At 36.5% G+C, this 57,671-nt stretch carries 52 protein-coding genes and 1 riboswitch (2 of these 53 only partly in view); of the genes, 38 read left to right on the forward strand and 14 right to left on the reverse strand.

Annotation, left to right across the window (positions count from 1 at the left end; all coding sequences use genetic code 11):
• Positions 1 to 474, forward strand: partial view of a sodium-translocating pyrophosphatase gene (locus ABJ955_RS08175; protein ID WP_347374095.1) — the 3' portion only. 2,031 nt of this gene lie to the left of the window's left edge; 474 of the gene's 2,505 nt are visible here — the last part of the coding sequence; its start codon lies beyond the left edge, outside the window; it ends in the stop codon at positions 472 to 474.
• A 139-nt stretch (positions 475 to 613) separates the two neighbouring features.
• On the opposite strand, the gene ABJ955_RS08180 is transcribed toward ABJ955_RS08175, so the two are convergent.
• A complete protein-coding gene (locus tag ABJ955_RS08180) occupies positions 614 to 1,228 on the reverse strand; it encodes a deoxynucleoside kinase (RefSeq protein WP_347374096.1) in 615 nt (204 codons plus the stop codon).
• Between the two features lie 4 nt (positions 1,229 to 1,232).
• A complete protein-coding gene (locus ABJ955_RS08185) occupies positions 1,233 to 2,027 on the reverse strand; it encodes a hypothetical protein (protein ID WP_347374097.1) in 795 nt (264 codons plus the stop codon).
• 168 nt (positions 2,028 to 2,195) lie between these two features.
• Here ABJ955_RS08185 and ABJ955_RS08190 point away from each other — a divergent pair, with 168 nt between their 5' ends.
• The 3 genes from ABJ955_RS08190 (at position 2,196) to ABJ955_RS08200 (ending at position 6,637) form a co-directional block, all read left to right on the forward strand.
• A complete protein-coding gene (locus ABJ955_RS08190) occupies positions 2,196 to 3,083 on the forward strand; it encodes a GLPGLI family protein (protein WP_347374098.1) in 888 nt (295 codons plus the stop codon).
• Between the two features lie 105 nt (positions 3,084 to 3,188).
• Positions 3,189 to 5,942, forward strand: a complete 2,754-nt coding sequence (locus ABJ955_RS08195) for a carboxypeptidase-like regulatory domain-containing protein (protein WP_347374099.1) — start codon at positions 3,189 to 3,191, stop codon at positions 5,940 to 5,942.
• Positions 5,943 to 6,022: 80 nt separating this feature from the next.
• Positions 6,023 to 6,637: a DUF4230 domain-containing protein gene (locus ABJ955_RS08200; protein WP_347374100.1), complete on the forward strand. Its 615-nt coding sequence runs from the start codon at positions 6,023 to 6,025 to the stop codon at positions 6,635 to 6,637.
• Here ABJ955_RS08200 and ABJ955_RS08205 read toward each other — a convergent pair.
• Positions 6,632 to 6,937, reverse strand: coding sequence for a rhodanese-like domain-containing protein (locus tag ABJ955_RS08205; protein WP_347374101.1), 306 nt, complete (start codon positions 6,935 to 6,937; stop codon positions 6,632 to 6,634). The genes ABJ955_RS08200 and ABJ955_RS08205 overlap by 6 nt on opposite strands.
• Before the next feature lie 33 nt (positions 6,938 to 6,970).
• A complete protein-coding gene (locus tag ABJ955_RS08210) occupies positions 6,971 to 8,746 on the reverse strand; it encodes an aromatic amino acid hydroxylase (RefSeq protein ID WP_347374102.1) in 1,776 nt (591 codons plus the stop codon).
• Positions 8,747 to 8,836: 90 nt separating this feature from the next.
• Between ABJ955_RS08210 and ABJ955_RS08215 the strand changes: the two genes are divergently transcribed.
• The 19 genes from ABJ955_RS08215 to ABJ955_RS08305 all read left to right on the forward strand — a co-directional run bounded on the left by ABJ955_RS08215 (position 8,837) and on the right by ABJ955_RS08305 (position 29,969).
• Positions 8,837 to 9,406 (forward strand): TetR/AcrR family transcriptional regulator, encoded by a 570-nt coding sequence (locus ABJ955_RS08215; RefSeq protein ID WP_347374103.1) that lies wholly within the window; start codon positions 8,837 to 8,839, stop codon positions 9,404 to 9,406.
• A gap of 83 nt (positions 9,407 to 9,489) precedes the next feature.
• Complete coding sequence (locus tag ABJ955_RS08220) at positions 9,490 to 10,563, forward strand: 2Fe-2S iron-sulfur cluster-binding protein (RefSeq protein WP_347374104.1); 1,074 nt, start codon at positions 9,490 to 9,492, stop codon at positions 10,561 to 10,563.
• Positions 10,564 to 10,602: 39 nt separating this feature from the next.
• The gene (gene paaA / locus ABJ955_RS08225; protein ID WP_347374105.1) at positions 10,603 to 11,559 is read left to right on the forward strand and encodes a 1,2-phenylacetyl-CoA epoxidase subunit PaaA; all 957 of its coding nucleotides are present in this window, start codon (positions 10,603 to 10,605) and stop codon (positions 11,557 to 11,559) included.
• Between the two features lie 78 nt (positions 11,560 to 11,637).
• Complete coding sequence (gene paaB, locus ABJ955_RS08230; protein WP_347374106.1) at positions 11,638 to 11,931, forward strand: 1,2-phenylacetyl-CoA epoxidase subunit PaaB; 294 nt, start codon at positions 11,638 to 11,640, stop codon at positions 11,929 to 11,931.
• Positions 11,932 to 12,008: 77 nt separating this feature from the next.
• Complete coding sequence (locus ABJ955_RS08235) at positions 12,009 to 12,353, forward strand: four helix bundle protein (protein ID WP_347374107.1); 345 nt, start codon at positions 12,009 to 12,011, stop codon at positions 12,351 to 12,353.
• 103 nt (positions 12,354 to 12,456) lie between these two features.
• Positions 12,457 to 13,206: a 1,2-phenylacetyl-CoA epoxidase subunit PaaC gene (gene paaC, locus ABJ955_RS08240; protein ID WP_347374108.1), complete on the forward strand. Its 750-nt coding sequence runs from the start codon at positions 12,457 to 12,459 to the stop codon at positions 13,204 to 13,206.
• A gap of 145 nt (positions 13,207 to 13,351) precedes the next feature.
• Positions 13,352 to 13,873, forward strand: coding sequence for a 1,2-phenylacetyl-CoA epoxidase subunit PaaD (paaD, locus tag ABJ955_RS08245; protein ID WP_347374109.1), 522 nt, complete (start codon positions 13,352 to 13,354; stop codon positions 13,871 to 13,873).
• 104 nt (positions 13,874 to 13,977) lie between these two features.
• A complete protein-coding gene (locus tag ABJ955_RS08250; RefSeq protein WP_347374110.1) occupies positions 13,978 to 14,757 on the forward strand; it encodes an enoyl-CoA hydratase-related protein in 780 nt (259 codons plus the stop codon).
• An 89-nt stretch (positions 14,758 to 14,846) separates the two neighbouring features.
• Positions 14,847 to 16,046, forward strand: a complete 1,200-nt coding sequence (locus ABJ955_RS08255) for a 3-hydroxyacyl-CoA dehydrogenase NAD-binding domain-containing protein (RefSeq protein ID WP_347374111.1) — start codon at positions 14,847 to 14,849, stop codon at positions 16,044 to 16,046.
• Positions 16,047 to 16,463: a hotdog fold thioesterase gene (locus tag ABJ955_RS08260; RefSeq protein WP_347374112.1), complete on the forward strand. Its 417-nt coding sequence runs from the start codon at positions 16,047 to 16,049 to the stop codon at positions 16,461 to 16,463. It abuts the gene before it with no gap.
• Positions 16,464 to 16,534: 71 nt separating this feature from the next.
• Positions 16,535 to 17,395 carry a neutral zinc metallopeptidase gene (locus ABJ955_RS08265; RefSeq protein ID WP_347374113.1) on the forward strand — a complete coding sequence of 287 codons (861 nt, stop codon included), beginning with the start codon at positions 16,535 to 16,537 and terminating at the stop codon, positions 17,393 to 17,395.
• 205 nt (positions 17,396 to 17,600) lie between these two features.
• The gene (gene pcaF, locus ABJ955_RS08270) at positions 17,601 to 18,806 is read left to right on the forward strand and encodes a 3-oxoadipyl-CoA thiolase (RefSeq protein ID WP_347374114.1); all 1,206 of its coding nucleotides are present in this window, start codon (positions 17,601 to 17,603) and stop codon (positions 18,804 to 18,806) included.
• A gap of 46 nt (positions 18,807 to 18,852) precedes the next feature.
• Complete coding sequence (gene paaZ, locus ABJ955_RS08275) at positions 18,853 to 21,351, forward strand: phenylacetic acid degradation bifunctional protein PaaZ (protein WP_347374115.1); 2,499 nt, start codon at positions 18,853 to 18,855, stop codon at positions 21,349 to 21,351.
• Between the two features lie 27 nt (positions 21,352 to 21,378).
• On the forward strand, positions 21,379 to 22,131 hold the full coding sequence (locus ABJ955_RS08280) for an enoyl-CoA hydratase/isomerase family protein (RefSeq protein ID WP_347374116.1): 753 nt from the start codon (positions 21,379 to 21,381) through the stop codon (positions 22,129 to 22,131).
• 79 nt (positions 22,132 to 22,210) lie between these two features.
• Positions 22,211 to 22,807, forward strand: a complete 597-nt coding sequence (locus ABJ955_RS08285) for a transferase hexapeptide repeat family protein (RefSeq protein ID WP_347374117.1) — start codon at positions 22,211 to 22,213, stop codon at positions 22,805 to 22,807.
• Between the two features lie 41 nt (positions 22,808 to 22,848).
• Complete coding sequence (locus tag ABJ955_RS08290; RefSeq protein WP_347374118.1) at positions 22,849 to 24,135, forward strand: dihydrolipoamide acetyltransferase family protein; 1,287 nt, start codon at positions 22,849 to 22,851, stop codon at positions 24,133 to 24,135.
• Positions 24,136 to 24,277: 142 nt separating this feature from the next.
• Complete coding sequence (locus tag ABJ955_RS08295; protein ID WP_347374119.1) at positions 24,278 to 26,386, forward strand: thiamine pyrophosphate-dependent enzyme; 2,109 nt, start codon at positions 24,278 to 24,280, stop codon at positions 26,384 to 26,386.
• 48 nt (positions 26,387 to 26,434) lie between these two features.
• On the forward strand, positions 26,435 to 28,027 hold the full coding sequence (locus ABJ955_RS08300) for a tetratricopeptide repeat protein (protein ID WP_347374120.1): 1,593 nt from the start codon (positions 26,435 to 26,437) through the stop codon (positions 28,025 to 28,027).
• 331 nt (positions 28,028 to 28,358) lie between these two features.
• Positions 28,359 to 29,969 (forward strand): T9SS type A sorting domain-containing protein, encoded by a 1,611-nt coding sequence (locus tag ABJ955_RS08305; RefSeq protein ID WP_347374121.1) that lies wholly within the window; start codon positions 28,359 to 28,361, stop codon positions 29,967 to 29,969.
• Positions 29,970 to 30,042: 73 nt separating this feature from the next.
• On the opposite strand, the gene ABJ955_RS08310 is transcribed toward ABJ955_RS08305, so the two are convergent.
• The 3 genes from ABJ955_RS08310 to ABJ955_RS08320 form a co-directional block, all read right to left on the reverse strand.
• Positions 30,043 to 30,579, reverse strand: a complete 537-nt coding sequence (locus ABJ955_RS08310) for a DUF4136 domain-containing protein (protein ID WP_347374122.1) — start codon at positions 30,577 to 30,579, stop codon at positions 30,043 to 30,045.
• Positions 30,580 to 30,590: 11 nt separating this feature from the next.
• Positions 30,591 to 32,573 carry a urocanate hydratase gene (locus tag ABJ955_RS08315; RefSeq protein WP_347374123.1) on the reverse strand — a complete coding sequence of 661 codons (1,983 nt, stop codon included), beginning with the start codon at positions 32,571 to 32,573 and terminating at the stop codon, positions 30,591 to 30,593.
• Positions 32,574 to 32,655: 82 nt separating this feature from the next.
• Positions 32,656 to 32,826, reverse strand: a complete 171-nt coding sequence (locus ABJ955_RS08320; protein WP_347374124.1) for a DUF5522 domain-containing protein — start codon at positions 32,824 to 32,826, stop codon at positions 32,656 to 32,658.
• A gap of 100 nt (positions 32,827 to 32,926) precedes the next feature.
• Here ABJ955_RS08320 and era point away from each other — a divergent pair, with 100 nt between their 5' ends.
• Positions 32,927 to 33,814, forward strand: a complete 888-nt coding sequence (gene era, locus ABJ955_RS08325) for a GTPase Era (RefSeq protein WP_347374125.1) — start codon at positions 32,927 to 32,929, stop codon at positions 33,812 to 33,814.
• A gap of 75 nt (positions 33,815 to 33,889) precedes the next feature.
• Positions 33,890 to 35,194: a ribosome biogenesis GTPase Der gene (der, locus tag ABJ955_RS08330; protein WP_347374126.1), complete on the forward strand. Its 1,305-nt coding sequence runs from the start codon at positions 33,890 to 33,892 to the stop codon at positions 35,192 to 35,194.
• 36 nt (positions 35,195 to 35,230) lie between these two features.
• Here der and ABJ955_RS08335 read toward each other — a convergent pair whose 3' ends face one another.
• From ABJ955_RS08335 to ABJ955_RS08360, 6 genes are all read right to left on the reverse strand, one after another.
• Positions 35,231 to 35,734: a TPM domain-containing protein gene (locus ABJ955_RS08335; protein WP_347374127.1), complete on the reverse strand. Its 504-nt coding sequence runs from the start codon at positions 35,732 to 35,734 to the stop codon at positions 35,231 to 35,233.
• Positions 35,735 to 35,752: 18 nt separating this feature from the next.
• Positions 35,753 to 36,541 carry a TPM domain-containing protein gene (locus ABJ955_RS08340; protein ID WP_347374128.1) on the reverse strand — a complete coding sequence of 263 codons (789 nt, stop codon included), beginning with the start codon at positions 36,539 to 36,541 and terminating at the stop codon, positions 35,753 to 35,755.
• 55 nt (positions 36,542 to 36,596) lie between these two features.
• On the reverse strand, positions 36,597 to 37,058 hold the full coding sequence (locus ABJ955_RS08345; protein WP_347374129.1) for a TPM domain-containing protein: 462 nt from the start codon (positions 37,056 to 37,058) through the stop codon (positions 36,597 to 36,599).
• A 93-nt stretch (positions 37,059 to 37,151) separates the two neighbouring features.
• On the reverse strand, positions 37,152 to 37,757 hold the full coding sequence (locus ABJ955_RS08350; RefSeq protein ID WP_347374130.1) for a LemA family protein: 606 nt from the start codon (positions 37,755 to 37,757) through the stop codon (positions 37,152 to 37,154).
• A 14-nt stretch (positions 37,758 to 37,771) separates the two neighbouring features.
• Positions 37,772 to 38,101: a MerR family transcriptional regulator gene (locus ABJ955_RS08355; protein ID WP_347374131.1), complete on the reverse strand. Its 330-nt coding sequence runs from the start codon at positions 38,099 to 38,101 to the stop codon at positions 37,772 to 37,774.
• Between the two features lie 32 nt (positions 38,102 to 38,133).
• Positions 38,134 to 39,111, reverse strand: a complete 978-nt coding sequence (locus ABJ955_RS08360) for a M23 family metallopeptidase (protein ID WP_347374132.1) — start codon at positions 39,109 to 39,111, stop codon at positions 38,134 to 38,136.
• Positions 39,112 to 39,233: 122 nt separating this feature from the next.
• On the opposite strand from ABJ955_RS08360, the gene alaS reads away from it, so the two are divergent.
• The 8 genes from alaS (at position 39,234) to ABJ955_RS08400 (ending at position 50,038) form a co-directional block, all read left to right on the forward strand.
• Positions 39,234 to 41,846: an alanine--tRNA ligase gene (gene alaS / locus ABJ955_RS08365; protein ID WP_347374133.1), complete on the forward strand. Its 2,613-nt coding sequence runs from the start codon at positions 39,234 to 39,236 to the stop codon at positions 41,844 to 41,846.
• Between the two features lie 59 nt (positions 41,847 to 41,905).
• Positions 41,906 to 42,865: a GSCFA domain-containing protein gene (locus ABJ955_RS08370; RefSeq protein WP_347374134.1), complete on the forward strand. Its 960-nt coding sequence runs from the start codon at positions 41,906 to 41,908 to the stop codon at positions 42,863 to 42,865.
• 110 nt (positions 42,866 to 42,975) lie between these two features.
• Complete coding sequence (locus ABJ955_RS08375) at positions 42,976 to 43,503, forward strand: outer membrane beta-barrel protein (protein ID WP_347374135.1); 528 nt, start codon at positions 42,976 to 42,978, stop codon at positions 43,501 to 43,503.
• A 53-nt stretch (positions 43,504 to 43,556) separates the two neighbouring features.
• Positions 43,557 to 44,078 (forward strand): DUF6252 family protein, encoded by a 522-nt coding sequence (locus ABJ955_RS08380; RefSeq protein WP_347374136.1) that lies wholly within the window; start codon positions 43,557 to 43,559, stop codon positions 44,076 to 44,078.
• Between the two features lie 177 nt (positions 44,079 to 44,255).
• Positions 44,256 to 46,124 carry a PQQ-binding-like beta-propeller repeat protein gene (locus tag ABJ955_RS08385; RefSeq protein ID WP_347374137.1) on the forward strand — a complete coding sequence of 623 codons (1,869 nt, stop codon included), beginning with the start codon at positions 44,256 to 44,258 and terminating at the stop codon, positions 46,122 to 46,124.
• 101 nt (positions 46,125 to 46,225) lie between these two features.
• Positions 46,226 to 46,951, forward strand: a complete 726-nt coding sequence (locus tag ABJ955_RS08390) for a DUF6498-containing protein (RefSeq protein ID WP_347374138.1) — start codon at positions 46,226 to 46,228, stop codon at positions 46,949 to 46,951.
• Between the two features lie 83 nt (positions 46,952 to 47,034).
• Positions 47,035 to 48,996 carry a tetratricopeptide repeat protein gene (locus ABJ955_RS08395; RefSeq protein ID WP_347374139.1) on the forward strand — a complete coding sequence of 654 codons (1,962 nt, stop codon included), beginning with the start codon at positions 47,035 to 47,037 and terminating at the stop codon, positions 48,994 to 48,996.
• Positions 48,997 to 49,387: 391 nt separating this feature from the next.
• A complete protein-coding gene (locus ABJ955_RS08400) occupies positions 49,388 to 50,038 on the forward strand; it encodes a response regulator transcription factor (protein ID WP_347374140.1) in 651 nt (216 codons plus the stop codon).
• A 76-nt stretch (positions 50,039 to 50,114) separates the two neighbouring features.
• Here the strand turns inward: ABJ955_RS08400 and metK are convergent, their stop codons facing one another.
• Entirely contained in the window at positions 50,115 to 51,368 is a 1,254-nt protein-coding gene (gene metK, locus ABJ955_RS08405) for a methionine adenosyltransferase (RefSeq protein ID WP_347374141.1), read from the reverse strand.
• Between the two features lie 242 nt (positions 51,369 to 51,610).
• Positions 51,611 to 51,731, forward strand: a riboswitch (SAM riboswitch).
• 124 nt (positions 51,732 to 51,855) lie between these two features.
• Here metK and ABJ955_RS08410 point away from each other — a divergent pair.
• The 5 genes in view from ABJ955_RS08410 to ABJ955_RS08430 are tightly spaced (at most 41 nt apart) and all read left to right on the forward strand, a layout consistent with a single transcriptional unit that may run on beyond the window.
• Entirely contained in the window at positions 51,856 to 53,151 is a 1,296-nt protein-coding gene (locus ABJ955_RS08410) for an O-acetylhomoserine aminocarboxypropyltransferase/cysteine synthase family protein (protein WP_347374142.1), read from the forward strand.
• A gap of 41 nt (positions 53,152 to 53,192) precedes the next feature.
• Positions 53,193 to 55,325 carry an alpha/beta fold hydrolase gene (locus tag ABJ955_RS08415; RefSeq protein ID WP_347374143.1) on the forward strand — a complete coding sequence of 711 codons (2,133 nt, stop codon included), beginning with the start codon at positions 53,193 to 53,195 and terminating at the stop codon, positions 55,323 to 55,325.
• Between the two features lie 11 nt (positions 55,326 to 55,336).
• On the forward strand, positions 55,337 to 55,756 hold the full coding sequence (locus ABJ955_RS08420) for an OsmC family protein (RefSeq protein ID WP_347374144.1): 420 nt from the start codon (positions 55,337 to 55,339) through the stop codon (positions 55,754 to 55,756).
• Positions 55,753 to 56,919: an aminotransferase class I/II-fold pyridoxal phosphate-dependent enzyme gene (locus tag ABJ955_RS08425; RefSeq protein ID WP_347374145.1), complete on the forward strand. Its 1,167-nt coding sequence runs from the start codon at positions 55,753 to 55,755 to the stop codon at positions 56,917 to 56,919. The genes ABJ955_RS08420 and ABJ955_RS08425 overlap by 4 nt, the downstream gene beginning before the upstream one ends.
• A 13-nt stretch (positions 56,920 to 56,932) precedes the next feature.
• Positions 56,933 to 57,671, forward strand: the 5' portion of a protein-coding gene (locus ABJ955_RS08430; protein ID WP_347374146.1) for a homocysteine S-methyltransferase family protein. 275 nt of this gene lie beyond the right edge of the window; the window shows 739 of its 1,014 coding nt (coding positions 1-739); the start codon lies at positions 56,933 to 56,935; its stop codon lies off the right edge, out of view.

The following is a 57,671-nucleotide window of genomic DNA, read 5'->3' on the forward strand; positions in this document are numbered from 1 at the left end:
AGCGATGCGCATAAAGCTGCCGTAACTGGCGATACTGTTGGTGATCCTTTTAAAGATACTTCTGGACCATCCATGAATATTTTGATTAAACTTACATGTTTAATTGGTCTTGTAATTGCGCCGATCCTTGGAGGCCACACAAGTGATGCCATGGCTAATGAAACCTCTTCCGAAGAAGTTTATTTTATTGATGCCGAAGGAAACAGAACTATTTTGACTGAAAAGCAAGTTCAATATATTGAAACTGGAAGCACTATTGAAGAAGGTGAAAACTTAAAGAACAAAACTGAAACTATGGTTGAAATGTTGAAGAACGACAACAACGATCAAGTTACGGCAAACGTTACCATTACAAGAACTGTTGAGGGGGTAGAAACTACTGAAGTTAAAACCTTCACAGGTACAGAAGAAGAAGTTCGTGCACAATTGAAAGATGTGGATGGAATGAAAATTAAGGTGAAGGATAAAGAATAAAGGGAAAGTCCCAAATTCCAAAAAACAAATTCTAAAAATTAAAACCCTGCCATGTCGGCGGGGTTTTGTTTTTTTACTGGTTGTAGAAGGTTATTAACTCTTCAAAATCAACTTTGCGTCAATATATTTAGGGAGGATTTTAAAATAGCCCGTGGAGTTCTGCGTCAATCTTGTTTATTACTTGTCCTAAATGCTCAGGATCGTCTACAAAATTAATATTATCTACATCAAAAATTATAAGATTTCCTTTGTCATATCCATGAATCCACGCTTCGTAGCGTTCGTTCAATCTACTTAGATAATCGATGCTAATGGAGTTTTCATAATCACGACCACGCTTATGAATTTGATTCACTAAATTGGGAATACTGCTTCGTAAATAAATAAGCAAATCTGGGCCTTCAGTTACACTTTCCATCAAATCAAACAGCGATCGATAGTTTTCAAAATCGCGATTGGTCATCAAGCCCATTGCATGCAAGTTTGGTGCAAAAATGTAGGCGTCTTCGTAAATTGTTCTATCTTGAATAACGTTCTTTCCTTTTTCACGAATATCGAGAATTTGACGAAAACGACTGTTCAAAAAGTAAATTTGAAGATTGAAAGACCAACGCTCCATTTGGTTGTAGAAATCGTCTAAATATGGATTGTCTTCTACATCTTCAAAATGGGGTTGCCATTTGTAATGTTTTGCCAATAAACGTGTAAGGGTGGTTTTTCCAGAGCCAATGTTTCCTGCAATTGCAACGTGCATTGTGTTATTTATTTGGAGTGGTTAGTTTAAAAGTGTGCAAATTTTTGCCGTCATAAATATACAGGAAATCATTTGTCAACTGCAAATCCTTTATGGTTATTTCAGGTAATTTCAGTTTCACGGTTTCTTTAGGAGTTTCATTGCGTTTGGCGAAATCTGAAATATAATACAGTGCATTTTCTTTTAAAGCAATCAAATTTTCATTCTGTTGCACTATTTTTTCGTACCCTTTTGAAAGGGTTTCGTTTAGCATGCTTCCGTAAATATTAAAAGCGCGTAGTTTATTTTCTGTTAGCGCAAAACAGTAATTAAAGTTGCTTGCCTGCGAAATCAATTTCCCAGAAAATGGCTGCGAAACCACAGTTTGTACCTTAGCCCTATAATTGTAAAGTTCTAATTGTTGGGTATCCACATTAAATAACCAAAGGCTATTGTTGCCAGCATTTGTAGCGGTGCTTACATTGAGAAACTGCGCAAGGTTGTTGAAGTTAATACGTTGTATTTCACTTAACTTATTGTCTAATAAAACCACAGTATTGGTATCTTGAAAAAAAACCACCACCTTTAACGGGTTTATAATATCTACCGAAGTTATGCGCCCCAGTTGTAAATCATTATATAGAAAATTACCGTCCGGCCCTTGTTTATTAATTACCCTGTCTTTTATAAAATAAGCATTTTTATAACTGTCGAAGCCTATAAAAGAATCTGCTACAAACGGAATTTCGGTTACGGCAGTTAGCGTTTGCCCAAAACTAAATTGGCAAATAAGCATTAAAAAGAAAAAAAATGGCTTCATAGAAGCTGCAAGTTACAAAAACAGCGTGCTATGTCAACGAAAAAGTGTGTAACACATTATAAAATGGCTCGTCTTATTTATATATTGTTTTAATTCGTTTCAATTAAACTTATAATCATCATTTTAGTCAAAGGTTTTTACCTTTCACTTTCACCATCAAATATTTTTATGAAAAGCTATCTATTTATATTCTCACTATTATTTTCATTTGCTATTAATGCTCAAAGCATCAGCGGTCAAGCTTATTATCAATCAAAAACCACAGTCGATCTCGATGCCTTTGGCGGTAATCGCGAAATGACTGAGGAAATGAAAAAAATGATTGCCGAAAGAATGAAAAGTATGCTTGAAAAAACATTCATTCTAACTTTCAACAAAGATGAATCCCTCTATAAAGAAGAAGAAAAATTGGATGCTGCCCCAATGAACCCAGGCTTTAGAATGATGATGAGTAGTTACACCCCTGGAGCCCAGTATAAAAACCTAAAGACCGGGCAAACTGTTGAAGAAAATGAATTCTTTGGGAAGCAATTTTTAGTGATTGATACCATCCAAAACCTAGAATGGAAAACTACAAACGAATCCAAGCAAATTGGACAATACATTGCTTTTAAAGCTACAGCAATTAAAAAAGTAAATCCAAATGATTACAGCATGGCTCGCCCAAGGCGTAACCGAAATGGAAAAAATGAAAAAGAAAATGCTGCCCCAAAAAAAGATACTACTCAGTCTCAAGACCCAATGGATATGATTGAAATTCCAAAAGAAATTGAAGTTACAGCATGGTTTACGCCTCAAATTCCGGTAAGCAATGGCCCAGGAGAATACGCTGGGCTTCCAGGGCTAATTTTAGAGCTTAACGCATACAGAACTACGCTCTTATGTTCAAAAATTGTAATGAACCCAAAAGAATCTGAAAAAATTGAAGCCCCAACAAAAGGAAAACGAGTTTCGAAGGAAGAGTATTCAAAAATTGTAAAAGATAAAACAGACGAGCTTCGTGAAAATTTTAGAGGGGGTGGTAATGGCCGTCGTGGAGGTAGATTTGGGGGGTAAAATAAGATAATTTTCGCATTCCTGTATTTTTAAAGTTGCTAAAAATATTCTTTAATCGAAACACCCAAAAGTTTCCTTATTTTTTTAATCTCCGTTATACGTATTATGAAAAAATTACTCTGGCTTGCTGTATTTCTTTTCGGATTTACTATTTCTGCACAAAGTATTAAGGCTAAAGGAACCATCAAGGATAGTATTGGTAATCCACTTGAATTTGCCAATGTTATTGCGAGTATAAAAACTACTGGCGCAACCGAATCCTACGGAATTACAAATCATCAAGGGCGCTATCAATTAGATCTTCCAAAGGGAAATGCTTATATATTAAAAGCAAGTTTTTTAGGCTTTGAAACCAAGGAGCAAATTGTAAACGTTCCTGCTGATGCCGAAAATATTGAGTTGGATTTTATTTTAAGCCCACAAGAAAATCAGCTAGACGATGTAGAGATTGTTTATGAAATGCCAGTAACAATTAAAGGTGATACCATAGTGTATAATGCAGATAGTTTTACCAATGGCGATGAGCGCAAACTTGGTGATGTCATGAAAAAACTCCCTGGGGTGGAGGTGAATGAAGATGGCGAAATACAGGTGGAAGGTAAAACCGTTACCAAGGTAATGGTAGAAGGCAAAGATTTTTTTGATGGCGATAGTAAACTAGCCACTAAAAACATTCCTGCTGATGCAGTAGATAAAGTTGAGGTACTCCGTAACTATAATGAAGTAGACCAAATGCGTGGGCTTGGCAATGATCGTGATAATGTTGCAATAAATATAAAACTAAAAGAAGGGAAAAAGAATTTTTGGTTTGGGGAAGTTACAGCCGGTGCTGGAATAGCAGATGATTATGCTGCCGAAAGTGGACGTTATTTAGTACATCCTAAATTATTTTATTACAGCCCAAAATATAGTATTAACCTAATTACAGACTTTAATAATATAGGAGAGGTACCGTTTACGTTTCGTGACTATTTCAATTTTACGGGTGGTTTTAAGAATTTTAATAAGGGTGGCGGAACTAGTTTTAATATTAAAAATAGTGACCTCGGTTTTGCTGTTTCACAAAACAATCGCGCAAAAAGTATAGCCGCTAAGTTTGTTGCTGGAAATTTCAGTTATGCCATAAACGATAAATTAGACATTAGTGGTTTCGGAATTTTTAGCGATAACAAAACCAATATTGTTAACAATAGTATTCGGCAGTATATTTTAACGGGACTCACCGAAAATACCAATGCTGAAAACGAACAACACAATCAATTAGCAATGCTAAAATTGAGCAGTACCTATAAACCAAACACCAGTTTTCAGCTAGATTATGACGCTTTAGTTAAAACTTCCAGTCAAAGTGAAGACGACACCACAATTTCAATAGTAAACACCAATCAAAATAATATTTCCGAAACAAAAGAGAACAAACCGTTTTCAATAAACCAAACAGTAAATGCATATTATACTTTAAACGACAAAAATATTTTTGCTGCAGAAATACAACATTTATATCAAGATGAAGACCCATTCTATCAAGCGATTCAGGATTCTATTCCGTTTCGAGGGGTTTTTACAATTATAAAGGATACTCTAAATAGCAATGCAGATACCTATACTCCTTTGGAACAATCAGACAGGTATAACATTAATCAAGATAAAACGGTAAAAAGCAATAAGCTGGATGCAAAGGTTGATTATTATTATGTACTTAACAATTTGAGTAATCTTAATTTTACAATCGGGACGACCTATAGCAATCAAAAATTTAATTCTGCTATTTTTCAGATTTTAGATAATGGGAACCAAAATGTGTTTACTGACACTGATTTTAATAATGATGTGTCCTATACGTTTACAGATGCTTTTTTTGGACTTCATTATAAGCTGAAAGCGGGGAAATTTATTTTTACCCCAGGAGTTACACTTCATAATTACAATTTAAAAAACGAACAATTAGGCACAACATCAATACAAAACGATTGGCGATTGCTTCCAGATGTTAATGTGGTTTTGGAGTTGAAGAAAAGCGAAAATATTCGTTTTAATTATGCTGTTACTTCAGAGTATAGTGATGTTAACGATTATGTGGAAGGGTATGTTTTTAATAATTACAACCGCCTTTTTAAAGGAAATAGCGCCTTGGAAAACGCTCTTTCACATACCTATAATTTGACATATTTTAGTTTCAATCTCTTTAATTACACCAATTTAAGCGGAAATTTAGGCTATACAAGAAAAATTGAGGCAATAAAAACCACTACCGAATTAGCAGGAATTAATCAGGTGAGTAGTCCAATTAATTTTGAGAGTAATTTTCCAGATGAAACATTTTCAGCAGCAGGAAGATTTAGTAAAACGGTAAAAAAAATCCAGTTTAAACTTGACGCAAGCCTTGTGGTTAGTAAGTCGAACAATACAGTTAACGAAGAAATCCGCGAGAGCCAAAGTTTTACGCAAAACTATAACGCAAGTCTTCAAAGTAACTTTAAAACCTTCCCCAATTTTGAAGTTGGATATCGATATATAAAAAACGATTATGATAATGGTGGCGCGGAACAGACCTATTTTACAAACCGTCCCTATGCAAACGTAAATCTTCGATTTTTAAAAAATTTCAACTTTTTTGCTGAGTGGGATTATTATAAGTATACTAATGAAGCTAAGACGGTGGAAAATAATTATTCCTTTTTCAATGCAAATTTATACTATCAATACGGTGATAGTCCATGGGAATTCTCAGTACAAGCAACCAATATTTTAGACACAGATGCTATAAATAACGATAGTTTCACCGATCAATTTAATACTACATCTCAGTATTTTGTGATGCCGCGAATTGTGATGTTTGTTATTAAATACGATTTGTAGTAATTAATTTTCAGTTAAACTGAATACAGCTATAGCCAACTGCCGGGCAAATTTTATATCTTTCCATAAAATTCTCCATTATGCGAAACGTTCTCCTCGGAATAGTAATTGCTTTTGTTATCGTTTTTGGGCTGCGTTATTGTGAAAATAAAAAAGAAACTAGAGAACTTCTTGAAGCCAATACGGCATTAATCCAAAAGGAACTACAGCATGTTGGAAAACTAATTGTTACGGAAGGAAGCTATGCGCAGGTTTTTACATATAATGACAGCAAAGCGTTGCTATATGGAATGTTTGATGCGCGTAAAAAAGCCTTAGTAGTTGTAAACGCCAAGGCAAGCATCGCTTATGATTTAAGTAAGGTGAATGCACATATTGACGAAGTTACAAAAACACTTACCATTACAAATATCCCCGAGCCAGAACTTACTATAAACCCAAATATTGAATATTACGATGTTACCCAAGATTATTTAAACCAGTTTACAGCTACAGATTATAACAAAATAAAACAGCGTGTAGAAAAATCACTTCGCGAAAAAATAGAGGCTTCCGAATTGCAAAAAAATGCAGAAAACCGATTGATTTCTGAACTTCAGAAAATTTATATTTTAACGAATTCTATGGGGTGGACTTTGAAATATAATTCTGAAAAAGTACAAAGCGAAGGCGATTTGCAAAAACTTAAATTATAGTTTTTTACTTAAACTAAACCAGCCACCGCCATTCATTGCCTCCACACCATTGCTTTTTAAAATAGTAGCAGCACTCGCACTTCGCATGCCGCTAGCGCAACACGTAATTATAGGTTTATCCCATTTTTTTATTTCATTTATTTTTGAAGCAACTTGCTGCAGCGGAATGTGTTTGGAGCCAGGAATTGCACCGCTTTCATACTCAGATTTACTGCGAACATCTAAAATTACTGCGTTTCTGCTCTTAAAATCCTGAATTTTTTTTGATTTATTTCCGAATAAAAGATTGAAGATTCCCATAAGTATTTTTCCGTAAATGGAGATTTTGTTTAATTAATACGTCGTTGGGGCACTATACGAATTCGTGCTAATTAAGCTTAACCCACCCTCTATTAAATGCGCCACTTTTGGCCTTTGTTGTTTCAAATTTAAAAGATGATCTAATATTACTTTAGAAAATTCTGAAGCTGTATTTGCAACCAACTCATATATTTCTAATGGAAGTAACCAATCGGTAGCGTGGTTTTCTTTTACATCTTCAAAGATTTGTTGAAGTTTGGTCGTATCTATTGCATTAGAATTACGAACCTCTCTCACTTTTTTATAAAATGAATTCAGCATTTTTTCCTTTTCAGAAAGTTGCACACGAATTGTTTCACTGTTAGAAACGTGATGCACCAAATTAAACGAATGGTAATCTGCTGCGCCTGCAAAAGCCGATGTAATTTCTTTGCCTACTGCCATATCAAAATTGCCCATTTCTGGAGAAAACAACACTTCGTTTTTGTAGGTAACCGTACAATCTGTAAATTGAATAAGCATTAATTCGCCACGGAGATTTCGTATTCCTGTTACGTTTAAGCCCGCTACTGTTATTCCGCTTTCAAACTCAAATGCAATAGGTTTTCCATCGTAAAAATCATAGGCTTGTAAATCCCGTGGTCCCATATTCTCAATAGCAAGATTGATACCTTTCAATTTCCCTAGGGGAGAGCGAAACCCATTTTTATGACGACTCACCCCATGACCAATCACTTCTTTTTCGCGGTATGAAAGTGCTGTTTCGCCTTCCGTTTCAAAGTACACTACTTCGTTGTCCTCATTTTTTATCATTCGTGAAAAACGACCGCTTATTTGTAGTCCGGTACTAATTTCAATAGTGCCGAGTTGTTTGGATTTTATAAGTTTTTTAAGGCCGCGCCACCCGCCTTTTCGCACAGCCATAGTGTTTGCAAATTCTTCTAAAACTTCTTGTAGGTATGCAAAATCTGGCGTTACATAAAGCTGCGGCTGTGGTTTTGTAATATCAAAATCTTGGTAAGCCGCATCAATGGAATACGGGATTTTTTTAACTTCATCTTTCATACACCATACACTTTCGCCGATGGAAGAAAGTAAGCCTGCGCCATAAATTTTAGGGTTGTCTACCGTGCCTACCATTCCGTATTCCACGGTCCACCAATGTAAATTTCGAATTAAAGAAATCTCTGAAGGCTTTACTTTTTTATTCTGAAGCTCTTCAACTCGGTTTTCAGCTGCGTGTATTAAATCAGCTGAAATACCTTCGGCTTCCTTTAAAATAGAAAGTTCACGAACGGCTTCATACATATCCATATCGTGTGCGCTGGAAATAGCTTTTGCGCCAACTTCCCCAAAACGGCGTAAATATTCTGCGTAATCTGGGCTGGCAATAATAGGCGCGTGACCTGCGCCTTCGTGAATAATATCGGGTGCTGGGGTATATTCTATATTTTCAAGTTGCCGAATATCGCTAGCAATAACTAGCACTTTATACGCCTGAAATTCCATAAAAGCATTCGGCGGAATAAATCCATCAACTGCAACGGCAGCCCAACCAATTTCCTTTAAAATTCGGTTCATACCATACATTGAAGGAATTTCATCTATGGAAATACCTGTTTTTTTAAGCCCGCCCAAATAACTTTTATGCGCAACTTTACTCAGATAATCCACGTTTTTTCGCATCACATAACGCCACACAGCTTGATTTATGGGCGTGTATTGCTCATAGTCCTGTGGTTTTATATACTGTTTTAAATGGGGGGGCAGGCGGTCCAACAATTCGTTGGTTTCAATATTCATTTCCATAATTCAAAAGTAAGGAGTAAATGTTTATTATGTATGCCAAAACTAAAAAAGTGCTAGGAGTTTTTATAGAATTCCTATCTTGCGTTATCAATGAAAAATAGCACTCGAAAAGAAGAAATAATAAGCGTCGCTTCCCGCCTTTTTAATGAAAAAGGCTTTCAGGCTGTTTCGATGCGCGACATCGCCACGGCAATGAATATAAAAGCTGCCAGCCTTTATAACCATATAAGTGGCAAACAGCAAATACTTTCTGAAATCATTCTTGAAGTTGCAAAAGCCTTCACTATTGGAATGGAAAAAGTATGTGCTAAAGATATTTCTGCCATCGAAAAAATAAAAATGGTTATTGAAATGCACATTGCTATTACAGTAAGTCATTCCGAGGCACTTGCAGCATTAAACAACGATTGGATGCATTTAGAAGGGCCAGATTTAAATGCGGTTGTTAAAATGCGAGAAGAGTATGAGGAAAATTTTAGAAGTATCATAAAACAAGGCATACATGCTGGGGAAATAAGTCCGAACCATCCGGAAGTTATCCTTTTTTCAATACTTTCCACCTTGCGAACACTCTATTTGTGGAATCAGAAAAGGGGAAAACTAGATGTGAATATCCTTAAAAAAGATATGGTTTCAGTGCTGATTAAAGGGATTGTGTAAGAAACCTTCAAACTGCGACAATAATAATTTGCTATTCTAACTAACAAGCGTTAGTTTTGTTAACCTAATTTTATAAGATAAACGTGGCGAAGTTTCATAAATTAAAAATAAAGGACGTTTACAAAGAGACCGATGATTGTTCGGTTATCACTTTTGACGTACCAAAAAATTTGGCTGAAGAATTTCAATTCCGCCAAGGACAGCATTTAACATTAAAGGCAGATATAAACGGTGAGGATACGCGTCGTTCCTACAGTTTGTGTTCTAGTCCTTTGGACAATGAATGGCAAGTAGCTGTAAAGATAATTCCAGGCGGTAAGTTTTCAACCTATGTAAACACCGAATTGCAAGCTGGAGACCTGCTAGAAATTATGGAGCCAAGCGGTATGTTTGGTGTAGAAACAGCACCAGATGAGGCCAAGAACTATTTGTTTTTTGCAGCTGGAAGCGGGATTACCCCTGTGCTTTCTATGCTTAAAGCACATTTGGCTTTAGAACCAAAAGCTAGCTGTAAACTGTTTTACGTAAATAGAACGGCAAAATCCATTATCTTTAAGGAAGCATTAGAGCAGTTGCGAAATCAATATTTTGGACGCCTAGAAATCTATTATTTTCTCACTAAAGAGCGCCGTGATATCGAATTGTTTAACGGTCGTTTTACCGATGAAAAAATGGCGGTGCTCACCAAAAACTTTATTGATATACCAGATACAAACGAGGTGTTTTTATGTGGGCCAGAAGAAATGGTGAATTACGTTAGTTCTTATTTAGTTGAAGCCGGACTGCCAAAGAATTTAATTCATTTTGAATTATTTGTAACAGGCCTCACTGAAGAAGATAAATTACGCGCAGAACGATTGGCGCAACAAAATGTAGAAGGGGTAGAAGTAACCATTGTAGATGCAGGGAAAGAATTCCAGTTTACAATGACTAAAGACTATGACAATATACTAGATGCAGCACTAGCTGCAGGCGCAGATTTACCTTTTGCCTGTAAAGGAGGGGTGTGCAGCACTTGTAAATGCGAAGTTATAGAAGGAAGCGTAGAGATGAAAATAAATTATGCTTTAGAAGAAAAAGAAGTGGCACAAAACTTTGTGCTGAGTTGCCAAGCCGTGCCAACTTCGGAAAAAGTAAAAGTAGATTTTGATGTATAATAGCTTTAAGCTTTAAGCTTACAGCCTTAAGCTAATAGTATGAGTGAAAAGGAAATAAAAAATTTAGAGGAGATTTTTGAAGCGCGCATAGCGCGTGACGAAAAAATAGAGCCGAAAGATTGGATGCCGGAAAAATACCGACAGACGCATATTCGGCAAATGAGCCAACACGCACATTCCGAAATTATTGGGATGCTTCCTGAAGGAAACTGGATTACTCGCGCCCCTTCTTTACGAAGAAAGGCTGCGCTTTTAGCAAAGGTTCAGGATGAAGCTGGCCATGGTCTGTATTTGTATTCTGCCTGCGAAACGCTTGGGGTTACTAGAGATGAGCTCTACGAACAGCTTCACAGTGGCAAAGCAAAATACTCTTCTATTTTTAACTATCCTACAGTTACTTGGGCAGATATGGGTGCTATTGGTTGGTTAGTAGATGGTGCAGCAATTATAAACCAAGTGCCGCTTTGCAATACTTCTTTTGGACCCTATGCGCGCGCTATGGTGCGTGTGTGTAAAGAAGAAAGTTTTCACCAACGTCAAGGTTTTGAAATTATGCTAACCCTTTGCCGTGGCACTGAAGAGCAAAAAGCAATGGCGCAAGATGCGTTAAATCGTTGGTGGTGGCCTAGTTTAATGATGCTAGGACCTACAGATGCGGAATCCATTCACACAGAACAGTCTATGAAGTGGAAGTTAAAACGAAAAAGTAACGACGATTTACGTCAGCAGTTTATAGACCAAACGGTGCCACAAGCAGACTTATTAGGGCTTACGATTCCAGATCCAGATTTAAAATGGAACGAGGAGAAAGGGCACTATGATTTTGGCGAAATAGATTGGGATGAATTTTGGCAAGTGGTAAAAGGTCACGGCCCTTGTAATAAAGAACGAATGAATGCTCGTGTTAATGCTTGGAATAATGGCGAGTGGGTTCGTGATGCTGCAATGGCACACGCAGAAAAAAATGCAAATAAAAAAGTAGCAAAAGCAAGTTAAAATAGATGTGAAACCTGAGATCTGAAGCGTCATAAAAACGTTGAAATCTTAAGTATAACATCTCAAATCTTATATCGAATGTCTGAAAATAAAAAAAATTGGCCCCTTTGGGAAATATTTGTCCGCAGTAAAAATGGTTTAGAGCACCGTCACTTTGGAAGCCTTCACGCGACCGATGCCGAAATGGCTCTAGAGAATGCACGCGATGTGTATACCCGTAGAAATGAAGGAGTAAGCATATGGGTTGTAGAAAGCAAGCATATTACAGCTTCAAACCCAGCAGATAACGGCGAGTTGTTTGAGCCAGCGCAAGACAAAGTATACCGCCACCCTACCTTTTACGATTTGCCAGATGAGGTGAAGCATATGTAGAGGGGAGAAAACGAAATCGAAACTCAAATCGAAATCGAAAACGATAGTTATCGGGAGAAAACGAAATAAATTTGATTATGAAAAATTATAATTTAGATAGTCGTTTTGAAGATTTCGCAGCCTCAGTGGCGATGTTGTTTAATAAGTCTCCAAAATCTTTTGCTGCAGATTATTTGGCAAAGCAACTTATTAGGTCTGCTTGCTCTTCTGCCTTAAATTTTGGTGAGTTTGAAGGAGCAGGATCAGATAAAGATAGGGCAAATAAATTGAGAATAACTTTAAAAGAATTACGTGAGTCACATAGAAATTTTAAAATTCAAGTGAAAGCTGGTTTAATAAAAGTTGATGATGTAACAACAATGCAAAATGAAAATGAAGAACTTATAAAGATCGTTGTTACACTTATAAAAAAATATAATTAATACGCTCGATTTCGATTTGAATTTCGATTTCGATTAAAAAAATATAGTTAAATGCTTTTCGATTTCGATTTGAGTTTCGATTTCGATTTAAAAAAATAATACAATGACCAACCTCTATAATTACATCCTAACAATAGCAGATAACGCTCTAATTCTCGCACAGCGATTGGGTGAGCTTTGTGGTCACGGCCCAAGCTTAGAGACCGATATAGCACTTACTAATATCTCTTTAGACTTGTTAGGGCAAACAAGAAGTTACTATCAGTATGCCGCTAAAATCGCAGGGAATAATAAAACCGAAGACGATATTGCTTTTTTAAGAATTGAAAGAGAATACAATAACTGTTTGTTAGTAGAACAACCCAATACTCATTTTGGATATTCTATAGGAAGACAGTTTTTGTTTGATGTATATCATTATATGCTCCTTGATGCTTTACAACACAGCACAGACGAAACACTTGTTGCTATTGCCAAAAAAAGTATAAAAGAGGTTAGTTACCACAAACGCTTTTCTAGCGATTGGGTAAAACGATTGGGCGATGGTACACAAGAGAGTAATGAAAAAATGCAGGAAGCAATAGACTATCTATGGCGTTATACAGATGAGCTGTTTTATATGACTGAAGCCGAAAAAGCAATGTCTGAAGAAGGTGTAGGTATAGATGTATCAGCGTTTAAAGAAAAATATTACCAAGAAGTTACAGAACTATTGCAAGAAGCAACCTTAACAGTTCCAGAAAATAACTATTTCACAAAAGGTGGAAAAGAAGGAGTGCATACAGAACATATGGGGTATTTGCTTGCAGATTTACAATATATGCAACGTACCTATCCTAATATGAACTGGTAAAAAGAGTAACGATTTACGAATGTTGCTTGCAGATTTTAGAACTGAGAAAAAGGTTGGTTTTGTTACTTCAACAACGGTTAATATATTATAAGAGTTAGTGGCAATTTTCGCTAAAAGTATAAATACTGCAAAAGCAAAAAAATAATTGAATATTGGAAATTTAGCATTGAAAATTGAAAGTTTAAATATCGAAAGTCATTTAATCGAAACACTATCAACTGTTTCAGATCCAGAAATTCCTGTGCTTACAGTTTTAGACTTGGGTGTAATTCGCGAAGCTGTAGAAAGAGAAGGTGTTATTTATATAAAACTAAGCCCCACTTATTCAGGATGTCCTGCAATGGATGTATTAAGCGACGACTTAAAAAAGGCTTTTTCAGAAATAGGAAAAGAGGTGGATATTGAATTAGTTTTATCTCCAGCCTGGTCTACAGATTGGATAAGTGAAGAAGGGCTGCAAAAAATGGAAGCCTACGGAATTGCCAGACCGCTTTCAGAGCTTCACGATAAAGAGGTGTTACTTGGTGCAAAGCGAATGGTAAAATGCCCCCAATGCGGAAGTACAAATACACAACTAGTAAGCCAGTTTGGTTCCACAGCCTGTAAAGCACTTTTTAAGTGTGAAGACTGTAAAGAACCATTTGATTACTTTAAATGTTTAAAATAATAGTGATTAACGATTGTCGTTTGCAGATTTATGAATTAAAATGAACAATAACATAACTTTAAAAAGCGGCAAACATTAATTAGCAATCATCAATAAAATAAAGAATGACCTCAATTTTAAAAACAATTACTAATAACATCGCCACCTTAACGCTTAATCGCCCAGAGGTTTTTAATAGTTTTAATCGCGAAATGGCGTTACTGCTTCAAAGTGAGTTAGATGCTGCAGAAAAGAACCCAGAAGTTCGCGCAATTGTTATTACCGGAAATGGAAAAGCATTTTGTGCGGGTCAAGATTTAAAAGAAGTTACTTCGCCAGAGCTGAACCCTGGTTTTAAAAAAATTCTTGAAGAGCATTACAATCCCATTATTTCTCGTATTCGCGCTATAGAAAAGCCAGTAATTGGAGCTATAAATGGCGTTGCAGCTGGAGCTGGAGCTAATATTGCTTTAGCTTGTGATGTAGTTATTGCTTCCGAAAACGCAAGTTTTATTCAAGCTTTTAGTAAAATAGGGCTTGTTCCAGATAGTGCAGGCACCTTCTTTTTACCGCGATTAATAGGTTTTCAAAAAGCTTCAGCTTTAATGATGTTGGGTGATAAAGTAACTGCCGAAGAAGCAGAAAAACTAGGAATGGTTTATAAAACTGTTGCTGCAGAAAATTTTGAAGAATCAGTAAATAAAATTGCATTAACTATGGCAAATATGCCAACCAAAGCATTGGGTTTAACAAAGCGATTGTTAAATAATTCTATGCAAAATTCCTTAGAAGAACAATTAAATATGGAAAGCAAATTACAAATAGAAGCGGCGCAAAGTGAAGATTATGCAGAAGGCGTAGATGCATTTGTAAACAAAAGAAAACCGAATTTTAAAGGGAAATAATTAACGCTTTACTATTAGAAAACAACGAACTAAATTCAATTTTTGTAGCTAGTATTAAAACAGCTTCACAAAAAATAATATTTAATAATTTGGAAAAGCAACAATCAAAAATAGATACTCAGCAATTGTCAATCAATAAGGTTGGTATAATAGGAAGTGGAACAATGGGCAGTGGAATAGCGCAAGTAGCAGCCACCGCCGGATGTTCTGTAAAACTCTACGATACAAATACAGAAGCACTAGAAAAAGCCAAAGCTTCTCTAGAAAAAATAATGAATCGATTGGTGGAGAAAGGAAGAATAACTTCCGAAGAAAAAGAACGCATTCAAGGAAACATAAAATATGTCAATTCACTTAAAGAATTAAGAGAATCTGACCTTACAATAGAAGCAATTGTTGAAAATCTCGACATTAAAAAACACATGTTTTCTGCTTTAGAAAAATTTGTTTCAGATAGGTGTATTATTGCTTCAAACACTTCTTCACTATCAATAGCATCTATCGCTTCGTCTTTAGAAAAACCTGAGCGTTGTGTTGGGATTCATTTTTTTAATCCTGCACCTTTAATGAAATTGGTTGAGGTGATTCCTGCAATTCAAACTTCAGAAGAAACCCTTGCTATTTCAGCTAAAACAATAAAAGAATGGAATAAAACAGTAGCTGTAGCAAAAGACACCCCCGGTTTTATAGTTAACCGCGTTGCGCGTCCTTTTTACGGGGAAGCACTCAGAATTTTTGAAGAAGGAATTGCAGATTTTGCGACTATCGATTTTGCAATGAAAAATGAAGGTGGCTTTAAAATGGGCCCTTTTGAACTAATGGATTTTATTGGAAATGACGTAAATTACACAGTTACAGAAACTGTATTTGAAGCATTTTATTTTGACCCGCGATACAAACCTTCATTTACACAAAAACGCTTTTCGGAAGCAGGGTATCTAGGTAGGAAAAGCGGCAAGGGATATTATGATTATTCAGAAGGAGCCGTAAACCCCACACCAAATACAGATGAAGCAAAAGAAAAACAAATAGTTGAGAGAATCTTGGTAATGCTTATAAACGAAGCTGCAGATGCTCTTTTTTGGAATATTGCTTCGGCAGAAGATATTGACAATGCTATGACAAAAGGGGTGAATTATCCCAAAGGTTTGTTGTCTTGGGCAGACGAAAAAGGAATTGATTGGTGCGTAAATAAAATGGATGAACTTTACAGTGTATATCACGAAGATAGATACCGTTGTTCACCTTTATTGCGCAAAATGAATGAAGAAAATAAAAGGTTCTATTAAATGCTAGAAGCTAAAAAAATACCAATAAAAATGCTCAGTCAAGATGCTTTCAGTCAATGGCTGGGCATTGAAGTATTAGAAGTCGAAAAAGGCCGTTGTAAGCTAGCGATGACTATACGTAAAGAAATGCTAAACAGTATGAATAAGGCTCATGGCGGTATAAGTTACAGCCTGGCAGATACGGCATTCGGCTTTGCGGCAAATACACATGGCAAGTATGCGGTTTCTATAGAAACATCTATAAATCATATAGAAGCCTTAAACGAAGGAGATTATTTAACAGCAGAGTCTGTTATAGAAAAAGTAAATAACAAACTGGGCTTTAATATTGTTGAAGTAAAACGAGGGGATGAACTAGTTGCGCTTTTTAAAGGAGTGGTTTATAGAACTAGTAAAGATTGGGAGGAAAAAGATTAATGAAAATAAATTTACGTATGTAAGTTTAAAGGTGAATTATTAACAATAAGTATCAAACGAAAGTATAAATTATGAAATGGCAAGGTAGAAGACAAAGTGGCAATCTCGATGACCGTCGGGGTATGAGTAAGGGTAAAGCCGCTGCAGGTGGTGGAATAGTAGTAGTGCTTATTGTACTTGCGTTACAGTTTTTTGGTGGCGAAACAGGACAACAACTCGCTCCTTTAGTAGAGCAAATTGGCAATAGCCAAACAGTTCAACAAACAGAACAAAGAGAGCTTACTGCACAAGAAAAAGAAATGGGAAGTTTTATGGGTACTGTACTAGCAGATACTGAAGACGTTTGGAATCAAATCTTTAGAGATAATAATATAGGCGATTATAAAGAGCCAACAATGGTGTTGTTTACAGATGCCGTAAGCACTGGTTGTGGTAATGCGAGTTCTGCTTCAGGGCCTTTTTACTGTCCTGCAGATCAAAAACTCTATATGGATTTAGCTTTTTTTGATGAATTAAAAACTCGTTTTGGCGCTAAAGGAGGCGATTTTGCGATTGCCTATGTTACAGCTCATGAAATAGGGCATCATGTGCAAACACTCTTAGGAACATCACAAAAAGTAACGCAACTACAGCGACAAACCAATAAAGTAGAAGCAAACAAACTTTCTGTCGCACTAGAACTTCAAGCAGATTTCTACGCGGGGCTTTGGGCACATTACAATCAAGAATATCTAGAAGAAGGAGATGTAGAAGAAGCTTTAAGTGCAGCCAAGGCTGTAGGTGATGACGCGATTCAAAAAAGAATGCAAGGCGATGTAATCCCAGATAGCTTTACACACGGTAGCTCAGAACAGCGTATGACGTGGTTTATGAAAGGATTTAAATCTGGCGATATAAGACAAGGAGATACCTTTGCAGAAATATTAAATTAGAATAAAGAAGACTGTAACGAAATCGAAAAACGATAAAGTGAAGAGTTATAATACATACGATTTACAGAAACGATTGGTTAAATTTTCGGCAAGTATTATAACTACAGAACAAAAAATGTAAAACCGAAAAATGTAAAATTCTAAATTTAAAAGTGATTCTTAAGAACACTTTTGCATTTTACATTTATTATTTAAAATTAAGCTTTTGAAAAACGCATTTATAATAGACGGAATACGAACCCCAATAGGGAGTTATCAAGGAGCATTAAGTACTATTCGCACAGACGATTTGGCTGCTTTAGTGATAGCTGAAATTGTAAAGAGAAACCCAACTATCCCCAAAGAAGCCTATGATGATGTAATCTTGGGTTGTGCAAATCAGGCGGGAGAAGACAATCGCAATGTAGCTAGAATGGCGGCTTTGCTAGCGGGTTTACCAGTAAATGTTCCTGGTGAAACCGTAAACAGGCTTTGTAGCAGTGGGCTTTCAGCAATTATTCACGCTAACCGTGCAATTAAAGCTGGTGATGGCGATTTGTTTATCGCTGGTGGTGTTGAAAATATGACGCGTGGACCCTACGTAATAGCAAAACCTTCAAAAGCATTTGGTACAGATTCAAAAATGTACGACTCTAGTTTTGGTTGGCGGTTTGTAAATACTAAAATGGCCGAGATGTACGGGACAGATGGTATGGGAAATACGGCTGAAAACTTGGTGGAAAAACACACTATTTCTCGAGAAGATCAGGACACTTTTGCATTTCATTCGCAAATGAAAGCTGCCAAGGCACAACAAAATGGGCGTTTGGCTCAAGAAATTGTTTCGGTAGAAATTCCGCAACGCAAAAAAGACCCGATTGTATTTAAGGATGATGAGTTTATTCGTCCCACAACTACAAAAGAAGTCTTGGCAAAGCTACGTCCTGCTTTCAAAAAAGATGGAAGCGTTACGGCAGGTAACTCTTCTGGTTTAAACGATGGAGCTGCAGCTACTATTATTGCTTCTGAAGAGGCTGTAAAAAAATACAATTTAAACCCTATTGCCAGAATTGTAAGCTCTGCAGTTGTAGGTGTAGAACCTAGAATAATGGGTATTGGTCCCGTGGAAGCTTCTAATAAAGCGCTTAAAAAAGCAGGTTTAAAAATGGAAGATATGGATGTTATAGAGCTCAATGAAGCATTTGCTTCACAAGCCTTAGCGTGTATCCGCGAATGGGGATTAAAAGATGACGACCCTCGTATAAACCCCAATGGAGGTTCTATAGCCATAGGGCATCCGCTCGGTGTAACTGGTGCGCGTATAGCGTATTCTGCCGCTTTAGAGCTTCAACAACAAGATAAGCGTTATGCATTAATTACTATGTGTATAGGTGTTGGGCAAGGGTATGCAGCTATTATAGAGAGGGTTTAATAGGTTAACGAGTGTTAATTTTTGAAATAGATAAAGAGGATAAACAATGAAAAAATTACATAATTACGTCACAGGGCAATGGATGGAAGGAAAGGGAGAAGGAGTGCCTATGCACGATGCTATTACAGGTGAAGTAATAGCGCTATCTGATACTGAAGGTCTAGATTTTGCCGAAATTCTTCAGTATGGAAGAACAAAAGGGGGTGAAGTACTTCGCAAAATGACCTTTCAGGAGCGCGGGAATATGCTTAAAAAATTGGCGCTTTACTTAGTGAAAAAGAAAGCAGATTTTTATGAGATAAGCTACCGCACTGGAGCGACAAAAGTAGATAGCTGGATTGATATTGAAGGCGGTTTTGGTAACCTGTTTGCCAATGCTTCGCTTCGTAAACTATTCCCAAACCAATCGTATCATGTAGAGGGAGATCCTATAGATTTATCCCGGGGTGGTCGTTTTATGGCGCATCATATTATGGTGCCAAAACGAGGCGTAGCTGTTCATATTAATGCGTTTAATTTTCCGGTATGGGGAATGTTAGAAAAATGTGCCGTAAACTGGATGGCAGGAGTTCCCGCCGTAGTAAAACCTGCTACAAACACTTCTTTTTTAACTGAAGCCGTGGTGCGCGAGATTATCGCATCTGGTATTCTTCCCGAAGGAGCTTTACAGTTAATTAGTGGTTCGGCAAGAACTATACTAGATACCGTAGAATCTCAAGATGTAGTAACTTTTACTGGGTCTGCAAGCACAGGCCGAATGCTAAAATCGCATAAACGAATAATAGAAGAAGCCGTTCCTTTTACTATGGAAGCAGATAGTCTAAACGCTTCTGTATTAGGGGAAGATGCACTTCCTGGAACCCCAGAATTTGACCTTTTTATCAAAGAAGTTAGAAATGAAATGACCGTAAAATGCGGTCAAAAATGTACGGCTATTCGTCGTGTGATAGTTCCAGAAAACTTAATTGAAGATGTGCAAATTGCTCTTGGGAAAGCGCTTTCAAAAGTAACCATAGGCGATCCGCGTTTAAAAGAAGTTAGAATGGGTTCTTTAGTGAGTATGGATCAAGTATCCGAAGTGCGCGAACGAGTTCAAGAACTGTCTAAAACAGCTCAGATTGTTTATGGCAATTTAGATAAAATAGACCTAATTGGGGCAGACGCTAAAAAAGGAGCATTCTTAGCGCCTATATTATTAAGGGAAGACAATCCGTTTAAAAATTTGGCCGTACACGAAACCGAAGCTTTTGGTCCAGTAAGTACCCTAATGCCTTATAAAAATATAGACGAAGCTATTAGTTTAGCACAACTAGGAAAAGGGTCTTTGGTGTCTTCTATCGCTACCAATGACGATAAAATTGCAAAGGAATACGTGATAAATGCCGCTTCACATCACGGGCGTATTTTAGTGCTAAACCGCGAAAGTGCTAAAGAGAGTACCGGTCACGGGTCTCCTTTACCAAGTTTAGTGCACGGAGGTCCAGGTAGAGCAGGAGGAGGTGAAGAAATGGGGGGTATGCGTGGAATAAAACATTATTTACAACGCACCGCTATTCAGGGTTCGCCTACAACCCTCACAGAAATCACAGGTATTTACCAAGCCAATGCAAAATACAAAGAAGCAGAACAGCATCCTTTTAAATACCATTGGGAGGATATTGAACCAGGAATGTCTTTAAAAACGCATAAACGCACTTTTACAGATACAGATATTATAAATTTTGCAAACCTTACTTGGGATCACTTTTATGCACATACCGATATTACTTCTTTAGATGGAAGTATTTTTGAAAAGCGAACCGCGCACGGTTATTTTATAATTTCTGCCGCAGCAGGTTTGTTTGTTTATCCAAACAAAGGTCCGGTTGCAGCCAATTACGGACTTGAAGATTGTCGTTTTTTAAGACCTTTATATCACAATGATACGGTTTATGTGCGTTTAACCTGTAAGCAAAAAATAGACAGAGATGTAGCTTCTGCAGAGCATCCTAGCGGAATAGTAAAATGGTTTGTTGAGGTTTTTGATGCTGAAGATGAACTTGTGGCCGTTGCAACTATACTTACGATGGTTCAAAAGAAACAAGAGGTTTTTGTTGAAATGACTGAAGAGAAAATTCAGGAGCTTTTAAATAAGTTAACCGAAGACGCCAAACCAAAATGGGGTATAATGACGCCTCAACATATGTTGGAACACTTGGAATACACTTATAAAATAGGCTCGGGTAAAATTCAAGATTTTGAGATTGCTACCCCAGAAAAAATCTTAGAGAAAGTTCACGCTAGCTTGTATAACTACAAAAAGTTCCCTAAAAATTCACGCTTCCCACTATTAGAAGAAAATACTTTAGATAGCTTAAAACATCAAGACCTCGCTACTGCTAAAGAGAAGTTTATGGAAGAGAGAGAGGCGTATTTAAACTATTTTAAAGAAAACCCTGAAGCTAAATTAAACAATATGGTCTTTGGTGAATTAAACCGCTATGAATGGTATTTGCTAGAAAGAAAGCATTTAAATCATCATTTTGAACAGTTTGGATTGCTGTAAATTAAACCTATAATTTATTATTTAACAATGGATAAACCATACGTAAAACAGAATACAGAAAACGGAATTGCAACAATAGAATTCTTCCACCCAGCGCACAATAGTTTGCCTGGAGATTTGCTGGCAAAACTTGCAGCTACAATTACTGACGCAGGCAATAATCCTGAAGTGAAAGTTATTGTTTTAAAAAGTGGGGGAGATCGTACTTTTTGTGCTGGTGCTAGTTTTAGCGAATTAATAAACATCAACGATGCACAAACCGGCAAAATATTTTTTAGCGGTTTTGCAAATGTTATTAATGCTATGCGTACTTGCCCCAAATTTATTATAGGTAGAATACAAGGAAAAACCGTAGGCGGTGGAGTAGGAGTAGCTTCAGCAACAGATTATTGTATGGCAACAAAATTTGCAGCAATTAAGTTAAGTGAACTCAACGTAGGTATAGGTCCCTTTGTAGTTGGTCCAGCCGTAGAACGTAAACTTGGGCTGAGTGCTATGAGCCAAATTGCTATAGACGCGAACACCTTTTACGACGCCCAATGGGCAAAGCAAAAAGGCTTGTATACAGAGGTGTATGATAGCGTAGAGGCATTAGATGAAGCTGTTCAGAATTTTGCTGAAAACCTTTGTACATACAATCCAGAGGCTATGAAAGAGATGAAAAAAGTGTTTTGGAGTGGCACCGAAAATTGGGATACATTATTGGCAGAAAGAGCTGTAATTAGTGGAAGATTGGTGTTAAGTGATTTCACAAAAGAAACATTAAAGAGATTTAAGTAAAATAAACCACACTATGTAAAACTGAATAATATAGCGTTTTTACATATTTAATTTTTCGATTTGAAATTTTGCATTTAATATGATTTATTCTTTTAAAGGACATATTCCCGTTATTCACAAAAGTAGCTTTGTACACCCATTAGCGGCTGTTACAGGTAATGTTATTATTGGAAAAAACTGTTATATAGGTCCGGGAGCTGCTATTCGTGGCGATTGGGGAGAGATTATTTTGGAAGACGGTGTAAATGTGCAGGAAAACTGTACTGTTCACATGTTTCCAGGAAAGCGTATCGTTTTAAAAGAAGGGGCTCATATAGGGCATGGTGCTGTTATTCACGGAGCTAATTTGGGTAGAAATTGCCTGATAGGTATGAATAGTGTTATTATGGACGATGCCGAAATTGGCGATGAATGTATAGTGGGAGCAATGAGTTTTGTGAAGGCCGAAGCGAAGTTTGCCAGTAGAAAATTAATTGTTGGTAATCCTGCTAAAGCAATAAAAGATGTTTCAGATCAAATGATAGCATGGAAAACTGCGGGAACACAATTGTATCAACAATTACCTGCAGATTGTCACGAAAGTTTAAGAGAAGTGGAGCCTTTAGAAGAGCTTCCTGAAAATAGACCAATACAAGAAGATTTTTATAAAACCTTACAAGAATTCAAGAAAAAGTAAAACCTACTCTATTTTCAAAATTTTGTAGTGTGTAAAATATTATGGTACAAACAGAATTTAAAATGCCCAAAATGGGCGAATCTATTACTGAAGGAACAATTATTAATTGGCTCGTAAACGAAGGCGATTCTTTTGAAGCGGGCGATATTATTCTGGAAGTAGCTACAGATAAAGTAGATAATGAAGTGCCAGCACCTGCTTCAGGAAAAATGCTGAAACAAAACTACAAAGCCAAAGACGTTGTTGCTGTTGGTGAAGTTATTGCTGTATTGGAACTTTCTGATGTAGAGCATACATCAAAAACATCAAAATCTTCAAAAACTACTATTGTAGAGCATAAAAATGCTTCCGAAGCGCCTAAAGCACAAAAACAAGTTTCGAATGCTACTGCATTCAAAGTAAATGAAAATGTATTTATTTCGCCTTTAATAGATAGCATTGCGCGTAAAAACCACATTAGCTATGAGGAGTTGGCGCGAATTCCAGGAACTGGAAAAGATGGGCGTTTGCGTAAGAGCGATCTCTCGGAATATCTTAAAAATGGCCGCCCATTTCAGTTTGCACAGGCTGTTCCTGAGATTTCAGGATTTAAAATTCCCGATTTAAAATTTGATAAAGGCAAAGGAAAAATTGTAGAAATGGACCGCATGCGCCAGATGATTGCAGATCATATGGTTTTTAGTGCAAGCACCGCACCCCATGTTACGGCCTATGTAGAAGCAGACTTAACAGATATGGTTAGCTGGCGGAATAAAAACAAGGAGGCATTTCAGAAAAAATACAATGAAAAACTCACGTTTACTCCTTTGTTTATTGAATGTATAGCAAAAGCTATTAAAGATTTTCCAATGATTAATTCCACCTTAGATGGAACAAATATTATTGTAAAAGACGAAATAAATATTGGAATGGCAACAGCATTACCTTCAGGAAATTTAATTGTTCCTGTGGTGAAAAATGCAGCTAAGAAAAACCTTAACGAACTAGCATCAGCCACAAATGAATTGGTTGTTAAAGCGCGTGATAACAAACTGAAAGCAGACGATACTAAAGGCAGTACCTTTACTATAAGTAACGTGGGTACTTTTGGAAGCCTAATGGGGACACCTATAATTAATCAACCAGAAGCAGCAATTTTAGCGACTGGTATTATTAAAAAACGCGCCGAAGTTATGGAGCGAGAAGATGGAGATACTATTGAAATAAGACAGATGATGTACCTTTCATTATCCTTTGACCACAGAATTGTAGATGGGTATTTGGCGGGCTCTTTCTTAAAAAGAATTGCAGATTATATGGAACAGTTTGATGTAGAAAGGAAGTTTTGAACCACGACCGTTCGCTTCGTTAACTACACGAGCTAGGACACATTTGATCCTAATAAATGAGTAAAAAGACGTTTTGAAAGGTCGTGAATCGTGTGACTTGCAAAGCAAGTGATCGTGGTTTAAACCGTCCAACAATTGAACAATGGAAAATATAAAAGAAAATATCATTAAAGATAAAGAAATACTTAAAAAAGCTTTTAAAAACCTAGTTACGGCTAAGGCAATGACGGAGGTTTATGAAGAGAATTTTAAAACAGTTTCAAAATATGTTCACGCCACATCTAGAGGTCATGAGGTAATACAAACAGCTGTGGGGATGCAGCTTTTACCACAGGATTATGCGTTTCCGTATTACCGTGATGATTCTATGTTGCTGGCTATAGGGATGAAACCCTATGAGTTAATGCTTCAAGTTTTAGCCAAAAAAGATGACCCTTTTTCTGGCGGGAGAACCTATTACAGTCATCCTAGTTTGCGCGATGCCGATAAGCCAAAAATCCCGCATCAAAGTAGTGCTACAGGTATGCAAGCTATTCCAGCAACAGGTGTTGCAATGGGGTTTTGGTATAAAGAAAACTTCTCTCAAACTCTCTCTAAGGGAGAAGGTTTGCCATTTGAAACCCCTCCTACAGAGGGTAAGGGGATTGTAGTTTGTAGTCTTGGCGATGCTTCTGTTACCGAAGGAGAAATTGCGGAAGCTTTTCAGATGGCAGCTTTAAAGCAACTGCCTATACTTTATTTGGTGCAAGACAATGGTTGGGATATATCTGCAAATGCAGCCGAAACTCGTGCCCAAGATGCATTTGAGTATGCGCGTGGTTTTAACGGTTTGGAAGCAATTTCTATTGACGGAACCAATTTTGAAGAAAGTTATGCTACTATCAAAGAGGTGATTTCAAAAATTAGAACTGAACGAAGACCGTTTTTAGTACACGCTAAAGTTCCTCTACTAAACCACCATACTTCTGGTGTTAGGATGGAATTTTACCGCGATGATTTAGAAGAAGCAAAAAGCCGTGATCCGTACCCTAAGCTTAAAAAATTACTTCTCGATAATGGTTTTGAAGAAAAAGAGCTTCAAAAAATAGAAAGTGAAACGAATAGTGAAATTAGAAAGGCTTTAAATGAGGCCTTAAAAGCCGATGATCCTTCTCCAGAAGATTTATTTACTCACGATTTTGCACCTACAGAAATTACCGAAGAAGTTGGTGTTCGTTCTCCAGAAGGAGGGGAAAAGGTTGTTATGGTAGATTGCGCATTGTTCGCAATAGAGGAATTGATGGCCAAGCACAAAGAGTGTTTGTTGTACGGTCAAGATGTAGGGGGGCGTTTAGGAGGTGTTTTTAGAGAAGCAGCAACCTTGGCCCAAAAGTTTGGCGACAATCGTGTTTTTAATACGCCTATACAAGAAGCATTTATAGTTGGTTCTACCGTAGGTATGAGTGCGGTAGGATTAAAACCAATCGTAGAAGTGCAGTTTGCAGATTATATTTGGCCGGGACTCAATCAACTTTTTACAGAAGTATCTCGTAGTTGCTACCTCTCTAACGGAAAATGGCCTGTTTCAATGATTTTGCGTGTCCCAATTGGTGCTTATGGCAGCGGAGGACCTTACCATTCTTCTTCAGTGGAAAGTGTGGTGACTAATATTCGTGGGATTAAAATTGCGTATCCAAGTAATGGTGCCGACTTAAAAGGCTTGCTAAAAGCTGCTTATTACGACCCAAATCCTGTAGTAATTTTTGAACATAAAGGACTTTATTGGAGTAAGGTTAAAGGTACAAAGGGAGCAACATCTGTAATGCCAGATGAAGACTATATTTTACCTTTTGGGAAGGCTTGGGTCTTACAAGAAATCTGGAAACAAGAAGCGGAAGAAACCCTTTCAATAATTACCTATGGTATGGGAGTGCATTGGGCAATGAACGCTTCAGAAGAATTAGGAATGCAAGATAAGATTGAAGTGGTCGATCTGCGAACACTTCACCCTTTAGACTACGAGACGGTATTTAAGTCTGTTAAAAAATGTGGTAAATGCTTAATTGTAACAGAAGAGCCTTCAGACAATGGATTTAGTAGAGGGCTTCAAGGAAGGATACAAGAGGAATGTTTTCAAGAACTTGATGGGCCAGTAATGCTAATTGGTTCAGAAAATATGCCGGCCATTCCATTAAACTCTACTTTAGAAGAAACAATGATACCTTCTACAGAAAAAGTAAAGAAAAAAATTCTACAAATATTCGAATATTAGTTTTGTGTATCTTCGGGGGTTGTGAGACATTATAAACTTTTCATATTATTGCTTTTTATTCTTGAAACAACTTCTTCTTTTTCACAAGAAGAAGTTTCGGTATTGGTAGATAGTTTGGCAAAGGTTGCCTCGCCCGCAGACAAAACTATATTAAGCCTTAAAGTAGCATCAGGCTTGGCAGACATTGATTGGGAACGCACCCGTTATTATATAGACATTGCTAAAGAGAATGCAATTGCTGTAAACTCTCCAAATGTATTGGCAAATTATTATCAAACAGTTGGTGGTATATATTCAGAAAAGGATGCTTTGGATATAGCGCTAGAAAACTTCTTTAAAGCGTACGAGTTCTACGAATTAATAACATCTTCGGAAAAGTTTAAACTGGATAATAATCTCGCCATAGTATACGCACGAACTGGAAATCAAGAAAGTGCTCTCAAATTTTTCAGGAAAGCTTACAGCTATCAACAAATATATAAGGACAGTCTACATCTTGCATCTATATTGAACAATATGGGGCGTATTTGGCTCGAAAAGGATGTCGATTCTTCTTTACTATATTTTAAAAAGTCGCTGAAGTTGGCAGAAAATATAGAAAACCCAAATTTGAAGGTTTACCTCTACACTAATATTGGGAAATGTTATCTGCTTAAAGAAGATTTCAAACTTTCCAAGGAGTACTACAATCTTGCTATTACTTCAGTAGTTCCAAAAACTAATCTTCAAAATAAAGCTTGGGTCTACGATGAATTTTCAGAATATTATTTAAAAATCGGAAATGCTGATTCGGCAATTTTTTATTCTAAAAAATCCGTGAATATTTTAGATAGTGTTGCACCATATAGTTTTGAGCATCAACGCGCGGTTAAGCTTTTATACAAGTCATACCTAACTAATAATGATTTTGAGGCAGCTTCTCGTTACTTTGAAAAATACACGGTCATCTCTGATACTTTAAACTTAGAGGACAAACGTGTAAATGTTGAAAAATTATTGATTGGAGAAGAATACCGCAATAAGGAAAAAATCAGGGAACTCGAAGAAAGCAAACAGCATTCGCGTAATTATATAATACTACTTGTTTTATTAGCAATTTTACTGTTCCTCGGAATTTTATTGGTTAAGTTTCGTAATAAATTGAAAAGGGCCAAACTAGAGAAACAACTTGTAACGGCAAAGCAATTGGAGCTCAATGCAAACCTTCAGTTGAAAAATAAAGAACTTATAGGAAAAGCGATGATAGAAATGCATCGCACCGAAATTATAGAGGATATTTTAAATGATTTAAAGAAAATAAAACTAAAAGCGGTTAAAAAAGAAACCCAGAACGCAATTGATTATATCGTAAAAAGATTGAAGCGGGACACTTCAAGCAATGTTTGGGAAGAATTTGAATTGCGTTTTGAACAAGTCCATGAATCATTTTATAAACACTTGTCTGAAAAACACCCAGGTATAACTTCGCGCGATAAGCGACTTTGTGCGCTGCTAAAATTAAACCTTACTTCAAAAGAGATTGCTCAAATTACTGGTCAGTCTTTAAAATCTGTCGAAAATGCCCGAACCCGGCTCCGAAAAAAATTGAATATCACTAATTCTCATACGGATCTGTCAGTCTACTTGTCGACTTTTGGATAGTTTATTTAAAGTTTCTTTTTAAAAAATAATTTAACGTAAATAACTGAAATGCAGCTGTAAAGCAAATTTTGAGTGCTAATGCTATGGTTGTTTTTTATAGTTGAGTGTTTTTGATAGGGTGAAAAATTATGTGTGCTGAAATGCAGTCTCTACTTTTAGATAAGTTTTCAATTGGGACCCAAAGAATGAAAAACAAGCAGAAACAAAAATCTACATTGGACAAAATGTTGGAAAACAATACAAACAAAAAAAATGCTTTGAAAAAGATAATTCAAGAATTAGACAATAATCAAAACACAACTAAAAAGCCAAACAAATTAAACTAAAAATCATGAAGAATTTTTTTACTATTACCTGTTTCTTAACCATTTTTATTGCCTCTGCGCAATGGACTTCCAATACCGATGCAAATACACTTGTAGCTGAATCTGGAGAACTAGATGTACAGGCTCGAGGTACTTCTGATGGACAAACCTATGTAGTATTTTGGAAAAATGTTGGGCCTCCAACACATATTGAGCTACGTTTGCAAGTCTTAGATGCTGATGGCAACCAAACACTTGGTAGCGATGGTATGTTGGTAAGTGATCTAATATCTATGAGTACATCTACTGTAATAATGACTTCAATAGTAGATGCCAATGATAATCTTTATATAGGTGCTACAGGGACAGCCAGTGGAGATCCAGCTTTTGTATTTAAGATGGATACGAATGGCAATCACTTATGGGGTACAAATGGAGTTGAAGTTGGTAGTGGTAATGTGGTGACTGTCCTACCGCTTTCAGCAGGAGGTGCAATTGTTAGCTGGCTTTCTGGAAGTGGTGCGGTAATGCAAAAATTTGATGATAATGGTGTCGCAATATGGCCTGCAAATCAGCCATTGACAACGGGTGCTGGTGCTGCGGCACCAGGAAATTTCTTTGAGGTTTCGGGAGGAGAATATATAGCTGTCTTCCATAAATTATCAACGGGGATAAGCTCATTTTTATATGCGCAGCGATACGATGTAGATGGCGCTCCTGTTTGGGGAAATGCTGTTCAAATTTCAGATAGAGCGACTTCTTTTATTCGTTCGTACAAGGGAGTTCAAGATGGCGATGTAGTTTATATGGGGTATTATGCTTCGGTAGGATTGCGTTTTGACTCTTATTTGCAGCGTATAAATCCTGATGGAACTTTGCCTTGGGGTATAAATGGCTCTGATTTTGACGTACGCGAAACCGATTATGAAATGGAAACAGAAATAGCTTTTGATCCTAGCTCACAATTTATTTGGTCTGTAGCTACTTATTCTAATGCAACTCAGAGTGAAAGAGGGGAGTATGTTCAAAAATTTGATAAAGATTCGGGAGCGCGCGAGTTTACAGATAATGCTAAAGTTGTATTTCCAATTGCTTCAGAGAAAATTCATGCAGGCAGTCTTCAGCTAAATAACAGCACACCTTTGTTTATTATAAAAGAAGGATTAGACACGGGTGTTTCGCCAGTAACATTACACTCTGTATACCTTGATGAAAACGGAGATTTTGCTTGGCCTGAAGAAACAAGACCTGTAGCTACATTTTCAGCATCAAAAAGTAGAATCGATTTTACCAGACAAGCAGCAAAGCAAAGTGTAGCAGTATTTGCAGAAGACAAGGGGGATGGTAAAAAAATCTATGCGCAAAATGTAGCGGATGACACCGCTAGCATTGAAGAATTTTCAGATATCTCAATATCTTTTGCGAATCCAATAAAGGATAAGATGCATATTATAAGTAGTTCACCCATTAATGCAATTTCAATTTACAATGTGCTAGGACAACAAGTATACAGTGCTAAATATGAAGGGGATACTAAAATCAATGTTACTATTCAACACTGGAATTCAGGGATTTATTTTATGAACGTTTTCTCAAAAGAAGGAATACAAAAAGGAATAAAACTTATTAAACAGTAAATAAATGGTTTCCTCTACTTTATTTTTAAAAAAAAGCCTTCCTAATATATCGGGAAGGCTTTTTTATTTTTTATTACTTCTTTAAAGATCCTGGAGGAAATTTCGTTAAAATTTCAGAAACTATTTCTCGAATTCGCTCCTCTTTTTTTTCCATAGAACTCAGTACCAAATCAGCATTACCCATTCCTTGCCAAACTAATTTATTTGTTTTGGCGTCAATTAAATCTATATAGAGCGTGCCTTCTGTTGATTTGGAGACCATATTGCCACTATACCCTCCGTAATACCATGGGTTCCACCCCCAGCCATACCCAAAACTATTATTGTAAATATCTATACGTTCACGTTCTTTGGTAAAAATACTAACAAGTAAGTTAGGGGTTTCAGATTTGCTCATACCTTTAATAAGGAGATTTTCTTCAATGGCACGAAGAATTCTTTTTTTGTCTAAGTCGCTAATTTCAGCTTTATCTATTCCTGGTCTAAAAAAAGCGAAGGAATTATACTGATTAAAATCTACGTCCTTATCATAATCTGTTGCTACGCGAACGGTGGAACAAGAAGTAAATATAAAAAGCAACAACAGTGGTAAAAATTTAAATGCTTTCATAGTAATAATAGTTAAGTGAATAAATTATCATCAACGAAATTCGGAAGCGTAACTTTTAGGTTTGGATTGTTATCCATCGCTCTTTTTATGGCAAAAACAGCTTCATCATTTCGTGCCCAACTACGTCTTGCAATTCCATTATTAACATCCCAGAAAAGCATATTCTCTAGACGTCGTTGCGCATCTGTACTTCCATCAAGAACCATACCGAAGCCTCCATTTATTACTTCGCCCCAGCCTACGCCACCACCGTTGTGAATGCTTACCCAAGTTGCACCACGAAAGCTATCGCCTATCACATTCTGAATAGCCATATCGGCTGTAAATCTACTTCCATCATAAATATTTGAAGTTTCACGATAGGGGGAATCCGTACCAGAAACATCATGATGATCACGCCCTAAAATAACTGGGCCAATTTTTCCTTCTGAAATAGCTTTGTTGAAAGCAGCTGCTATTTGTACGCGTCCATCTGCGTCCGCATAAAGGATACGCGCTTGTGAGCCGACTACAAGTTTGTTTTCCTGTGCGCCTTTAATCCACGTTATATTATCCTGCATTTGTTGTTGAATCTCATCAGGAGATTTTTTCATTAAATTTTCTAAGACTTCACAAGCAATTTCGTCCGTAGTCTGTAAATCTTCTGCTTTTCCCGAAGCACAAACCCATCTAAAAGGTCCGAAGCCATAATCAAAGCACATTGGCCCCATAATATCTTGAACATAGGATGGGTATTTAAATTCTTTATTTTTTTCTTCTGCAAACACCTCGGCTCCTGCACGTGAAGCTTCCAAAAGAAACGCATTTCCATAATCAAAGAAATAGGTGCCGGCTGCAGTATGTTTGTTGATAGCATCTACTTGACGGCGTAAACTTTTTTGGACTTCTTCTTTAAATTGTTCAGGCTTGTTAGCCATCATTTCATTAGCTTCTTCATAGTTTAAACCAGTGGGATAATATCCGCCAGCCCACGGATTGTGAAGCGAGGTCTGGTCGCTACCAAGGTCTATGTGGATGTTTTCTTCAGCAAATTTCTCCCATACTTCAACTACATTCCCATCGTAGGCAATAGAAACAGTTTCTTTATTTGCTGTTGCTTCTTTTACACGTTTACAAAGCGCGTTAATATCTGAAATAACTTCATCTACCCACCCTTGGCTGTGTCTAGTTTCTGTAGCTTTTTTATTTACTTCGGCGCAGACCGTAACACAACCTGCAATATTACCTGCTTTGGGTTGAGCACCACTCATGCCACCTAGCCCAGAGGTTACAAAAAGACCTCCTTTAGGTTCTTTCTTTATTTTTCTAAAACCATTTAATACGGTTATTGTTGTACCGTGCACAATACCTTGTGGACCGATATACATATAACTTCCAGCCGTCATTTGGCCGTATTGGGTTACACCAAGCGCATTGAATTTTTCCCAATCATCGGGTTTAGAATAGTTAGGAATCATCATTCCGTTGGTTACCACAACTCTTGGGGCGTCTTTATGGGATGGAAACAAACCAAGTGGATGTCCAGAATAAACCGCCAAAGTTTGTTCGTCGGTCATTTCAGACAGGTATTTCATCACCAAAAGGTACTGCGCCCAATTTTGAAAAACGGCACCATTACCACCATAAGTAATTAGCTCGTGCGGATGCTGAGCTACGGCATAGTCTAAATTGTTGTGAATCATCAACATTATAGCTTTTGCTTGGGTGGATTTACCAGGGTATTCTGCTATTGGTCGCGCGTAAATTTTATAATCGGGACGAAAACGATACATATAAATACGACCATATTTTTCAAGCTCTTCACGGAATTCAGGTAATAGCGTGCTATGATGTTCTGGCTCAAAATACCTAAGTGCATTGCGAAGTGCAAGCTCTTTTTCTTCTTTTGTAAGAATGTCTTTACGTTTTGGGGCGTGATTTATTGTTGTGTCGTAGGGTTTTGCCTTCGGAAGTGTTGAAGGTATGCCTTGCGCTAGTTGTTCTTTAAAAGTCATTGTAATATGTGTTTTTTTGGTCGATGCATCTATACAATTAATAATTCCTAATACCCAATACCCAATATCCAATACCTATCTCCTATTTTCTACCCCCAGTTTTTTTATTAAATCCATAAGGGCAATGGCGGCAGCCGCTTTCGCAACAATACCCGCGTTTTAAGTGATATTGTTCTGTAAAGCATTTGTAGCCTTCGGGAGTAAGGTAATAATCGCCTTCTTCGAGTTCTATTTTTTTCTTTGGGAAAAGCATTACACAAAAGTAAGGATTTCAATATTGAAAGCTTTATAATCAATGCAAATCCGTTGAATTAGTATTTAAGCTTTAAATTTGCAAAACCAATTTTAAAGAAATGACAAAACACAAAGCTGGATTCGTAAACATTATAGGAAACCCAAACGTAGGTAAAAGCACACTTATGAATGCGTTTGTGGGCGAACGGCTCTCTATAATTACTTCAAAAGCGCAAACTACACGCCACCGTATCTTAGGCATAGTAAATGGTGATGATTTTCAGGTTTTATTGAGTGACACTCCTGGAATTATAAAACCAGCCTATCAATTACAAGAAAGTATGATGGATTTTGTAAAATCTGCTTTTGAAGACGCTGACGTTTTATTGTATTTGGTTGAATTGGGTGAAAAGGAATTGAAGGATGAAGCATTTTTTAAAAAAATAACAAATTCTAAAATTCCAGTGTTACTTCTTATCAATAAAATAGATGTAGGTAATGAAGAACTGCTTTCAGAAGCGCTTCAGCTTTGGCAAGAAAAAGTTCCAAATGCCGAAATTTTTGCGATTTCTGCACTTCAAAACTTTGGTGTGCCCGAAGTTTTCAATCGAATTATTGAATTGTTGCCAGAATCACCTGCGTTCTACCCTAAGGATCAGTTGACGGACAAACCGGAGCGATTTTTTGTAAACGAGGCCATTCGCGAAAAAATATTAATGCACTACAAAAAGGAAATTCCGTATTCTGTAGAAATCGATACCGAAGAGTTTTTTGAAGATGAAAACATTATCAGAATTCGAAGTGTTATTATGGTAGAGCGTGAAACCCAAAAAGGAATTGTAATTGGTCATAAAGGAACCGCTTTAAAAAGAGTAGGAACGGAAGCCAGAAAGGATTTAGAGAAATTTTTTGGCAAACAAATTCATTTAGAGTTGTACGTAAAAGTCAATAAAAACTGGAGAAGTGATGAGCGCCAATTGCGTAGATTTGGCTATAATCAAAAATAAAACATCAAACAATTCTATACGAAGGATTTGCTTCAAGTAAAAGCATTACTTTTGCAAAAATAAAATATCAAGAAAATGAGCATTGTTGCCGTTGTAGGAAGACCAAATGTAGGGAAATCCACTTTTTTTAATAGATTGATCCAAAGAAGGGAAGCAATCGTGGATGCCGTTAGTGGAGTAACGCGAGACCGTCATTACGGAAAGAGTGACTGGAATGGGAAGGATTTCTCATTGATTGACACTGGTGGATACGTACGCGGGAGTGATGATATTTTCGAGGCGGAAATAGATAAGCAGGTTGAACTTGCGATTGATGAAGCAGATGCCATTATTTTTATGGTTGATGTAGAAAGTGGTGTTACCGGAATGGATCAAGAGGTAGCAAAATTACTTCGCCGTTCAAAGAAACCTATTTTTTTAGCAATTAATAAGGTTGATGCAGCTTCAAGAGTAAACGATGCTTTGGAGTTTTATGCATTAGGATTCGACAATCAATATAATATTTCAAGCATCAACGGTAGTGGAACTGGCGATTTGCTAGACGATTTAGTAAAAGCACTACCAGATAGAGAGGAGGAAGATAATAGTGAGTTACCACGATTTGCAGTTGTAGGTCGTCCGAACGCAGGGAAATCGTCGTTTATCAATGCATTAATTGGAGAAGACAGATACATTGTTACCGATATTGCTGGAACCACACGCGATAGTATTGATACAAAATACAATCGTTTTGGCTTTGAATTCAACTTGGTGGATACCGCCGGAATTCGTAAAAAGAGTAAAGTAAAAGAAGATTTAGAATTTTATTCTGTAATGCGGAGTGTTCGTGCAATTGAACATTGTGATGTAATCATACTGGTTTTTGACGCCACTAGAGGTTTTGACGGACAGGTTGAAAATATTTTTTGGTTGGCGCAACGCAACAATAAAGGTATTGTAATACTTGCCAATAAATGGGATTTAGTAGAAGACAAAGAAAGCAGTAGTGTAAAAGATTACGAAAAATACATCCGTCAACAATGTGAACCTTTTGTTGATGTACCTATTGTATTTATTTCGGTACTTACAAAACAGCGTATCTATAAGGCTATTGAAACGGCTGTTGAGGTTTATGAAAACCGAAGCAAGAAAGTTAAAACAAGCGAATTGAATGAAGTTATGCTTCCTATAATTCAATCCTACCCACCGCCAGCATATAAGGCGAAGTATGTGAAAATAAAATTCTGTATGCAGTTACCAACTCCCTACCCAAGTTTTGCTTTTTTCTGTAACCTTCCGCAGTATGTGAAAGACCCATACAAACGTTTTATTGAGAATAAGTTGCGTGAGAACTTCGATTTTTCGGGAGTGCCAATTACAGTTTATTTTAGGAAGAAATAACTTGTATTGCATTTATAGGGTGTATGCGAATAATTTTTAGATGTCTTTATTCCATCGTTGAATTAAGGAGTCTATACCATTATTGATTCCTTCATAATAACTTTTTTCTTTAAACTTTGGGATCATTACACTGTCTATAATTCGCTTGCAGATTTCATCTGTTAAAATTTTCTCAGTTCCATAACCTGAAGCTATAGCAATTTTACTAAGGGGTTTTGAGAAAACAATAACTAAACCATTATCAAGGTTTTTTTGACCAACACCCCAATACTTCCCTAAATCACTTGCGTAATCTTGAATGCTTGAATAGGGAGAAATTGAATCTACCGTTACTATTGCTATTTGTCTTGTGGTCAGAGCTTCGTAATCAACAAGCTTGGTCGCTAACACAAGATTTTCTGATGTTGAAAAGATATTTGAATAATCAGATACAGCTAAGGCATTTGGGTTTTTTTGAAAAGCATTTGAAAATTCAGGGTCCTTACTTTTACATGAAAAAACACTAATGAAAAGTAAAATAGCTGCTAAGGAAAATTTCATTTTAAATGCTATTAAAAATTACCAACCCCCAGAAGCACCGCCACCGCCAAAGCCGCCGCCCCCAAAACCACCGCCGAAGCCTCCGCCGCCACCAAAGCTTCCGCTGCCACCATAACTACCGCCGCCGCCAAAACCGCCCCGTCCAAGACTGCTAAGTACAATAATATCTAGCAAGCCTCCGCCGCCATTTCCACCGCGACCGTTTTTGCTAATTAGGGCAATGATTATTATAATAAAAATGAAAATAATAAAGAAAGGGATTGGCGTGCCATCTTTCTTGCCAAAATCACGGTCTTCGTTGAACTCGCCCTTTAGCGCAGCAAAAACAGCATCACTTCCTTTGTCTAAGCCAGAATAAAAATTACCAGTTTTAAATTCTGGAATCATAATGCGATTTATAATACGCTCTGCCATTAAATCGGTAATTCGGTATTCAATTCCGTAGCCGGTATTGATGTCTACTTTGCGGTCGTCTTTTGCGAGAATTATTACAATTCCATTGTCTTCACCACTCTGACCAATACCCCATTTTTGTCCCCATTCTGCGCCTAACATTGAAATGTCTTCTCCTTTTGTAGTACCAATTATAAAGCAAACAATTTGGGTAGAAGTGGAGTCTGCATAACGAACCAATTTGTTTTCAAGAGCTGTTTTTTCGGAAGCAGTAAGTAGGTCTATATAATCATACACCGAAGTTTCTTTCGAGGGTTTTTTTGGAATTTCAAATTGTGCTGAAACATTTTCAAACAAAAATAATGTAGTAACTAAAACAACTAAAAATTTATATTTCTGAAGAAATGCTTTCATTGATTTTTCTCTACTTAGTATTTAACTTGCTCTGCGAAGCATTGTTTGCCGTTAATTATCCCACTGAAATTTCGTCTGGCAATTCGTTTTTGTCGTCTTTTTGATAGGGAAAATGTTTTTTTAACTGTTCTCCTGCTTTAAGAATGCCTTCAACAAGGCCTTGTTTTATAGCTCCGTTTTTAAAATGACTAATGATTATATCCTTAGTACTTTCCCAAAAATTCTGTCCCACAATGTCGTTAATACCTTTGTCGCCCATAATAACCAGGGTGCGGTCATCTACGGCAACATAGATTAGCACCCCATTACTTTCTTTGGTGTTATCCATATTAAGCATATCAAAAACTTCAGCAGCACGGTCAAAAGCATCGATATGTTCCTTGGGTTCTTCAGCGGAAATTGAAGTTGGCTCTAAATGTACACGTATTTCACCTGAAGTATTTTTTTCAGCGATACGGATGGCTTCAATAATTGCTTTTTCTTCTTCCGAAGTAAGAAAATCTTCAACTTTAGACATGTTTAATTGAGTGTTTTAAAATTTTAAAAAAATTTAGTTAGCAATGAATTCGGTTAAAAACATTGCTAACTAAAGTTGTAAAATATGTTTTTATTACTTGTCTTTTCCGAAGTCGAAATCCACTTTTGGAGCATTTTCACTGCCTTCATCTGCTTTAAAATATGCTTTTTCATGAAAGCCTATAATTCCTGCAATAAATTTAGTTGGAAACTGATTAATCTCTGTATTGAATAATCTAGCTTCTTCATTAAACCTGTTTCGCTCCACATTTATACGATTTTCGGTGCGCTCTAATTCATTTATTAACTCCTTGAAATTTTCATTCGCTTTTAAGTCTGGATAGCGTTCAAAAACGGCTAACAAACGTGAAAGGGCAGAAGTAACACCTGCCTGTGCTTGTTGGAATTGCGCAAGCTGCTCAGGAGTAATATTTGAGGGATCAATATTTATTGAGGTTGCTTTACTTCTTGCCTCCGTAACTTGAATTAAGGTTTCTTGTTCAAACTCTGCATAGCCTTTTGCGGTGCTAACAATATTTGGAATAAGATCTGCACGCCGTTGATATGAACTTTCAACATTTGCCCATTGCGCAGTTGCTTTTTCGTCCAGAACCACAAGTTTGTTGTTCACTTTTGCTAAATAAGCACCAATTAGCAAGATGATGCCTAAAATAATAATTATGGGTAACCATTTTTTCATGATGAGGTTGATTTTTAGAGTTGTTCTTTAATTTTTATTAGTTCTGCTTTTACAGTTTCCAATTTACGAATAATCTCAAATTGGTTTAAGGTTTTTTGTTTGTTTTCTTTTAGGTGAACTTTAGCGCCTTCCAGTGTAAATCCACGTTCTTTCACCAAATGATAGATAAGTTCTAGGTTTTTAATGTCTTGTGGGGTAAATTTTCTATTGCCTTTGGCGTTTTTTTTTGGTTTTAATACATCAAATTCTTTTTCCCAAAATCTAATCAGTGACGTGTTAACGTCAAAAGCATCAGCTACTTCGCCAATACTATAGTATAGTTTTTCAGGTAAGTTTATGTGCATTATTGTGGTTGTATTTTAGTATCAAAATTTATTTAATCCAGCGATTGGTTTTCTTGTTGCGATTTTTGAAGAATTTCTGAAAATTCTTCCGCAGTAAGGCTTCCGTAATAGAAATTTATCGGATTGATACGCTCATTGTCTTTAAAAACTTCATAATGACAGTGAGGTGCTTCACTTCTTCCGGTGCTTCCTACAAAACCGATAATGTCGCCACGTTGCACTTTTTGCCCAGGACGCACATTATACTTATATAAATGTGCATAAAGGCTCTCGTACCCATAGCCGTGATCTATTACAACATGTTTTCCATATCCTGAAGCTGTATTATCGGCTCTGGTAACTTTACCGTCTCCGGTGGCATACACAGGCGTTCCTCTAGGAGCCGTAAAATCCATCCCGAAGTGAAACTTACGTGCTTTTGTAAAGGGGTCAGTTCGGTACCCGTATCCGGAAGCCATACGTGTTAAATCCTCATTTTTAACAGGCTGTATTGCTGGAATTGCTGCTAAAAGCTTTTCTTTTTTCTCAGCAAGCTTCGCTATTTCGTCTAATGATTTTGATTGAATAACAATCTGCTTTGTTAAAACATCTAGATTGCGAGTTGTATTTATAATCAATTTTGAATTATCAAACCCTTCCAAATCCTTGTAGCGATTTATCCCTCCAAAACCTGCTTTTCGTTGTTCTTCAGGGATGGGATTTGCTTCAAAATATACACGGTATAGGTTATTGTCGCGGTCCTCTACTTCAGAAAGCACTTCTTGTGCATGTTGTATTTTTTTGTTTAATAGCTCAAATTGAAGTTCCATATTGTTTAGCTCGCGCTGTAACGACAATTCTTTTGGGGTTTGAACCGAAGGTAGGTTTATATATATTAAAAACAGCAAGAAACCGCTTAAAAACATTCCCAAAAAACTTAAGATAAAAATCTTGAGTTTTCTTCCTTTTTTCTTCTCTATTTTTCGATAGGAAAGCGTTTCGCTATCGTAATAATATTTAACCTTAGACATGCATTAAAAATTTGCTATTTTTGCGCGTTGCTTGTTGGCGCGAATTAAAGGTAACGTTTTTACAAATATAGAAATTGTTTATCACTGCGCCCAACTCTTAATTTTAGCATAATCTTATAACAATGAAGTCCAAAGAAATACGCTCCCAATTTTTAGAATTTTTTAAGTCGAAACAACACACCATTGTCCCATCTGCCCCAATGGTTGTAAAAAACGACCCTACATTAATGTTCATAAACAGTGGGATGGCCCCGTTTAAGGAATATTTTTTAGGCAATGGAAAGCCAAAAAGCAATCGACTTGCCGATACACAGAAATGTCTTCGCGTAAGTGGAAAACACAATGATTTGGAAGAGGTAGGTATGGATACCTACCACCATACAATGTTTGAAATGCTTGGAAATTGGAGCTTCGGCGATTATTTTAAAAAAGAAGCTATTGAATGGTCGTGGGAGCTTTTAACCGAAGTTTTAAAAATTGATAAAGACATCTTGTATGTTACAATTTTTGAAGGAGATGAAAGTGAAGGCTTGGAGCGCGATACAGAAGCGTTCGATCTTTGGAAGCAATTTGTTCCCGAAGATCGAATTTTAAATGGCAATAAAAAAGATAATTTCTGGGAAATGGGCGATCAAGGGCCTTGTGGTCCGTGTAGCGAAATCCACGTAGACATTCGTTCTGCAGAAGAAAAAGCTAAAATTCCTGGAAAAGATTTAGTGAATAACGACCATCCCCAAGTAGTTGAAATCTGGAATTTGGTTTTTATGCAATTCAACCGAAAAGCGAATGGAAGCCTAGAAAAATTACCTGCACAGCACGTAGATACCGGAATGGGTTTTGAGCGTTTGTGCATGGTTCTTCAGCATAAACAGAGTAATTATGATACGGATGTTTTTACGCCACTACTTCGTGAAATTGGAACAATTACCAATACTACCTACGGAAAAGACGAGAAAAAAGACATTGCGACCCGTGTAATTGCAGATCACGTTCGTGCGGTAGCTTTTTCAATTGCTGATGGACAATTGCCAAGCAATACAGGAGCTGGCTATGTTATTCGAAGAATTTTAAGAAGAGCAATTCGTTATGGATTTACATTTTTAGATAAAAAAGAGCCTTTCATTTACAAACTGATTGAGACCTTAAGTTCACAAATGGGCGATGCTTTTCCAGAACTTATTTCAGAAAAGAACCTTATTACAAACGTTATCCGCGAAGAAGAACAATCTTTTTTACGAACATTAGACCAAGGTTTGGTGTTGCTTGAAAATGTTATTGAAACAGCAGATTCAAAAGAAATTTCAGGTAAAAAAGCATTTGAGTTATATGATACTTTTGGTTTCCCAATAGATTTAACAGCCTTGATTCTTCGTGAGCGCGGATATTCTTTAGATGAAAAGGAATTCGATACTGAATTGCAACAACAAAAAGATCGTTCTCGTGCTGCAACCAAAGTAGAAACGGGCGATTGGGTGGTTTTAGAACAAGATGATGTAGAGGAATTTGTGGGTTATGATACTTTGGAAACCCAAGTAAAAATTACACGTTACCGAAAAGTAGATAGTAAAAAAGAGGGCGAAATGTACCAACTGGTTTTTAATCTTACCCCTTTTTATCCTGAGGGTGGAGGTCAAGTAGGCGATAAAGGGTATTTGGAAGCTGCCGATGGCGGTGTAACTTATATTGTAGATACCAAAAAGGAAAACAATTTAATAATTCACTTTACAAAAAATCTTCCTCGAAACCCTAAAGCTACTTTTAAAGCTGTTGTAGATGAAAAACAACGCAGCCGGACTGCTTCAAACCATACTGCAACTCATTTGTTGCATCAAGGGCTGCGAAATATTTTGGGCGAGCATGTAGCACAAAAAGGAAGTATGGTTCACAGCCGAAATTTACGTTTTGATTTTTCGCATTTTGCAAAAGTTACCGAGGAAGAGTTAAAGCAAGTTGAAGATTTTGTCAATGCTCGAATCCGCGAAGGAATTGCTTTGGAAGAAAAAAGAAATATTCCATACCAACAAGCTATTGACGAAGGCGCGATTGCGCTTTTTGGTGAAAAATATGGCGATGCTGTTCGTGCAATAAAATTTGGAAAATCGATGGAATTGTGTGGCGGGACGCATGTATCGAACACCAATGATATTTGGCATTTTATTATTACTTCAGAGGGTGCTGTTGCATCAGGAATTAGAAGGATTGAAGCAATTACCGGTGATGCCGCAAAGCAATATTTTATTGATAGAAGCGAATCTTTTGCGTCACTACAAAAAGCATTGAACAATGCACAAGATCCTGTAAAAGCTGTAGAAAGTTTGCAGGAAGAAAACAATAGTCTTCAAAAGCAAATTCAGCAGTTGTTGAAAGACAAGGCCAAAAATTTAAAAGGGGAGTTAAAATCAGAGATTGAAGAAATTAACGGAGTACATTTCCTTGCGAAAAAAATTGATCTTGATGCGGGGGGAATGAAAGATTTAGCTTTTGAACTTGGCGGTGAAACTGAAAATTTATTTTTGGTATTTGGCGCAGAAAATGATGGAAAAGCATTGTTAACCTGTTATATTTCAAAAGCATTGGCAACCGAGAAAGGGTTAGATGCTGGAAAAATAATCCGAGAGTTGGGGAAATTTATTCAAGGAGGCGGTGGCGGACAAGCTTTCTTCGCAACTGCAGGCGGTAAAAACCCAGCGGGAATAGAAGAAGCTTTGCAAAAAGCACAAGAATTTATAAAGTAGTAGTTTGCAGTTGCAGTATTCTATACAGCCAACTGCCACTGCTCACTGAATACTGAAATATGAAACTTCAAACCGAAATACCACTAAAACCTGAGGAAAATCAAATAGATTATTCTTCAAAAATACTTTTGTTGGGAAGTTGTTTTTCGGAAAATATTGGGGCGAAGTTAGATTATTATAAATTTCAGAATTTACAAAATCCCTTTGGGGTTATTTTCAATCCAGTTTCAATTGAAAATTTAATTAGACGTGCAATTGGAGGGCGGCTTTTTACTGAAGAAAGTATTTTTGAACACAACGGAATTTGGAAGTGTTTTGAAGTGCATTCCGAGCTTTCTACTTTAGCTAAAAACCAGCTTTTAGTGAACCTTAATTCGGCACTTCAAAACTTACGAGAATCTCTTTTTTCTGCCACACATATTATTTTCACTTATGGTACTTCGTGGGTATATCGGCATCTTGAAAATGATAAAATAGTAGCTAATTGCCATAAACTTCCGCAGCATTATTTTAAAAAAGAATTGCTTTCCATTGAAGAAAATTCCAGAAGTATTCAGAATATTTTTAATCAAATTTCACAAGTAAATCCGAAGGCTACTGTAATTAATACCGTTTCGCCAGTACGGCATATTAAAGATGGTTTTGCAGAAAATTCACTAAGCAAAGCGCATTTACTGTCTGCAATCCACAAAACAATCCCACAACAATCTACTGTTAACCAACAACGAAACTATTTTCCTTCTTTTGAAATGATGATGGACGAACTTCGCGATTATCGTTTTTATGCGGAAGATATGCTTCACCCAAATAACACTGCGATTGAACTAATTTGGCAGAAATTTTCAGGAGTTTGGATTTCTTCCGAAACGCGATCACTTCAAAAGGAAATTGCTATAATTCAGAAGGGTTTGGCGCACAGACCTTTCAATACAAAAAGCGACGAACACCTACAGTTTTGCGCGAAACTTCAGCAAAAAATAGCTTTGCTTCAACAACGGCTTCCACACCTACAGTTTTAGTGCTTTTTCTCTAAACAACTAATTTTAAAAATAATACGTCAATTGCCCTATTTCAAAATTTGGCTAGGTGTTCCAACTTTGTGGAATATTAACCATAACAAATTTTAAATATGAAAAAAAGAATATTAGTTGTGCTAATTGCACTAGGTTTTTTCCAGCTTTCTCAAGCACAAATAGCTGAAGGAGATGTGATGGTAACTTTGGGAGTCGGGCTAAGCCCTACTTTTTACTCAGGTTCAGGTTATAAATCGTCGCTGCCACCTATTGAGATTAACGGAGAGTATGCATTGAGCGAAAAGATTACTGCTGGTGCTTTTGCGGGATATGCAGGGGCTGAATTTAGAAGTGGAGGTTTTGGTTTCGATTATACATATTTATTATTTGGAGCTGTAGGAAACTATCATTTTGTAAACGAAGCTACTTTTGATGTTTATGCAGGCGCGAAGTTAGGCTATGTGAGCATTTCTTCAGAAACCGTTGGCGGAGGAAATGGATTTAATTTTTCTTCAGAAGCGTCCGGTTTACTTTATGGGGCTCAAGTTGGTGCGCGCTATTGGGTTTCTGAAAGTATTGGTATAAACGCTGAATTAGGCTACGGAATAGCATTGCTAAAAGCTGGGGTAACCTTTAAATTTTAATCAATAAACAACCACGTTTTCGCATTTAGCGAAACTATAAAAACCAAAACAGTATGAAAACATTTAAAAAAACAATTTTAGTATTAATGGCAGTTGTTGCTGTGAGCTTAACATCTTGTAAAAAGGACGATGATGGCGGGGATGGCGGAAGCGGTTCTGTTTCTGGAACTGTACAAGCAAAAGTATCTGGAGCAAATTATAGTTCAGAACCTTCTCTAACTACTGCAACACGTATAGACGCAAATGGAATTAGTGCGGTTACAATTACAGCAAATACAATGAATGGAAAAAACATGTCCCTTTCTATAATTGCTGGCTTTGATGGTGTTGGCACATATAATATTGGCGGAGGTGCCAATGTATTTGGCAATGCGAGTTATACAGAAGTTGATGTTGCAAACCCTATGGATGCGCAAATGTGGGTTGCACCTTATGATGAAAGTGTAGCAGGTGAAATTAAAGTTTCTGAAGTTACCTCAACAAATATTAAAGGAACTTTTAAATTTCGCGGAAAAAATGCGGATGGAAGTTTTAAAGACATTACGGAAGGTACGTTTGATGTAAATTTTAAATAAACACATAAAAGAGAATCTCAATGTTGAGGTTTTTACGTGGACCGGGAATGAAACGCATGTTTTGTTTCCGGTTTTTTTAGTTCAAAAAATTCAACACTATAAAAATACGTCAACTGCCTTATTGATTTCACTTTTTTCTCTCCCCATCTTTGATTAACAACTTATAAAACCACGACAATGAAAACTTCAATCCTTTTTTACGCATTACTATGCTGTATGTTTATTGTAGAAAATCCAGTGTTTTCTCAAAAAGCGGAGCAGCCAGATTTTAGATATGACACAGGAGCAAAAATAAATGAAATGTCATTAACACAGGGAGGAACAATGGTGGTTGCTACCAATAACGGGCTTGTGGGGATCAAACCGGGTAGCAATCAACTGTTGTTTAATTTCACAGAATACGGCAGGGTAAAACCCGAAGAACTTACCTTTGTGCCGAACGCCCCTTATGTTATTGTTGCACAGGGAGGTTTTGCAAATTTAACTGCCAAAAAAACAGTTATAGATTATATTTCGGGTAAAGTATTATTCAATACTGAAACCAATGGCTGGAAAATAGCATATAGTTGTGAGGTAAAAATGCCACAAAACAAGCTGGTGGTTACTGGTCAACGTAGGGCAAATGAAAAATATGCAACTGCTGTTGCCGTGTATGATCTTAACACAGGTACGGAAGACTATCGTTTTAATTTAGGGGACCCAGGAAAGGTAACCGTAGGCGCAGGAATGCAACCTTGTGGGTCTGTATTGCTTTTAAAAGACTATTTAATCGTGCCTACAACCAAAGGATTAGTAGCCAAAAAGGCACAGACAGGCGAAACACTTTGGGAGAACGATATGAAAAATATAAACTGGATGGTTGCAGATGCTTCGGAAAAAGAAATATATGCTTTTGAAGGTGTAAACCAAGGTAAAAACACACGCATTCACAAAGTAGGTGTTAATGGCGCTGAACTCTGGAAAGATGATCATAAGGTAAAAGGTCAAGTAGTTAATTTTGAGATTCTTCCCAACGGAATTGCAGTGGTAAGCAATACGAGTGATGGCGGAAACGATAGTGTTTTTGCAAGCAAAAATGAATCTAATATCGCTTTTTTAAATGCTTCAAATGGAGAAGATTTATGGGATAAAGCTCCAAAAACAAAAGGGTATGTGCAGCATTTTTACGTGATGGAGGATGGTATCCTTTTCGGAATTTATCAAGGGGGAATTAATAAAATTTCTTTTGATGGAAATACCTTATTCAAAAAACCACTAAAAACGGGAGAAAATATTTTAACGATGGCACACACGCCACAAGGCTTAATTTATATTACTTCTGAAGATGCTAATATTGTAAACTTAAATACAGGAGAAGCAGTCTGGAAAAAACCATTAAAATATAAAAGAGCAGCAGCGGTAAGCTCTACTATGGACAAAAAAAACAACCGTTATTTAATAAGTACTGACGATATTTTATTTGCCGTAGACGCAAATTCTGGAGAAGTAAGCACCTTGGCAGAATCCAAATTTGATGGGAAAGAAGCCCCGTCACATGTAGAAATAAGAGACGGCGGAATCTTACTAACAAGTGATCAAAATATGCTTTTAATGGATTGGGAAGGTTCAAAAAAATGGCAAGAATATTACCGTGCCCCAGGAAAAAGTGCAATGGGAGCAATTATTGCTGGAGTTGCTGCAGTTGCAACCGCTGCAACGGCAATGGCAGCTGCCAACTCTTCTATGCAAAACAAATTGGCTGGGTATGATGAGCAGTCTGAACGTGATGCAGAGTTAGCAGGAGGGATGGCTGCTGCCAGTGGAGCTTCGGTAGCAGAAATGCTAAAACGTTTTAAAGCAACTGCCGCTACAAAAAACAATCAATTTATACTAACCAAGCTTGATGACGGCGTTGGACTTGTTAAATTAAGCAAAGACACTGGTGAAAAAGAAAAAGAAATTGTGCTTAAAGATAAACAGCCAGAATACATTGTCGATGAAATAGGAGGAATACTATATTATAAAGCAGCTAACAATTCAATATTTGCATACGACCTTAAAAAGTAAGTAACTAACCAAATTATTTTTAAATTGTAATTGGTGGAGGAGCAATTACAAATCAAATAAACCCCATCTTTAAAAATGGGGTTTATTATTAATTAAAAAATATGTTGAAAAAAGTCTTTTTCCCAAATTCAAAAAATTTTTATATCTGGGTAAATAGTGTTTTCCTGCTAGTATTAGTGGTTTTTAATTATGTAGCACCGTTGGCAGTTGTGTTCGCATATTTTTTTGAAACAATACTAATTGGTTTTTTTCATATTATTAAACTTTGGCTTGTTATAACCAAAGGAAAACCTACTGAGAAAGATGGTAAATTACCTTCAGGTTTTGGAATGATTGGCTTTTTTATATTCCATTATGGAATGTTTGTTGCCGTGCAGTCCATTTTTGCTTTTAGCTTTTTTGAATCATCCATTCCCGGCATTGATAGTGGGTTTAATTTAATAAACAACTATTGGGTTTTGCTAAATGAAAAAGGAATGGGTATTATTTTGGCTTCCCTGTTTTTTTCAAATCTCACCTATTTTTATAACAACTTTTTAACGAATAAAAAATATCACGACTATACTGCCGCTGAAATTTTCTTTAAACCTTATGTGCGCATTTTCATTCAGCAGTTTGTTGTACTTTTTTCTGGGTTTTTCTTTATTCTTTTTTCAGCAGGATATGCCGCAGCCTTGCTTCTTATATTGTTACGACTGCCTGTAGATTTATTGATTGTTTCCATAAAGAAAGATTCCCCTGTTTTTGATGAAACTATGAAGAAATATTCTAATAGCTACGACCATTATTTAGAACTTAAGAAAAAATACCAAGAGTTTTCTGAATAACAATTAGTATGTCAAGTATTCAATTTTTGAAACTATGTCATTTCATTTTAATACCTTACTACACCTAAATTATTGATTAAGCAATGTTTAAAATCGTACAAATTTCTGTTTTCCTTTTTGCACTTTGTTGCTCATTTTCTGTAATCGGACAATCCACATCAAAAAAAATGGATAGCTTAATGCAGCATGCTGAAACTTCAAACGATTCAGTGAAGCTGAGAATTTACAATAAAGTAAGTTTCTATTACATATTTAATGAACCCGAAAGAGCAAAAGCACTTTTGTTAAAAGGAATTAATCAAGCGGAAAAGAAAAAAATTCCTTTTTCTGAAGCAGAATTAATTAATACCTACGGGATTTACTATGATGTTTCCGGTCAGTCAGACTCTGCTAAATATTATTTTGAAAAGGCATTAAGCATTAGCAAAAAGCATGACTATGGAATTATTACGGTAATGATAATTAACAACCTTGGTATGTTCCATTGGAATAAAGGAAACTATCAAGATGCCTTAAATTATTTTTTCCAAGCGCTTGAAATGAATAAAAATAACGCTAAGGATTCAGGAAATGGTATTTATTTCAACAATATTGGTTTAATATACCAAGAAATGGGGCAATATGATAAATCCTTAGAGTATCATGAAAAAGCACTTGCAGTAAGAGAAAAATACCATCAGAAAAGTGAAATCGCCACTTCATTATCAAACATTGCTGTAGTTCTTGGTGCTCAGGGGAAGTATTCCAAATCTGAAGAAACGTTCATGAAAGCCATAAAAATGGCCAAAGCAGAAAATGAAATGGGCAAATACTACGATGCACTAAGTGGTTTGAGCACAATATATATTGAACAAAATCAGCCCTTAAAAGCAATACCGTTGTTGGAAGAATTACGTGAAGGTAGAAACAAACATAATATTGACAGGCGATCAAATTTAGTTGCTATTTCACATTTGATTGATGCTTACAACACCACTGAAAACCTGACAGCGGCATTAAAATACGTAACATCAGGAACTAATTTCTTGCAAGAATTTCCAGACATAAAAAATTCGGCTGTTGATTTTTTTCAGAATGCTTCTGAAACTTATTTTCGAACGGGTAATTCAAAAGAAGGTTTAGCATTTATAAAAAAAGCGATAAACGCAAAAGAAGAGATTTTTTCTTCTGAAAATGCAACTGCAATTGCTGCTCTTGAAACCAAATTTAAAGTTGCAGCAAAAGAAAAAGATTTGGCAGAAGCGCGTGCCAATCTAGTTCAAAGAGAATTGGAGGTTGAGCAAAAAAACAGTCTTATTTTCGGAACACTTGCGGTAGCAGTTTTCCTAGGCATTCTTGGCTTTTTAGTATATAAACAGCAAAAGCTTAAAAACAATCAATTATTAAAGGAGGGCGAATTAAAAGCAGCGCTCGCAAAAATTGAAACCCAAAACCAACTTCAGGAACAACGGCTGCGAATTTCACGAGATCTGCATGACAATATCGGCTCTCAACTTACTTTTATTATTTCTTCAATAGACAATTTAAAATTTGGGTTAAACGGTGCTGCAACATCGGTTACAGATAAATTAGGAAAAATTAGCGAGTTTACATCACAAACAATTTATGAACTTAGAGACACAATTTGGGCAATGAATAAAAATGATATCTCTGTGGAAGATCTTCAAGCGCGAATATCAAATTTTATTGAAAAAGCAAAAGTTTCTAGTGATGTTGAATTTCATTTTGATGTGGCTGAAAATATATTAAAAGAAACTAATTTTACGTCCATGCAAGGAATGAATATGTATCGAATTATTCAGGAAGCAGTGAACAATTCTTTGAAATATGCAGAAGCTTCCCTGATAAAAGTAGCAATTAAAAAAAGGGAAGATGCTTTAGTTGAGGTTTTAATTTTTGATAACGGAAAAGGGTTTGATTTAAAAAATTCAAAATCAGGAAATGGTCTTGCAAATATTCAAAAACGTGCGAAAGATTTAGGGGGAAATGTAAAAATTACTTCAGAAGAAGAAAAAGGAACGACGCTACTGTTGTCTTTTAAATAGGGCATTTGCCTTATTTGTTTTCAGCATAAAGTCTTGTATTTTTAAGTTTCAAAATCTACTTTATATCGTGTGTATTCAAGCCTTAATAATATTTCTACTTATACTAATTGGATTGTTTTTGTGGCACCATTTTAAAAATAAGCAGTTAACCAGAATTCATTTGCAGTATGTTTCTAGTATAGAGAATGCTATTTCTAGTAACCAAAATCAAATAAAATTTCGAGATTCGAATCTTAATAAATACAATTTTTTAAAGCATAATTTAAGCGAATCTTTGAAAGCACAAAAAGAGATCTTTTTATACTAATCCGAAAAGGTTTTGTACTAGATAGCTTTTTTTTAATATAGGAAACGAAATAGTTTAATATCTTTATAATAACCTACAAGCCCAATGGAGATTAAAATTGCGATTGTTGACGATAACACTTTTCTTATCCATGCCATAAAAGAAAAACTTTCTTTTTTTGATGCCATTGTCATAAAACACACAGCAATAAACGGCGGAGAACTTCTTACAAAACTTGAAGAAAACCACAACCTCGATTTAATTTTAATGGATATAGAAATGCCTGTACTCAATGGAATTGAAACGACCCAAATAGTAAAGCAAAAATACCCACATATTAAAATAATAATGCTCACTGCTTTTGATAATGATGAGCATATATTTAATGCTATAAAAGCGGGTGCAGATGGTTATTTGTTAAAAGAAATAAATCCTAAAGATTTGTATGATGGTATTCAAGAAACAATTAATGGTGGTGCCGCAATGAATCCTTCCATCGCGATGAAAACATTAAAATTACTGCGAAATCCTATCGATATTGAGAATCTTAAAGATAAAGAAGAAATATCGCTTTCTACACGCGAAGTTGAGGTTTTAGAGCATTTAAGCAAAGGTTTAAGCTATACTGTTATTGCAAACCACCTTTTTCTTTCGCCTAGCACCGTTCGAAAACACATTGAAAATATTTATAAAAAACTACAAGTTCACAGTAAAATTGAAGCAGTTCAAAAAGCTAGGAATCACAATATAATTTGAAGCGATTGTTATACATTACGGTTGCACAAATAGGTAATATTGAAATATTCGAGCAACCGTAATTTTAATATATATATTAGATACCGAAAGCTTCTTTCACTTGGTCAACGTAGTCCAGTTTTTCCCATGTAAAAAGCTCTACTTCTTTTTCAATTCTACCGTTGTAAGGGCTTTCAAATATTTTTGAAACCAGCTCTGGCTTACGCCCCATATGCCCGTATGCAGCAGTTTCGGAATATATAGGGTTGCGTAATTTTAATCTACTTTCAATAGCAGCTGGTCGCATATTAAAGATTGTTGCTACTTTTTTTGCTATATCTCCATCAGAAAGCTTCACCTTTGATGAATTGTAAGTATTTACCAAAATTGAAGTTGGTTCTACCACTCCAATTGCATACGAAACTTGCACTAAAACTTCATCTGCAATCCCTGCTGCAACTAAATTTTTGGCGATATGTCTGGAAGCGTAAGCAGCACTTCTATCCACTTTACTTGGATCTTTTCCGCTAAAAGCACCCCCACCATGTGCACCTTTCCCACCATAAGTGTCAACAATTATTTTTCTTCCTGTAAGGCCAGTATCTCCGTGAGGGCCACCGATTACAAATTTTCCAGTTGGATTTATATGATAAACAATATCGTCATTAAATAACTGCTGAACATATTCAGGAAGTTGTTTTATTACTCTCGGAATTAAAATTTCAACAATATCTTTTTTGATTTTTTTTAGCATCGGTTCATCAGCATCAAACTCGTCGTGCTGTGTAGACACTACAATTGCAACAATTTTCTGAGGAACATTATCGTCACTATACTCAATTGTAACTTGGCTTTTTGAGTCTGGACGCAGATATTTAATCTCGGTTTCTTCTCTTCGAAGTGCCGCCAATTCAATTAAAATTTTATGCGAAATATCTAATGCCAATGGCATGTAATTTTCAGTTTCGTTTGTTGCGTAACCAAACATCATTCCTTGGTCTCCCGCACCTTGTTCTTCTTTGTTTTCCCGATCTACACCTTGGTTTATATCCTGTGATTGTTCGTGAATTAAAGAAATAACGCCACACGAATCACCGCTAAATTTATAAGCGCCTTTTGTATATCCAATTTTATTAATTACATCGCGAGCAATGGTTTGCACATCAAGGTAGGTATTGCTTTTTACTTCGCCTGCCAAAACCACTTGCCCTGTGGTCACTAAAGTTTCACATGCTACTTTACTTTCGGGGTCAAAAGCTAAGAAATTATCTAAAAGTGCGTCGCTAATTTGATCCGCAACTTTATCTGGGTGTCCTTCAGAAACACTTTCTGAAGTAAATAAATAGGCCATAAAATGGTTTTAAAATATAAATATCCGAAGATTTGACGAGAGCGCCTAAGGTAGGTTTTAACTGCCTTTAGCATTTTTTATGGAGGTTGCAATCAGTCAAATCTTTCCTCTTAAATTGTCTTGGGCAAAAGTAAAAAAATTAAATGAACCGCAATTTTATTTAAAGATTTTTGGGAAAATATTTGGTTATTAAAAATTTCTGACGCTATATTTGCGCTCACAAAGTTCAAAACTTTATTGAAATGTTATCAAGAAAGGCCGAGGGATTAGACCCTATGACGCCTTAGCAACCCTTTCTCCGGAATGAAGGTGCTACATTCTACACTTTTTTTGAAAATTTCAAAAATTGATGATAGATAACGACAAGACAATTTCACATCTGAGATTGCTTTTCATTTATTTCTTTTTAACATTTTTCTATTGTTCCGATTTAAGTTCGGAATTGACTTTTGGTTTAATCTTTTTATTAACTCAAAAAATTAGAAAAATGAGTACACAAAACAAATTCGCAACAAACTTGTTGCATGCAGGACACGATGTAACCGCTAACGGAGGCACGAGAGCGGTGCCAATTTACCAAACTTCAAGTTACGTATTTAAAAACAGCGACCATGCTGCAAACTTATTTAACTTATCTGAACCTGGGTTTATCTATTCCCGACTTAACAATCCAACTTGCGATATTTTAGAACAAAGGTTGGCAGCTGTAGAAGGTGGTATAGGTGCCGTAACAACCGCATCGGGGGCATCTGCCATTTCAACTGCATTGCTAACACTACTTCGTGCTGGCGACCACATTATTGCATCTAGTAGTTTGTATGGCGGCACTTTTAATTTATTGAATGTTACTTTACCGCGTTTGGGAATTACAACTACGTTTGTGGATGCTTCAAATCCCGAAAATTTTGGTAAAGCCGTGAAAGAAAATACCCGCGCAATTTTTATTGAATCACTGGGAAACCCAAAATTAGATGTGTTAGATATTGAAGCAATAGCAACACAAGCCAAAACCAATAAAATACCACTTATCGTAGATAATACAGTTGCTTCCCCTGCATTGTTAAACCCAATAGCGTATGGGGCAAATATTGTAATCCATTCCCTTACCAAATACATAAATGGAAATGGGACAACGCTTGGCGGGGTAATAATTGACGCTGGTAATTTTGATTGGACAACCGGAAAGTTCCCCGAATTTACAGAACCCTCTGCTGGATACCATGGTTTAGTTTATTCTGAAGCTTTAAAAGAAGCTGCTTTTATTGCGAAAGTACGTCTCGAAGGCCTTCGTGATTTCGGCGCGGCATTGAGCCCGTTTAGTGCATTTCAAATTATCCAAGGTTTGGAAACTTTAGAAATTCGACTTAAAAAACACAGCGAAAACGCACTTCAATTTGCAAAATGGCTACAAAGTCGCGAAGAAGTGGCTTGGGTTAATTATCCTGGTTTAGCAGATAATCCATATTTTGACCTTGCACAAAAGTACCTTCCCCAAGGACAAAGTGGCTTGGTTACCTTCGGGGTAAAAGGAGGTTTTGAAACTGCTAAGAAAGTGGTTGATAATGTAAAACTATTTTCGCTTTTGGCAAATATTGGAGATACTAAATCGCTTATAATCCATCCAGCAAGTACTACTCATCAACAATTGAGTGAGACAGATCAAGCTGCTTCGGGTGTAAGTGCCGATTTAATCCGACTTTCTGTTGGCTTGGAAAACCTTGAGGATTTAACTGCAGATTTGGAACAAGCTTTCGAAACCGTTTTTAAAAAACAATTGGTTTAGGGCCAGAAATTTAATTGTCACGTAGAAAACCATCCAAACAAATGTCAGCTATTTCTAGACTTACTATTACTAATTATCAAACCCAAAGCGGATTTCTTTTAAAAAAATTACCATTAACTTATCAGGTTTTTGGGAAAGAATTGGGCACTGCTCCAGTGGTATTGGTAACTCATGCACTTACTGGAAACAGTAATGTTTGTGGGGAAAAAGGTTGGTGGAAAGATTTGATTGGTGCTAAAAAGTGTATCGATAGTAGTCAATATACCATACTTACCTTCAATATTCCCGGCAATGGTTTTGATGGTTTTTTACTTGATAATTATGAAGATGTCACTGTATACGATGTTGCCCAGTGGTTTTTAAGTGGATTGGAGCAACTTAAAATACCGTCCGTTTTTGCAGCAATTGGAGGTTCTTTAGGTGGAAGTATTCTTTGGCAAATGGCAGTTTTGAAACCTAATTTATTTCAAAATTTAATTCCTATCGCCACCGATTGGAAAGCTACAGATTGGTTAATTGCACAATGCAGGGTGCAAACACAAATTTTAAACAATTCCGAAAAACCTGTTTACGATGCTCGTGTTCATGCAATGACTTTTTATAGAACCCCGCAGTCTTTTAAACAGAAATTCAATAGAGATTTTAAAACAGATGAAGATATATTTAGTGTAGAAAGTTGGTTGCTTTATCACGGTGCAACTTTGGAAAAACGTTTTCAATTGCAAGCATATAAATTAATGAATCACTTGTTAACTACTGCAAACATTGAAACGAATGAAGCTAATTTTAATACTTTGGCTTCAAGAATTGAAGGAAACATTCATTTGGTAGGAATAGATAGCGATGGATTTTATTTAAATGAAGAAATAAAAGAGACCTATTTTGCTCTAAAGCCGATAAAAAACAATGTGCATATTGCTGAAATAAACTCCATTCATGGCCACGATGCATTTTTAATAGAATACGAACAATTGGCGGGAATTCTGAACCCAATATTTAATTCAGAAAAAACAACAAAGAAAAAAACTATGAGCACGCAAGTACTGGATAATCCGGTTTTGAACCGAATTGACCTAAACAATATAAAAAAAAAGAAAGTAAACATTGCAATTTTTGGTCACGGAAATGTGGGAAGTCATTTAGTCAATCAGATAATTTCGACTAAAGATGAAATTTCTCGTAGAAGAGATTTGGTGCTAAATATTTTTGCAATTGCTAATTCTAAAACAGTATTACTTCAGCAAAATGGATTGGGTGAAAACTGGTTAGAAGAAAAAGCTAAAACTGGTGAAAAATACAACCCACAGGATGTTATTGCTTTTGCGAAAACCAATAACCTTCAAAATCTAATTTTGGTTGATAACACAGCAGATTCTGACTTTGTGCAGAATTATACCACATTTGTTGAAAATGGGTTTCATTTGGTGTCGTCAAATAAGATTGCAAATACATTAGATTTAGGTTTTTATCAAAATCTTCGAGAAAAACTGACTTCAAAAAAGCGAGCATATTTGTATGAAACGAATGTGGGAGCAGGGCTTCCGCTTATAGATACCATTAAGCTTTTACATCTTTCTGGAGAAAATATTACGCGAATTCGCGGTGTGTTTTCAGGTTCACTGAGTTATATTTTTAACACTTTTTCGGAAGAAGATAGGTCATTCAGTTCTGTGTTACATTCCGCTATCGATAAGGGTTTTACCGAGCCAGACCCCCGGGAGGATCTTTGTGGAAATGACGTCGGACGAAAATTACTTATCTTGGCTCGTGAATTGGATTTACACAATGAATTTTCAGATATTTCCATTCAAAATTTGATTCCAAAAGATTTACGAAATGTTTCAAAAACCGAGTTTTTGGAGCGCTTGAAAGAACTAGATGTTCCATTTCAAATTAAAAAGAAAAATCAACCTACCGATTCTGTTTTTAGATATGTAGCAGATTTGCACGGCGATCTATCAAAAGAGACAGGAGCAATTTTAACGGTTAATTTAGCATCTGTCCAAAAAAACAGTATGCTGGGAGCACTAAAGGGGAGCGATTCCATTTTTGAAATTTATACCGAAAGTTACGGTGATAATCCAATAGTTATACAAGGCGCAGGAGCGGGGGCAGCAGTTACAGCACGTGGCGTTTTTGGTGATATTTTGAGAATTAGCGATAAAGAAAACTAAAACGATACATAATGAAAGTTACACTAAACAGAATTAACGACAAGTATTTATTTGAAGCGAAAGGCACTTCGGGAGTTCCAGTTTTTATAGATAATAAAACCGACGAAGCTTCAAAAGGCGCAAGCCCGATGGAACTTTTGCTAATGGGAGTTGGTGGTTGTAGTGCGATCGATGTAATTTTAATTTTGCAGAAACAGCGTCAAGAAATTACTTCATATAAAATGGAAGTGGAAGGTGCTAGAAAAGAGGTGCGAGACGCCAAGCCTTTTGAAACCATTCACGTAACGCTTTATTTGGAAGGAAAAATAGATGAAGCAAAAGCCATTCGCGCTGCAGCTTTAAGTTTTGAAAAATACTGTTCGGTTTCAATAACATTGGAAGCTTCTGTGAAAATAACCTACAGCGTTATCTTAAATGGAAAGGAATTATGAAAAAACTCGAAACAGCAGCAATTCGCATTCAGAATGAACGCAGTCAATTTAAGGAGCATTCCGTCCCACTTTTTCTAACCTCAAGCTTTGTGTTTGATGATGCGGAAGATATGCGCGCTTCTTTTGCTGAAGAAAAGGAAACCAATATCTACAGTCGTTTTACAAACCCGAATACTTCTGAGTTTGTAGAAAAAATGTGTGCCTTAGAAGGTGCTGAAGCGGGATATGCTTTTGCCACTGGCATGGCTGCGGTGTTTTCCACTTTTGCAGCATTACTAAATAGTGGCGATCATATTGTTTCCTGCCGAAGTGTTTTTGGCTCTACACATACTTTATTTACTAAGTTTCTTCCAAAATGGAATATTACTACAAGTTATTTCAAAATAGATGAGCTAGATACTATTGAATCTATTATTACTTCAAAAACAAAAATTCTTTACGCTGAAACGCCCACAAATCCTGCGGTGGCTATTTTAGATCTTGAAAAGTTAGGCGCAATTGCCAAGAAACATAATTTGTTATTGGTGGTGGATAACTGCTTTGCAACGCCCTATTTGCAGAATCCAATAAAATTTGGGGCGGATTTAGTGATCCATTCCGCCACAAAATTGATTGACGGTCAGGGTAGGGTTTTAGGAGGTGTAACCGTGGGAAAAAAAGAGTTGATTCGTGAAATATATTTGTTTGCCAGAAATACAGGACCGGCACTATCCCCATTTAATGCTTGGATACTTTCAAAAAGTTTGGAAACACTTTCGGTAAGAGTGAAAAAACACTGTAAAAACGCATTGAAAATAGCGCAGTTTTTAGAAAAAAATGAAATGGTTACTGATGTGAAATATCCTTTTCTTCCATCCTATCCACACTATGAAATTGCAAAAAAGCAAATGAAAATGGGTGGAAATGTAATTGCATTTCAAATAAAAGGAGGGCTTCATGCTGGCCGAACATTCTTAGATTCTTTAAAAATGTGTTCGCTTTCAGCAAATTTAGGCGATTCACGAACAATTGTAACCCATCCTGCATCAACTACACATAGTAAATTAACGAAAGAAGACAGGCTTGAAGTAGGAATTACAGACGGTTTGGTTCGTATTTCTATTGGGTTGGAACATGTAAAAGACATAAAAAACGATTTAAAAAATGCTTTTGCAGCACTTTAATTGAAACCAAGAAATGAATAAAATACAAGAAGCGTTACAAAACCGAATATTGATTCTCGATGGTGCTATGGGGACGATGCTACAACGCTATAATTTTACTGAAGAAGATTTTCGTGGAGCGCGTTTTAAGGATTTTCATAAATCGGTGAAGGGGAATTTCGATTTAATTTCGCTAACACAACCGCAAGCCATAGCCGAAATTCACGCTAAGTATTTTGCGGCAGGTGCAGACATAGTAGAAACAAACACGTTTTCGGGGACCACCATTGCCATGGCAGATTACGACATGCAGGATTTGGTGTATGAATTAAACTATGAGTCGGCAAAAATCGCAAAGCGTGTAGCAGCTGAGTTTACAAAAAATGAACCCGACAAACCGCGTTTTGTAGCTGGAGCCATAGGCCCAACAAACAAAACGGCAAGCATGAGTCCAGACGTAAACAATCCAGGATTTCGCGCTGTGTCTTTTGAAGAGTTGCGAATTGCCTACAAACAGCAATGCGAAGCCCTGATTGATGGCGGTGTAGATATACTTTTAGTAGAAACCATTTTTGATACTTTAAATGCCAAAGCCGCACTTTTTGCGATAGACCAAATAAAGGAAGAACGCAATATAGACATCCCCATTATGATAAGCGGAACCATAACAGATGCTTCTGGAAGGACGCTTTCTGGGCAAACCGCCGAAGCCTTTTTAATTTCCATATCACATATTCCGCTTTTAAGTGTAGGTTTTAACTGTGCTTTAGGCG

This window comes from Aequorivita sp. Q41 (assembly GCF_039831855.1).
Classification (GTDB): Bacteria; Bacteroidota; Bacteroidia; order Flavobacteriales; family Flavobacteriaceae; genus Aequorivita.

What these genes read in the sequence shown, in the direction of transcription:
- paaC (WP_347374108.1), top strand. Translation starts at nt 12,457, where the DNA reads ATGACCAACCTCTATAATTACATCCTAACAATAGCAGATAACGCTCTA.
- ABJ955_RS08410 (WP_347374142.1), top strand. Translation starts at nt 51,856, where the DNA reads ATGAGTACACAAAACAAATTCGCAACAAACTTGTTGCATGCAGGACAC.
- ABJ955_RS08265 (WP_347374113.1), top strand. Translation starts at nt 16,535, where the DNA reads ATGAAATGGCAAGGTAGAAGACAAAGTGGCAATCTCGATGACCGTCGG.
- ABJ955_RS08290 (WP_347374118.1), top strand. Translation starts at nt 22,849, where the DNA reads ATGGTACAAACAGAATTTAAAATGCCCAAAATGGGCGAATCTATTACT.
- ABJ955_RS08420 (WP_347374144.1), top strand. Translation starts at nt 55,337, where the DNA reads ATGAAAGTTACACTAAACAGAATTAACGACAAGTATTTATTTGAAGCG.
- ABJ955_RS08345 (WP_347374129.1), bottom strand. Translation starts at nt 37,058, where the DNA reads ATGTCTAAAGTTGAAGATTTTCTTACTTCGGAAGAAGAAAAAGCAATT.
- ABJ955_RS08295 (WP_347374119.1), top strand. Translation starts at nt 24,278, where the DNA reads ATGGAAAATATAAAAGAAAATATCATTAAAGATAAAGAAATACTTAAA.
- ABJ955_RS08190 (WP_347374098.1), top strand. Translation starts at nt 2,196, where the DNA reads ATGAAAAGCTATCTATTTATATTCTCACTATTATTTTCATTTGCTATT.
- ABJ955_RS08395 (WP_347374139.1), top strand. Translation starts at nt 47,035, where the DNA reads ATGTTTAAAATCGTACAAATTTCTGTTTTCCTTTTTGCACTTTGTTGC.
- ABJ955_RS08215 (WP_347374103.1), top strand. Translation starts at nt 8,837, where the DNA reads ATGAAAAATAGCACTCGAAAAGAAGAAATAATAAGCGTCGCTTCCCGC.
- ABJ955_RS08195 (WP_347374099.1), top strand. Translation starts at nt 3,189, where the DNA reads ATGAAAAAATTACTCTGGCTTGCTGTATTTCTTTTCGGATTTACTATT.
- ABJ955_RS08360 (WP_347374132.1), bottom strand. Translation starts at nt 39,111, where the DNA reads ATGTCTAAGGTTAAATATTATTACGATAGCGAAACGCTTTCCTATCGA.
- ABJ955_RS08340 (WP_347374128.1), bottom strand. Translation starts at nt 36,541, where the DNA reads ATGAAAGCATTTCTTCAGAAATATAAATTTTTAGTTGTTTTAGTTACT.
- ABJ955_RS08205 (WP_347374101.1), bottom strand. Translation starts at nt 6,937, where the DNA reads ATGGGAATCTTCAATCTTTTATTCGGAAATAAATCAAAAAAAATTCAG.
- ABJ955_RS08375 (WP_347374135.1), top strand. Translation starts at nt 42,976, where the DNA reads ATGAAAAAAAGAATATTAGTTGTGCTAATTGCACTAGGTTTTTTCCAG.
- ABJ955_RS08370 (WP_347374134.1), top strand. Translation starts at nt 41,906, where the DNA reads ATGAAACTTCAAACCGAAATACCACTAAAACCTGAGGAAAATCAAATA.
- ABJ955_RS08285 (WP_347374117.1), top strand. Translation starts at nt 22,211, where the DNA reads ATGATTTATTCTTTTAAAGGACATATTCCCGTTATTCACAAAAGTAGC.
- der (WP_347374126.1), top strand. Translation starts at nt 33,890, where the DNA reads ATGAGCATTGTTGCCGTTGTAGGAAGACCAAATGTAGGGAAATCCACT.
- ABJ955_RS08280 (WP_347374116.1), top strand. Translation starts at nt 21,379, where the DNA reads ATGGATAAACCATACGTAAAACAGAATACAGAAAACGGAATTGCAACA.
- ABJ955_RS08380 (WP_347374136.1), top strand. Translation starts at nt 43,557, where the DNA reads ATGAAAACATTTAAAAAAACAATTTTAGTATTAATGGCAGTTGTTGCT.
- ABJ955_RS08335 (WP_347374127.1), bottom strand. Translation starts at nt 35,734, where the DNA reads ATGAAATTTTCCTTAGCAGCTATTTTACTTTTCATTAGTGTTTTTTCA.
- paaZ (WP_347374115.1), top strand. Translation starts at nt 18,853, where the DNA reads ATGAAAAAATTACATAATTACGTCACAGGGCAATGGATGGAAGGAAAG.
- metK (WP_347374141.1), bottom strand. Translation starts at nt 51,368, where the DNA reads ATGGCCTATTTATTTACTTCAGAAAGTGTTTCTGAAGGACACCCAGAT.
- era (WP_347374125.1), top strand. Translation starts at nt 32,927, where the DNA reads ATGACAAAACACAAAGCTGGATTCGTAAACATTATAGGAAACCCAAAC.
- ABJ955_RS08210 (WP_347374102.1), bottom strand. Translation starts at nt 8,746, where the DNA reads ATGGAAATGAATATTGAAACCAACGAATTGTTGGACCGCCTGCCCCCC.
- ABJ955_RS08400 (WP_347374140.1), top strand. Translation starts at nt 49,388, where the DNA reads ATGGAGATTAAAATTGCGATTGTTGACGATAACACTTTTCTTATCCAT.
- ABJ955_RS08350 (WP_347374130.1), bottom strand. Translation starts at nt 37,757, where the DNA reads ATGAAAAAATGGTTACCCATAATTATTATTTTAGGCATCATCTTGCTA.
- ABJ955_RS08315 (WP_347374123.1), bottom strand. Translation starts at nt 32,573, where the DNA reads ATGACTTTTAAAGAACAACTAGCGCAAGGCATACCTTCAACACTTCCG.
- ABJ955_RS08235 (WP_347374107.1), top strand. Translation starts at nt 12,009, where the DNA reads ATGAAAAATTATAATTTAGATAGTCGTTTTGAAGATTTCGCAGCCTCA.
- paaA (WP_347374105.1), top strand. Translation starts at nt 10,603, where the DNA reads ATGAGTGAAAAGGAAATAAAAAATTTAGAGGAGATTTTTGAAGCGCGC.
- ABJ955_RS08185 (WP_347374097.1), bottom strand. Translation starts at nt 2,027, where the DNA reads ATGAAGCCATTTTTTTTCTTTTTAATGCTTATTTGCCAATTTAGTTTT.
- ABJ955_RS08385 (WP_347374137.1), top strand. Translation starts at nt 44,256, where the DNA reads ATGAAAACTTCAATCCTTTTTTACGCATTACTATGCTGTATGTTTATT.
- ABJ955_RS08250 (WP_347374110.1), top strand. Translation starts at nt 13,978, where the DNA reads ATGACCTCAATTTTAAAAACAATTACTAATAACATCGCCACCTTAACG.
- ABJ955_RS08390 (WP_347374138.1), top strand. Translation starts at nt 46,226, where the DNA reads ATGTTGAAAAAAGTCTTTTTCCCAAATTCAAAAAATTTTTATATCTGG.
- ABJ955_RS08260 (WP_347374112.1), top strand. Translation starts at nt 16,047, where the DNA reads ATGCTAGAAGCTAAAAAAATACCAATAAAAATGCTCAGTCAAGATGCT.
- ABJ955_RS08305 (WP_347374121.1), top strand. Translation starts at nt 28,359, where the DNA reads ATGAAGAATTTTTTTACTATTACCTGTTTCTTAACCATTTTTATTGCC.
- alaS (WP_347374133.1), top strand. Translation starts at nt 39,234, where the DNA reads ATGAAGTCCAAAGAAATACGCTCCCAATTTTTAGAATTTTTTAAGTCG.
- ABJ955_RS08180 (WP_347374096.1), bottom strand. Translation starts at nt 1,228, where the DNA reads ATGCACGTTGCAATTGCAGGAAACATTGGCTCTGGAAAAACCACCCTT.
- ABJ955_RS08415 (WP_347374143.1), top strand. Translation starts at nt 53,193, where the DNA reads ATGTCAGCTATTTCTAGACTTACTATTACTAATTATCAAACCCAAAGC.
- ABJ955_RS08200 (WP_347374100.1), top strand. Translation starts at nt 6,023, where the DNA reads ATGCGAAACGTTCTCCTCGGAATAGTAATTGCTTTTGTTATCGTTTTT.
- ABJ955_RS08320 (WP_347374124.1), bottom strand. Translation starts at nt 32,826, where the DNA reads ATGCTTTTCCCAAAGAAAAAAATAGAACTCGAAGAAGGCGATTATTAC.
- ABJ955_RS08425 (WP_347374145.1), top strand. Translation starts at nt 55,753, where the DNA reads ATGAAAAAACTCGAAACAGCAGCAATTCGCATTCAGAATGAACGCAGT.
- ABJ955_RS08310 (WP_347374122.1), bottom strand. Translation starts at nt 30,579, where the DNA reads ATGAAAGCATTTAAATTTTTACCACTGTTGTTGCTTTTTATATTTACT.
- ABJ955_RS08355 (WP_347374131.1), bottom strand. Translation starts at nt 38,101, where the DNA reads ATGCACATAAACTTACCTGAAAAACTATACTATAGTATTGGCGAAGTA.
- paaB (WP_347374106.1), top strand. Translation starts at nt 11,638, where the DNA reads ATGTCTGAAAATAAAAAAAATTGGCCCCTTTGGGAAATATTTGTCCGC.